This window comes from Marinococcus halotolerans DSM 16375 (assembly GCF_000420725.1).
GTDB classification, from domain to species: domain Bacteria; phylum Bacillota; class Bacilli; order Bacillales; family Marinococcaceae; genus Marinococcus; species Marinococcus halotolerans.
The window spans coordinates 1-56,564 of the sequence record NZ_ATVM01000010.1 but is presented as its reverse complement, the minus strand read 5'-3'; the positions used below and the strand labels follow the sequence as shown (position 1 = coordinate 56,564).

The 56,564-nt window shown below is 47.7% G+C and carries 60 protein-coding genes and 14 tRNA genes (1 of these 74 running past the window's edge); 19 read left to right on the top strand and 55 right to left on the bottom strand.

All coding sequences use genetic code 11. The features are described 5' to 3' along the window. The 11 genes from recJ to G548_RS0108840 form a co-directional block, all read right to left on the bottom strand. Nucleotides 1–1,217, bottom strand: partial view of a single-stranded-DNA-specific exonuclease RecJ gene (gene recJ, locus G548_RS0108885; protein ID WP_022793799.1) — the 5' portion only. The gene continues 1,147 nt to the left of window position 1, outside the view; 1,217 of the gene's 2,364 nt are visible here — the first part of the coding sequence; it begins with the start codon at nt 1,215–1,217; the stop codon falls past the left edge of the window. A 162-nt stretch (nt 1,218–1,379) separates the two neighbouring features. After that, entirely contained in the window at nt 1,380–1,700 is a 321-nt protein-coding gene (locus G548_RS0108880) for a LapA family protein (protein ID WP_022793798.1), read from the bottom strand. 100 nt (nt 1,701–1,800) lie between these two features. Continuing rightward, complete coding sequence (gene secF / locus G548_RS19450) at nt 1,801–2,751, bottom strand: protein translocase subunit SecF (RefSeq protein WP_169435237.1); 951 nt, start codon at nt 2,749–2,751, stop codon at nt 1,801–1,803. After that, on the bottom strand, nt 2,741–4,042 hold the full coding sequence (gene secD / locus G548_RS19445; protein WP_169435236.1) for a protein translocase subunit SecD: 1,302 nt from the start codon (nt 4,040–4,042) through the stop codon (nt 2,741–2,743). Before secD ends, secF begins: the two co-directional genes overlap by 11 nt. A gap of 160 nt (nt 4,043–4,202) precedes the next feature. Beyond that, on the bottom strand, nt 4,203–4,523 hold the full coding sequence (locus tag G548_RS17780) for a post-transcriptional regulator (protein ID WP_022793797.1): 321 nt from the start codon (nt 4,521–4,523) through the stop codon (nt 4,203–4,205). A gap of 110 nt (nt 4,524–4,633) precedes the next feature. After that, nucleotides 4,634–4,885 (bottom strand): preprotein translocase subunit YajC, encoded by a 252-nt coding sequence (gene yajC, locus G548_RS0108865; protein ID WP_022793796.1) that lies wholly within the window; start codon nt 4,883–4,885, stop codon nt 4,634–4,636. A 33-nt stretch (nt 4,886–4,918) separates the two neighbouring features. Next, nucleotides 4,919–6,058, bottom strand: a complete 1,140-nt coding sequence (tgt, locus tag G548_RS0108860) for a tRNA guanosine(34) transglycosylase Tgt (RefSeq protein ID WP_022793795.1) — start codon at nt 6,056–6,058, stop codon at nt 4,919–4,921. Next, a complete protein-coding gene (queA, locus tag G548_RS0108855; RefSeq protein WP_022793794.1) occupies nt 6,055–7,098 on the bottom strand; it encodes a tRNA preQ1(34) S-adenosylmethionine ribosyltransferase-isomerase QueA in 1,044 nt (347 codons plus the stop codon). The genes tgt and queA overlap by 4 nt, the downstream gene beginning before the upstream one ends. Before the next feature lie 113 nt (nt 7,099–7,211). After that, on the bottom strand, nt 7,212–8,219 hold the full coding sequence (gene ruvB, locus G548_RS0108850) for a Holliday junction branch migration DNA helicase RuvB (protein WP_022793793.1): 1,008 nt from the start codon (nt 8,217–8,219) through the stop codon (nt 7,212–7,214). 24 nt (nt 8,220–8,243) lie between these two features. Then, a complete protein-coding gene (gene ruvA / locus G548_RS0108845) occupies nt 8,244–8,852 on the bottom strand; it encodes a Holliday junction branch migration protein RuvA (protein WP_022793792.1) in 609 nt (202 codons plus the stop codon). A 140-nt stretch (nt 8,853–8,992) separates the two neighbouring features. Then, nucleotides 8,993–9,751 carry a YebC/PmpR family DNA-binding transcriptional regulator gene (locus tag G548_RS0108840; protein ID WP_022793791.1) on the bottom strand — a complete coding sequence of 253 codons (759 nt, stop codon included), beginning with the start codon at nt 9,749–9,751 and terminating at the stop codon, nt 8,993–8,995. A 122-nt stretch (nt 9,752–9,873) separates the two neighbouring features. Between G548_RS0108840 and G548_RS0108835 the strand changes: the two genes are divergently transcribed. Next, nucleotides 9,874–10,431, top strand: a complete 558-nt coding sequence (locus tag G548_RS0108835) for a transcription repressor NadR (RefSeq protein ID WP_022793790.1) — start codon at nt 9,874–9,876, stop codon at nt 10,429–10,431. On the opposite strand, the gene pheA is transcribed toward G548_RS0108835, so the two are convergent. Genes pheA through G548_RS18770 form a run of 4 tightly spaced genes read right to left on the bottom strand, consistent with a single transcriptional unit; the run spans nt 10,428 to nt 13,697 of the window. Next, nucleotides 10,428–11,318: a prephenate dehydratase gene (pheA, locus tag G548_RS17775; protein ID WP_022793789.1), complete on the bottom strand. Its 891-nt coding sequence runs from the start codon at nt 11,316–11,318 to the stop codon at nt 10,428–10,430. The two genes, G548_RS0108835 and pheA, sit on opposite strands and share 4 nt — an antisense overlap. Nucleotides 11,319–11,346: 28 nt before the next feature. Further along, complete coding sequence (locus G548_RS0108825; protein ID WP_425411521.1) at nt 11,347–11,787, bottom strand: ACT domain-containing protein; 441 nt, start codon at nt 11,785–11,787, stop codon at nt 11,347–11,349. 55 nt (nt 11,788–11,842) lie between these two features. Further along, complete coding sequence (gene obgE / locus G548_RS0108820) at nt 11,843–13,132, bottom strand: GTPase ObgE (RefSeq protein ID WP_022793787.1); 1,290 nt, start codon at nt 13,130–13,132, stop codon at nt 11,843–11,845. Between the two features lie 22 nt (nt 13,133–13,154). Further along, nucleotides 13,155–13,697, bottom strand: coding sequence for a Spo0B C-terminal domain-containing protein (locus G548_RS18770; protein ID WP_022793786.1), 543 nt, complete (start codon nt 13,695–13,697; stop codon nt 13,155–13,157). Between the two features lie 188 nt (nt 13,698–13,885). Here G548_RS18770 and G548_RS0108810 point away from each other — a divergent pair, with 188 nt between their 5' ends. Further along, on the top strand, nt 13,886–14,839 hold the full coding sequence (locus G548_RS0108810; protein WP_022793785.1) for an agmatinase family protein: 954 nt from the start codon (nt 13,886–13,888) through the stop codon (nt 14,837–14,839). A gap of 49 nt (nt 14,840–14,888) precedes the next feature. Here the strand turns inward: G548_RS0108810 and hemH are convergent, their stop codons facing one another. The 4 genes from hemH to liaF all read right to left on the bottom strand — a co-directional run bounded on the left by hemH (nt 14,889) and on the right by liaF (nt 20,064). Continuing rightward, nucleotides 14,889–15,821: a ferrochelatase gene (gene hemH, locus G548_RS0108805; RefSeq protein ID WP_022793784.1), complete on the bottom strand. Its 933-nt coding sequence runs from the start codon at nt 15,819–15,821 to the stop codon at nt 14,889–14,891. Further along, a complete protein-coding gene (gene hemE / locus G548_RS0108800) occupies nt 15,818–16,870 on the bottom strand; it encodes a uroporphyrinogen decarboxylase (protein ID WP_022793783.1) in 1,053 nt (350 codons plus the stop codon). The genes hemH and hemE overlap by 4 nt, the downstream gene beginning before the upstream one ends. Nucleotides 16,871–17,047: 177 nt before the next feature. Continuing rightward, nucleotides 17,048–19,204 (bottom strand): transglycosylase domain-containing protein, encoded by a 2,157-nt coding sequence (locus G548_RS0108795; RefSeq protein WP_022793782.1) that lies wholly within the window; start codon nt 19,202–19,204, stop codon nt 17,048–17,050. 68 nt (nt 19,205–19,272) lie between these two features. Beyond that, nucleotides 19,273–20,064 (bottom strand): cell wall-active antibiotics response protein LiaF, encoded by a 792-nt coding sequence (gene liaF / locus G548_RS0108790; RefSeq protein WP_022793781.1) that lies wholly within the window; start codon nt 20,062–20,064, stop codon nt 19,273–19,275. A gap of 251 nt (nt 20,065–20,315) precedes the next feature. On the opposite strand from liaF, the gene G548_RS0108785 reads away from it, so the two are divergent. Then, complete coding sequence (locus tag G548_RS0108785; protein WP_051143851.1) at nt 20,316–21,452, top strand: M20 family metallopeptidase; 1,137 nt, start codon at nt 20,316–20,318, stop codon at nt 21,450–21,452. A gap of 46 nt (nt 21,453–21,498) precedes the next feature. Here G548_RS0108785 and G548_RS0108780 read toward each other — a convergent pair whose 3' ends face one another. Both G548_RS0108780 and G548_RS0108775 read right to left on the bottom strand, forming a co-directional pair. Next, the gene (locus G548_RS0108780; RefSeq protein WP_022793779.1) at nt 21,499–22,710 is read right to left on the bottom strand and encodes an ABC transporter permease; all 1,212 of its coding nucleotides are present in this window, start codon (nt 22,708–22,710) and stop codon (nt 21,499–21,501) included. Further along, nucleotides 22,707–23,453, bottom strand: coding sequence for an ABC transporter ATP-binding protein (locus G548_RS0108775; RefSeq protein WP_022793778.1), 747 nt, complete (start codon nt 23,451–23,453; stop codon nt 22,707–22,709). The genes G548_RS0108780 and G548_RS0108775 overlap by 4 nt, the downstream gene beginning before the upstream one ends. Nucleotides 23,454–23,629: 176 nt before the next feature. Between G548_RS0108775 and G548_RS0108770 the strand changes: the two genes are divergently transcribed. The 5 genes from G548_RS0108770 to G548_RS0108750 all read left to right on the top strand — a co-directional run bounded on the left by G548_RS0108770 (nt 23,630) and on the right by G548_RS0108750 (nt 27,051). Continuing rightward, nucleotides 23,630–24,058 (top strand): HIT family protein, encoded by a 429-nt coding sequence (locus G548_RS0108770; RefSeq protein ID WP_022793777.1) that lies wholly within the window; start codon nt 23,630–23,632, stop codon nt 24,056–24,058. A gap of 34 nt (nt 24,059–24,092) precedes the next feature. Further along, the gene (gene serC, locus G548_RS0108765; RefSeq protein ID WP_022793776.1) at nt 24,093–25,178 is read left to right on the top strand and encodes a 3-phosphoserine/phosphohydroxythreonine transaminase; all 1,086 of its coding nucleotides are present in this window, start codon (nt 24,093–24,095) and stop codon (nt 25,176–25,178) included. 177 nt (nt 25,179–25,355) lie between these two features. Beyond that, the gene (locus G548_RS0108760) at nt 25,356–25,715 is read left to right on the top strand and encodes a hypothetical protein (RefSeq protein WP_022793775.1); all 360 of its coding nucleotides are present in this window, start codon (nt 25,356–25,358) and stop codon (nt 25,713–25,715) included. Between the two features lie 39 nt (nt 25,716–25,754). Next, nucleotides 25,755–26,318, top strand: a complete 564-nt coding sequence (locus tag G548_RS0108755) for an HTH-type transcriptional regulator Hpr (RefSeq protein ID WP_022793774.1) — start codon at nt 25,755–25,757, stop codon at nt 26,316–26,318. A gap of 184 nt (nt 26,319–26,502) precedes the next feature. Further along, complete coding sequence (locus G548_RS0108750; RefSeq protein WP_022793773.1) at nt 26,503–27,051, top strand: DUF3267 domain-containing protein; 549 nt, start codon at nt 26,503–26,505, stop codon at nt 27,049–27,051. A gap of 38 nt (nt 27,052–27,089) precedes the next feature. On the opposite strand, the gene G548_RS0108745 is transcribed toward G548_RS0108750, so the two are convergent. Continuing rightward, on the bottom strand, nt 27,090–27,659 hold the full coding sequence (locus G548_RS0108745) for a YpmS family protein (protein WP_022793772.1): 570 nt from the start codon (nt 27,657–27,659) through the stop codon (nt 27,090–27,092). 162 nt (nt 27,660–27,821) lie between these two features. Between G548_RS0108745 and G548_RS0108740 the strand changes: the two genes are divergently transcribed. Both G548_RS0108740 and G548_RS17765 read left to right on the top strand, forming a co-directional pair. Further along, nucleotides 27,822–28,007, top strand: a complete 186-nt coding sequence (locus G548_RS0108740) for a hypothetical protein (protein ID WP_022793771.1) — start codon at nt 27,822–27,824, stop codon at nt 28,005–28,007. 120 nt (nt 28,008–28,127) lie between these two features. After that, a complete protein-coding gene (locus tag G548_RS17765) occupies nt 28,128–29,051 on the top strand; it encodes a peptidylprolyl isomerase (RefSeq protein WP_022793770.1) in 924 nt (307 codons plus the stop codon). A 24-nt stretch (nt 29,052–29,075) separates the two neighbouring features. Here the strand turns inward: G548_RS17765 and G548_RS0108730 are convergent, their stop codons facing one another. From G548_RS0108730 to G548_RS0108695, 8 genes are all read right to left on the bottom strand, one after another. Beyond that, on the bottom strand, nt 29,076–30,455 hold the full coding sequence (locus G548_RS0108730) for a sensor histidine kinase (protein ID WP_022793769.1): 1,380 nt from the start codon (nt 30,453–30,455) through the stop codon (nt 29,076–29,078). Beyond that, nucleotides 30,452–31,141, bottom strand: a complete 690-nt coding sequence (locus G548_RS0108725) for a response regulator transcription factor (RefSeq protein WP_022793768.1) — start codon at nt 31,139–31,141, stop codon at nt 30,452–30,454. Before G548_RS0108725 ends, G548_RS0108730 begins: the two co-directional genes overlap by 4 nt. 157 nt (nt 31,142–31,298) lie before the next feature. Further along, a complete protein-coding gene (yidC, locus tag G548_RS0108720) occupies nt 31,299–32,063 on the bottom strand; it encodes a membrane protein insertase YidC (RefSeq protein WP_022793767.1) in 765 nt (254 codons plus the stop codon). Nucleotides 32,064–32,098: 35 nt separating this feature from the next. Next, nucleotides 32,099–32,368, bottom strand: a complete 270-nt coding sequence (locus G548_RS0108715; RefSeq protein WP_022793766.1) for a hypothetical protein — start codon at nt 32,366–32,368, stop codon at nt 32,099–32,101. Nucleotide 32,369: 1 nt separating this feature from the next. Continuing rightward, nucleotides 32,370–33,026, bottom strand: coding sequence for a lytic transglycosylase domain-containing protein (locus G548_RS17760; protein WP_022793765.1), 657 nt, complete (start codon nt 33,024–33,026; stop codon nt 32,370–32,372). A gap of 134 nt (nt 33,027–33,160) precedes the next feature. Continuing rightward, entirely contained in the window at nt 33,161–33,526 is a 366-nt protein-coding gene (locus G548_RS0108705) for a YlbF/YmcA family competence regulator (RefSeq protein WP_022793764.1), read from the bottom strand. A 93-nt stretch (nt 33,527–33,619) separates the two neighbouring features. Next, nucleotides 33,620–34,759, bottom strand: a complete 1,140-nt coding sequence (locus tag G548_RS0108700; protein WP_022793763.1) for a DUF445 domain-containing protein — start codon at nt 34,757–34,759, stop codon at nt 33,620–33,622. Between the two features lie 38 nt (nt 34,760–34,797). After that, a complete protein-coding gene (locus tag G548_RS0108695) occupies nt 34,798–36,597 on the bottom strand; it encodes an AMP-binding protein (protein ID WP_022793762.1) in 1,800 nt (599 codons plus the stop codon). A gap of 104 nt (nt 36,598–36,701) precedes the next feature. Here G548_RS0108695 and G548_RS0108690 point away from each other — a divergent pair, with 104 nt between their 5' ends. From G548_RS0108690 to G548_RS0108660, 6 genes are all read left to right on the top strand, one after another. Further along, the gene (locus tag G548_RS0108690) at nt 36,702–37,325 is read left to right on the top strand and encodes an NAD(P)-dependent oxidoreductase (protein ID WP_022793761.1); all 624 of its coding nucleotides are present in this window, start codon (nt 36,702–36,704) and stop codon (nt 37,323–37,325) included. A gap of 81 nt (nt 37,326–37,406) precedes the next feature. Continuing rightward, nucleotides 37,407–37,976: a LemA family protein gene (locus G548_RS0108685; protein ID WP_022793760.1), complete on the top strand. Its 570-nt coding sequence runs from the start codon at nt 37,407–37,409 to the stop codon at nt 37,974–37,976. Between the two features lie 339 nt (nt 37,977–38,315). Further along, nucleotides 38,316–39,548 carry an aminopeptidase gene (locus G548_RS0108675; RefSeq protein WP_022793758.1) on the top strand — a complete coding sequence of 411 codons (1,233 nt, stop codon included), beginning with the start codon at nt 38,316–38,318 and terminating at the stop codon, nt 39,546–39,548. A 31-nt stretch (nt 39,549–39,579) separates the two neighbouring features. Then, on the top strand, nt 39,580–40,398 hold the full coding sequence (gene pdxK, locus G548_RS0108670) for a pyridoxine/pyridoxal/pyridoxamine kinase (protein WP_022793757.1): 819 nt from the start codon (nt 39,580–39,582) through the stop codon (nt 40,396–40,398). Between the two features lie 43 nt (nt 40,399–40,441). Then, nucleotides 40,442–40,669 carry a hypothetical protein gene (locus G548_RS0108665; protein WP_022793756.1) on the top strand — a complete coding sequence of 76 codons (228 nt, stop codon included), beginning with the start codon at nt 40,442–40,444 and terminating at the stop codon, nt 40,667–40,669. 21 nt (nt 40,670–40,690) lie between these two features. Beyond that, the gene (locus G548_RS0108660) at nt 40,691–40,963 is read left to right on the top strand and encodes an acylphosphatase (RefSeq protein ID WP_022793755.1); all 273 of its coding nucleotides are present in this window, start codon (nt 40,691–40,693) and stop codon (nt 40,961–40,963) included. 46 nt (nt 40,964–41,009) lie between these two features. Here G548_RS0108660 and G548_RS18765 read toward each other — a convergent pair whose 3' ends face one another. From G548_RS18765 to G548_RS0108635, 5 genes are all read right to left on the bottom strand, one after another. Then, nucleotides 41,010–41,834 (bottom strand): arylamine N-acetyltransferase, encoded by an 825-nt coding sequence (locus G548_RS18765; protein WP_022793754.1) that lies wholly within the window; start codon nt 41,832–41,834, stop codon nt 41,010–41,012. 72 nt (nt 41,835–41,906) lie between these two features. After that, entirely contained in the window at nt 41,907–43,646 is a 1,740-nt protein-coding gene (locus G548_RS0108650) for a phospho-sugar mutase (RefSeq protein ID WP_022793753.1), read from the bottom strand. A 161-nt stretch (nt 43,647–43,807) separates the two neighbouring features. Beyond that, entirely contained in the window at nt 43,808–45,496 is a 1,689-nt protein-coding gene (locus G548_RS17750; RefSeq protein ID WP_022793752.1) for a glycerol-3-phosphate dehydrogenase/oxidase, read from the bottom strand. A gap of 153 nt (nt 45,497–45,649) precedes the next feature. After that, on the bottom strand, nt 45,650–47,146 hold the full coding sequence (gene glpK, locus G548_RS0108640; RefSeq protein ID WP_022793751.1) for a glycerol kinase GlpK: 1,497 nt from the start codon (nt 47,144–47,146) through the stop codon (nt 45,650–45,652). A gap of 26 nt (nt 47,147–47,172) precedes the next feature. Further along, the gene (locus tag G548_RS0108635; RefSeq protein ID WP_022793750.1) at nt 47,173–47,718 is read right to left on the bottom strand and encodes a glycerol-3-phosphate responsive antiterminator; all 546 of its coding nucleotides are present in this window, start codon (nt 47,716–47,718) and stop codon (nt 47,173–47,175) included. A 118-nt stretch (nt 47,719–47,836) separates the two neighbouring features. Here G548_RS0108635 and msrA point away from each other — a divergent pair, with 118 nt between their 5' ends. Further along, entirely contained in the window at nt 47,837–48,394 is a 558-nt protein-coding gene (gene msrA, locus G548_RS0108630; RefSeq protein WP_022793749.1) for a peptide-methionine (S)-S-oxide reductase MsrA, read from the top strand. A gap of 54 nt (nt 48,395–48,448) precedes the next feature. On the opposite strand, the gene lepB is transcribed toward msrA, so the two are convergent. Then, a complete protein-coding gene (gene lepB / locus G548_RS0108625) occupies nt 48,449–49,003 on the bottom strand; it encodes a signal peptidase I (RefSeq protein ID WP_022793748.1) in 555 nt (184 codons plus the stop codon). 185 nt (nt 49,004–49,188) lie between these two features. Between lepB and G548_RS17745 the strand changes: the two genes are divergently transcribed. Beyond that, the gene (locus tag G548_RS17745) at nt 49,189–51,060 is read left to right on the top strand and encodes a transglycosylase domain-containing protein (RefSeq protein ID WP_022793747.1); all 1,872 of its coding nucleotides are present in this window, start codon (nt 49,189–49,191) and stop codon (nt 51,058–51,060) included. A gap of 12 nt (nt 51,061–51,072) precedes the next feature. Here the strand turns inward: G548_RS17745 and G548_RS0108615 are convergent, their stop codons facing one another. Genes G548_RS0108615 through queG form a run of 5 tightly spaced genes read right to left on the bottom strand, consistent with a single transcriptional unit; the run spans nt 51,073 to nt 54,164 of the window. Further along, nucleotides 51,073–51,630, bottom strand: a complete 558-nt coding sequence (locus G548_RS0108615; RefSeq protein ID WP_022793746.1) for a DUF5366 family protein — start codon at nt 51,628–51,630, stop codon at nt 51,073–51,075. Nucleotides 51,631–51,645: 15 nt separating this feature from the next. Further along, nucleotides 51,646–51,951: an antibiotic biosynthesis monooxygenase family protein gene (locus G548_RS0108610; RefSeq protein ID WP_022793745.1), complete on the bottom strand. Its 306-nt coding sequence runs from the start codon at nt 51,949–51,951 to the stop codon at nt 51,646–51,648. A gap of 16 nt (nt 51,952–51,967) precedes the next feature. After that, a complete protein-coding gene (gene trmL, locus G548_RS0108605; RefSeq protein ID WP_022793744.1) occupies nt 51,968–52,441 on the bottom strand; it encodes a tRNA (uridine(34)/cytosine(34)/5-carboxymethylaminomethyluridine(34)-2'-O)-methyltransferase TrmL in 474 nt (157 codons plus the stop codon). 20 nt (nt 52,442–52,461) lie between these two features. Further along, nucleotides 52,462–52,989: a methylated-DNA--[protein]-cysteine S-methyltransferase gene (locus G548_RS19655; protein ID WP_022793743.1), complete on the bottom strand. Its 528-nt coding sequence runs from the start codon at nt 52,987–52,989 to the stop codon at nt 52,462–52,464. Nucleotides 52,990–53,018: 29 nt separating this feature from the next. Further along, complete coding sequence (gene queG, locus G548_RS0108595; protein ID WP_022793742.1) at nt 53,019–54,164, bottom strand: tRNA epoxyqueuosine(34) reductase QueG; 1,146 nt, start codon at nt 54,162–54,164, stop codon at nt 53,019–53,021. A gap of 85 nt (nt 54,165–54,249) precedes the next feature. Here queG and G548_RS0108590 point away from each other — a divergent pair, with 85 nt between their 5' ends. Further along, the gene (locus tag G548_RS0108590; RefSeq protein WP_022793741.1) at nt 54,250–54,951 is read left to right on the top strand and encodes a hypothetical protein; all 702 of its coding nucleotides are present in this window, start codon (nt 54,250–54,252) and stop codon (nt 54,949–54,951) included. Between the two features lie 124 nt (nt 54,952–55,075). Here G548_RS0108590 and G548_RS0108585 read toward each other — a convergent pair. The 14 genes from G548_RS0108585 to G548_RS0108520 form a co-directional block, all read right to left on the bottom strand. Continuing rightward, a tRNA-Leu gene (locus G548_RS0108585) sits at nt 55,076–55,161 on the bottom strand. Between the two features lie 14 nt (nt 55,162–55,175). After that, nucleotides 55,176–55,265 (bottom strand) — tRNA-Leu (locus tag G548_RS0108580). Nucleotides 55,266–55,288: 23 nt separating this feature from the next. Next, nucleotides 55,289–55,363, bottom strand: a tRNA-Cys gene (locus G548_RS0108575). Between the two features lie 34 nt (nt 55,364–55,397). Then, nucleotides 55,398–55,472: transfer RNA gene (locus G548_RS0108570), tRNA-Gly, on the bottom strand. A 3-nt stretch (nt 55,473–55,475) separates the two neighbouring features. Then, nucleotides 55,476–55,550: transfer RNA gene (locus G548_RS0108565), tRNA-Gln, on the bottom strand. A gap of 10 nt (nt 55,551–55,560) precedes the next feature. Next, a tRNA-His gene (locus tag G548_RS0108560) sits at nt 55,561–55,636 on the bottom strand. A gap of 24 nt (nt 55,637–55,660) precedes the next feature. Then, a tRNA-Trp gene (locus G548_RS0108555) sits at nt 55,661–55,734 on the bottom strand. Between the two features lie 7 nt (nt 55,735–55,741). Beyond that, a tRNA-Tyr gene (locus G548_RS0108550) sits at nt 55,742–55,826 on the bottom strand. 5 nt (nt 55,827–55,831) lie between these two features. Further along, nucleotides 55,832–55,907 (bottom strand) — tRNA-Thr (locus G548_RS0108545). A gap of 10 nt (nt 55,908–55,917) precedes the next feature. Next, a tRNA-Phe gene (locus tag G548_RS0108540) sits at nt 55,918–55,993 on the bottom strand. A 249-nt stretch (nt 55,994–56,242) separates the two neighbouring features. Beyond that, nucleotides 56,243–56,318: transfer RNA gene (locus G548_RS0108535), tRNA-Asp, on the bottom strand. A gap of 3 nt (nt 56,319–56,321) precedes the next feature. Continuing rightward, nucleotides 56,322–56,398: transfer RNA gene (locus G548_RS0108530), tRNA-Met, on the bottom strand. An 11-nt stretch (nt 56,399–56,409) separates the two neighbouring features. Continuing rightward, a tRNA-Val gene (locus tag G548_RS0108525) sits at nt 56,410–56,485 on the bottom strand. A 4-nt stretch (nt 56,486–56,489) separates the two neighbouring features. Beyond that, a tRNA-Glu gene (locus G548_RS0108520) sits at nt 56,490–56,564 on the bottom strand.

The window sequence follows — 56,564 nt, the reverse complement described above, 5'->3', positions numbered from 1 at the left end:
TTTTTCGAAAGCTCCTGGAACATATCGAAGCCTTCGATGCTTCTTGCCGAGCCTTTGGCTTCCCCGGTTGCCGCATCAATGCTCATAACGATCACCGGACGGTAATACCGTTCCACCAGACGACTCGCCACGATACCAATTACACCGGCGTTCCATCCTTCCCCTGCCACAATAATGAATGGATTTTCCTCTACAGGAAAGTTTGTTTCTACTTCTTCCACAGCTTCCTTGGTCATGCTCTCCACGAGCGATTTGCGCTCGTTATTCAGGTCATCGATCATTTCCGCCCACGATTCTGCTTCGTCGAGCGTAGCTGCAGTGAGAAGGTGGACAGCAGGATCCGCTTCCTCCATACGACCAGCTGCGTTCAGGCGCGGTCCCATTGCAAAGCCGACATGGTCTTCTTCCAGCTGTTCCCCCTCAATGCTGCATATTCGTTTTAACGCCTGAATTCCGGGAAGTTTACTGTTCGTCAGAAGGTCGAGCCCCCGCTGAACGAACAGCCGGTTTTCCTCCACGAGCGGCACAAGGTCGCTGATCGTGCCGAGCGTGACAATATCAAGCCAGTGAACAGGCTCCTCGGTAAGAAGAGCATGTGCTAATTTATAGGCGACTCCGACTCCCGCGAGCTCTTTAAATGGATACGCACAGCCCGGTTTCTTCGGATTAATGATCGCATATGCAGGCGGCAGCTCCGGGGGCGGCTCATGGTGGTCGGTAATAATAACATCCATACCCAAATCATTGGCGGTCTGGATTTCATTAACCGCCGCGATGCCCGTATCAACGGTTATAATGAGTGAAGCTCCTTCGTCGTGGGCCGACTGAAAAGCAGGCACATTCGGTCCGTATCCTTCCGTAAACCGGTTAGGAATATACCAGCCAAATGAAGCTCCAAGCTCGGTTAAGAGCCGGATCATAATAGTCGTGCTCGACACTCCGTCCGCATCGTAATCTCCGAACACGAGAATCCGTTCTTTATTTTCAACCGCCTGCTGAATTCGGCGGACAGCGTCCTCCATTCCATCAAGCAAATACGGGTTATGTACAATAGACCAGTCATTATGAATCATCTGCCGGACTTTTTCTGCTGATTCAAATCCTCTTGCAGCAAGCAGCCGCGCAGATATAACACTTACATTCAGTTCCTTTTTAAGCTGTTCTGCAAGACCTTCGTCCACTTCGGGCTGATGCCATCTTGTTCGTGACTGCAGCATATATCTCTTCCTCTTTTCTTGCTTTATCGTTTCAAACGGTCCTTGTCTGCATTCACTATTGTATCTAAAATACTTACGGGATAAAAGCTATTTTATCTGCACATCATCCCATAAAAAAGCTCCTTCTCCCTCACAGGGGAAAAGAAGCGCGAATTACTGTACTTATGAAGAACGGCTGGATTTTCCTTTATCGTTATCTTCGTGCGAGGTACCGGCTGTTCTTGAGCCGACAGAAGCACTGTGATCATCCGAGGCTTTCCGGAGACGGCGCACTTCTGCTTTCAGCTTATAGATACGGAACATGCTGAGAAATCCTGCCACCATCGCTCCAAGCAGTACAGACACCAGAATGACAATAATCAGCGGCCATTCCCCTGTGCCGAACAATAAATTCACTTCTACACTATTTACATTAATCACGGCAAAAACAGCAATAATAAGTGCTAAAATAAGTCCCATGATTAAACCTGTTTGTGCTTTCATTTTTTCACTCCTTTCACAATATGTGCTCTCCTTTATTATACCCGTATAATTGCAAAAATAACCATAAAAAGCCTCCCTTACTAAAGGGAAGCTTTTCTGCTTACGACTCTGGTTCTTCTTCTGCTGGCGCCTTTTCACGGTCCCGTTTAATTTTTTTCCAGTTCCAGATCACCCACAGCTGGGCAGCCAGGAATATGGAGGAATACGTTCCGGCAACCAGGCCGACAAGCAGGGCAAGAGAAAATGACCGTATACCTTCTCCGCCGAAAATAAACAGCGCCGCAGCCGCGAATACTACTGTCAAAACAGTATTAATGGAACGCGTGAGCGTCTGATTCAGACTGACGTCCACTACTTCTGCAAGGTCTTCAAACGATCCAATTTCCTCTGCCGGCGGCATGTTTTCCCTGATACGGTCAAACGTTACAATCGTATCGTTAATGGAATAGCCTACAATCGTCAGCACCGCTGCAATAAACGGCACGTTCACTTCCACCTGCATCAAGCTGAAAAACCCAATAATAAAGAAGGCATCGTGAAGAAGGGCAATAATCGAAGCAACTCCGTATAAAAACTGAAAGCGGATCGTAATATAAATTATCAATCCGAGTGATGCAATCAGCACAGATATAAATGCATTCTGCGCGAGCTCCTGTCCAACCTGCGGGGACACGGTGCCCGTGTTTGGAACGCTGCCGTATTCTTCTTCAAAATACGTTTGCACCGCAGCTATTTCCTCCTGGGAAAGCTCTCCGATAAAGCGTGCGGAAGCGATTGTATTATTATCTCCGCCGAGTGTAATATCGTCCGGCTCCAGATCCGCTTCCACCGCTTCGAAATCCGAGCGCACCTGTTCCTCGGTTAATGGCTCCTCCGCTGACACCTCTACCCTTGAACCACTCTGAAAGTCGATGCCCAGGTTTAAGCCGATCGTTGACAAAAGGATGCCTCCGGCAAGAATGTATACGAGCGTAATCAGGAAAAAGATATTTCTGAATTTGACGAAAGGAATCACCCGTTTTAAGATCTTCCTGCTGTTATTAAGGTTCATGGATGTCACGCTCCTTTACGCCAAACACTTTCGGTTTTTTATTGAAAATCCGGCTGTTCACCCAGAGACCGAGAAGCAGCCTTGTACCAAGCACTGCCGTAATGAAGCTTACCAGTATGCTCACAATCAGCATCAAAGCAAAGCCCTGCACCGAACTTGTTCCGAAGTAGAAAAGCACTCCGGCCGCAATCAGGGTTGTGACGTTCGCATCGATAATTGTACCAAGAGATCTTCTTGCTCCTGAACGGTACGCCGATAAAATGGATCTGCCGTATTTGATTTCTTCTTTAATCCGTTCATACGTAATAATATTTGCGTCTACAGCCATACCGACCCCAAGGACAAGCGCCGCTATTCCCGGCAGCGTCAGCACACCCTGAATAAAGTTAAATACTGCCAGCACAAAATAAATGTATGTACTGAGCGTTAACACCGCGATAAAGCCTGTAAAACGGTAGAATACGAGCATGAACAGGAAAATCAGCCCAACGCCAATAAACGTCGCAAAAATGGCTTTATCCATGGCCTGTTCACCGAGCGAAGCGCCAACTGAGTTCGAGTATACTTCCTCGAGTTCTACAGGAAGCGAACCGGAATTCAAAATGTCCGCAAGGTTTTCTGCTTCTTCCACACTAAAGTCGCCTTCAATCTGAATATCCTGTGTATACAGCGGCTCACTTACTGCCGGAGCAGAAATAAATTTCGGATCTTCCTTCGTGGCTTCCTCTTCGTAGGAATCTCCTTCTTCGTAATCCAGCCAGATAACAAGGCGGTTGTTTGGAGGCGAGTATTCGTTAATGATGTTTTCCGTTACTTCGCCAAACTGATCACCGTCTTTTAGAGAAACGGTGACTATAGGGTTATTTGCGTCGTCAAAGTTTACCGAAGCGCTGTTTTCCCGAATGTCGCTTCCGGAGAGCCGCTCGTTATCGTCCACGTCCCTAATGCTCAGGTCGGCTTCTGTGGAAAGCAGCTCCCGTGCGGCCTGCTGGTCTTCGACACCAGCGAGCTGAACACGTATACGGTTATCCCCTTCAATGGTAATATTCGGCTCGGATACACCTAAAATGTTTACCCGCTGCGTCAGTGCAGCTACCGTGTTCTGCAAAGTTTCATCTGTAATTTCCTGTCCTTCTTCCTGAGGCTCTACTTCATAGAGCACTTCAAATCCGCCCTGAAGATCAAGCCCAAGATCGATACCGTTCACAATTTTTTCCGACGTTGGGATCATTAATGCCGCCAGCGCAAAAATAATTAAAAAGAAATAAACAATCCTTGATTTCTTTACCATTACAGGTTCATCCTTCCGTGCTTCGATCCGCCGTTATATAATGCTTCTGCTCCCATAAATAAACCAGAACGGAGCATGCCGTCTGGTCCTTCGCTTCTGTATCCATTCCGTTCAATGTTTCTTAAACAAGAGCAATTATACGTATGCGCAGAATTAAATGTCAATCGACCTTTTCTGCTACATTGCCACTCACCTGGGCCAGTATTTCCTCCAGAGCTTCGTCATAGTTTTTCTTTTGTTCGATCTTCTTGTACGATTCGATCGTTTTCTGCTGCATGTAATCGTGCATTTTCATATGCAGAATCGTCTGTACAATTGTATGTAATACTGGAGCAGCCTGACGTTTTTTCATCTGGCTTACGCTCATTTCCCAGATTTCGTCTATATGTATGTTTTTGTACCCAAGTGTTTCAAACTCCTTCACTTTGCTCTCAAGTGCCGGATAAACAACCGCCTTCCACTCTTCCCAGACTTTTTCCATCAGAACACCTCCTGCTTTTCATTATACTTAACCATGAAGATGTGGCAAACATACTTTTCTCTCAGGATGAAAAAATTCCCGTTTATTTGTAAACGGGAATTCTATACAGGCTATTCATTTACTGTTTCGCGGACCGCGTTCCGGTCAAACGTCAATTTCATGTTGCCGTCTACGTCCACGATGAGTTTGTTTTCATCAATAGCATCAATGGTGCCGTGTATACCGCCGATAGTAACGATACGGTCACCTTTCTGCAGATTCGCATGCATTTCCTTGATCCGCTTCTGCTGCTTTTGCTGCGGACGAATCAAAAGGAAATAGAATATGAGAAACATCAAAACCAATACGATAATTGTACTCACTGTTTCACCCCTTGTCCCTTTAGCTTCCCCGATCTAGAAATTTTTAGCATCCGGACGGTTAAAGCCGTATTGTTCAAAAAAAGTTTCCCGAAAATCGAGCAGACGATCTTGCTGGATAGCCTCGCGTACTTGCTGCATTAAAGACAGTAGAAAATACAAGTTATGGTACGAAGTAAGCCGGACGCCAAACGTTTCTTCACTTTTGATCAGATGCCGGATGTAAGCCCTTGAATAATTGCGGCAGGTATAGCACCCGCACGCCTCATCGATCGGGCGGAAGTCTCTGGCATTTGAAGCGTTTCTTACGACCAATCTGCCTTTGCTTGTCATACACGTTCCGTTTCGACCGATTCTCGTTGGAAGCACGCAATCAAACATATCTATCCCGCGGATAGATCCATCAATTAACGCATCTGCCGACCCGACTCCCATCAAGTAGCGTGGTTTGTTTTGAGGGAGAAGCGGGGCGGTGTATTCCAGCACTCGGTTCATCGTTTCCTTCGGCTCTCCAACAGATAATCCGCCTATAGCGTAACCCGGAAAGTCCATTGAAATCAACTCTTTTGCAGATTTTTCACGCAAATGCCGGTAATCCCCGCCCTGGACGATTCCAAACAATGCCTGATCCTCTGGACGCGCATGTGCCTCAAGACACCTTTCGGCCCATCTGGTCGTCCGCTCAACAGATGCTTTCATGTATTCTTCCTCGGCTGGATAAGGCGGACACTCGTCAAATGCCATCATCACGTCGGCACCAAGAGAGTTTTGAATCTGCATCGCTTTTTCCGGGGAGAGAAATAACTTTGCTCCGGAAATATGGTTCCGGAAATGAACGCCTTCTTCTTTAATATCCCGCAGCTTACTCAGGCTGAACACCTGAAACCCTCCAGAATCGGTAAGAATTGGCTTATTCCAGTTCATGAATTTATGCAGGCCGCCGGCTTCTTCCACAATATCTTCACCGGGCCGTATCCATAAATGATACGTGTTGCTTAAAATCATTCCTGCGCCCATCGACTCCAGTTCCTCCGGGCTCAAAGTTTTCACGGTGGCAAGTGTCCCCACCGGCATAAAGGCAGGAGTGTCAAACGACCCGTGCGGTGTGTGCACTTTGCCGAGCCGTGCTCCTGACTGCCGGCACGTCTTAATATGTTCATATGTTACTGCGGTCATCCGTTATTTCCTCCCGAGTGTATAAGCATTGCATCTCCAAAACTAAAAAATCGGTACCTCTCGCGTATGGCTTCTTCGTATGCCCGGAAAAGAAATTCCTTACCGGCAAGAGCGCTCACAAGCATCACAAGAGTAGACTTTGGCAGATGGAAATTGGTTAAAAGTGCGTCAATTCCCTGGAACGTGTAGCCTGGATAAATGAAAATATCCGTCCAGCCGCTTGCTTCCATAAATTTATTTTCCTGTTTGCCTGCCACGGTTTCGAGCGTACGCGCTGACGTCGTCCCCACTGCAATTATACGTTTACCTGCCGATTTCGTTTCATTTAAAATATCAGCTGTTTCCTGCGGAAGATGATAAAATTCCGCGTGCATATCATGCTCCTCCACCGTTTCGGCGGATACCGGGCGAAACGTTCCGAGTCCGACATGCAGGGTCACATGCGCCGTACGGACCCCTTTTGCTTTCAGTCGTTCAAGCAGGGCTGTCGTAAAGTGAAGCCCTGCCGTAGGAGCTGCAGCGGAGCCGTAATGCTCGGCATATACGGTCTGGTAACGGTCCTGGTCTTCAAGCTTTTCTTTGATGTAAGGGGGCAGCGGCATTTCGCCAAGCTCCTGTAGAATCTCAAGAAAAATACCGTCGTAGGTGAACACCATCTCCCGGCCCCCGTGTTCAAGCACCTTCGTGCATTCTGCGGTCAGAAGGCCGTCCCCGAAGGTGACTACGGTGCCCGGCTTTACTCGTTTTGCCGGCTTCACAAGCGTCTCCCACGTATCACCCTCCTGCTGCAGCAGCAGTACTTCAATCCCTGCGCCGGTTTCTTTTTTTTCACCGATAAGCCTTGCCGGCCATACCTTGGTGTTGTTAAGCACTAAACAGTCACCAGCCTCAAGATGGTGTTCAATCTGATGAAAATGCTCATGCGCAATGGTTTCTTCCTTCGTATTCATCACAAGCAGCCGGGACTGATCCCTTTCTTTCAGCGGCTGCTGCGCGATCAGCTCCTCAGGCAGTTCAAAATCAAATTCATTTATATTCATCGCTAACCCTTCCTATTCGTTCAATCACGTAAAACCAAAAGCTATTATATAAGAATTTACTGTTTTATGCACGAAAGAAATCCAGCACCACAAAGTGCTGGCTTAAAAACGGCTCATGTATTTTCTTCCTGATACGGATAACCAAAATGCTCATACGCAAGCGGAGCTGCTTTTCTTCCTCGTGGCGTCCGCTGCAAAAACCCGATCTGCATTAAATACGGCTCATACACGTCTTCAAGCGTATGGGCCTCCTCACCGATCTTTGCCGCTATTGCTTCCACCCCGGCCGGGCCGCCCCGAAATGTTTCAATTAAACCGAGCAGATATTTATGGTCAATGTGGTCAAGGCCGAGCTTATCCACCTGCAGCCGTTCAAGTGCATGATTCGCAAGCTCCATCGTGATGCTGCCGTCTCCCTGCACCTGGGCAAAATCACGCACCCGCCGCAGCAGCCGGTTCACTACCCGGGGCGTCCCCCGGGACCTTCTGGCAAGCTCGTAGGCTGCTCCTTTATCAATATTGAGCTGAAATAAATCCCCCGAACGCCGGACAATTTCAGCCAGGTCCTCCTCCACGTAGTATTCCAGGCGCGCATGCACGCCGAAACGATCTCTGAGTGGCGCGGAGAGCAGGCCCGCTCTCGTAGTGGCACCAATCAGCGTGAATGGCGGAAGATCCAGGCGGACAGAACGTGCAGAGCTGTCCTTGCCAATTACAATATCGATGCAAAAATCCTCCATCGCCGGGTACAGCACTTCCTCCACTGCCCGGGGCAGCCGGTGTATCTCATCGATAAAAAGTACGTCGCCGGGTTCCAGAGCTGTCATGACCGCGGCCAGGTCTCCGGGCCTTTCAATAGCAGGGCCGCTGGTCGTCCGGATGTTCACCTCCATCTCACGTGCAATAATCATGGCAAGCGTCGTTTTTCCAAGGCCTGGCGGCCCGTAAAGCAATGTATGGTCAAGCGGCTCTTCCCGAAGCTTTGCCGCTTCAATAAATACTTCCAGGTTTTCCTTTACTTTTCGCTGGCCGATATATTCCCGAAGCCGGTCCGGACGAATGCTTTGTTCCACCAAATCTTCTCCTGATTCTGCTTCCTGAGAAACAATTCTATCTTCCAAGAATTTTTCCTCCTCTGTTTTCTGCTATGTGAGCATCCACTGCAGGGCTTTTCTTACATATTCATCTGCACTCAGCTGTTCTTTCTCTAAATGAGGGCGCACTTTTTTGATTTCTTTTTCTCCGTAGCCTAAAGCCGTAAGCGCTTGAAGCGCTTCCTCGAGGTCCCCGCCCGGCTGCTGCTCGTCAAGCAGTGAGACCGGTGCCCCCGCTACTGTTACCGCATCATAAACACCGGTCAGTTTTCCTTTCAGATCGATAATCATCTGCTTTGCTGTTTTCTTTCCGACTCCCGGGAACTTGGTTAAAAACGTTTCGTCTTCGTTTTCAATAGCTCCGACGACCTGCCCCGGATCTCCGGAGGCAAGAATTGCCTGGGCGCCCTTTGGCCCTATTCCCGACACCTGCAGCAGCTGTTCAAACAGCTCGCGCTCTTTTCTTGAACGAAAGCCGTACAGACGGTTCACGTCCTCTTTTACATACTGATATGTATATACTACTGTTTCTTCATCCGGCTGCTGGCCGTTAAACACAAAAGGGTTGGAGCAATAGATTAAATAGCCGATCCCGTTGTTTTCAATCGTGATGGTGTCTCCTTTTATATGATCCACGCGTCCTTTTACGAATTCAATCACTGTGTCCTCTCCTTGCCTTATTGAAATGCGAACATGCTTTCCTATATCATAGCAAAGATCGCCCCCGTTGAAAAATGACTATTCGCCCAGTCTCCCAAACGCCTGTGTATTAAAAACCTTCCACCGGCGGGGTGAAAGGCTTAAGGGGAAACTTCCAGGCGTTCCATCTGCTCTTCTTCTGCTTCAAAGTTATGGTACACGCTCTGCACATCGTCGTTATCTTCAAGCGTATCGATCAATTTGAGCATTTTACTGGCATGCTCGTCCTCTAAATGGGCTTTCGTCTCGGGAATCATGGTAACCTCGGCCGTGGAAAAATGATACGTATGCTCCATAGCCCCTTTTACAGATTCAAAATCATCGGGCTCAGTGTAAATATAAAAGCCGTGGTCATCGTACTCCACGTCATTTGCCCCGGCTTCCACCGCTTCAAGCATGAACGTGTCTTCATCTGCTTCAAGGTTTTCACGGTCAACGGCCAGAAAGCCCTCTTTATTGAATAGAAAAGAGACGCAGCCATTCTCCCCGAGGTTACCCCCGTTTTTGTTAAAAGCGGCTCGAATATCCGCCACAGTACGGTTTTTATTATCCGTTAACGCTTTGATCATGACCGCGGCTCCGCCGGGTCCGTACCCTTCGTACGTCATTTCTTCATACTGCAGTTCTGCGCCCTGGCCTTTTGCTTTTTTGATAGTCCGCGTAATATTTTCATTTGGAATATTCGCTGCCCGCGCTTTTGTAATCGCCATACGCAAACGAAGATTCTGGTCGGGGTCATCTCCTGCCTCCCGGACAGCCGCAAAAATTTCCTTCGACAATTTCGTGAATATTTTTGCCCGCTTAGAATCCTGGGCTTCTTTGCGACGCTTAATATTATTCCATTTCGAATGTCCTGCCATTACGCTTCTCCTTCCTGTCTTCACCGCCCGATATAGAATAAAAAGGCGGCAGTTTTTAATTTACAATAAAAACACATTACCGCTATGATATAGAGTAGCAACCTACAAAGTGAGGTATTACCATGCCTAAAGATTCTTCAAAAAAAATGCTTGGAGCCGACCGGCGCAATCAGCTGCTTGAATGGCTTGAAATGTCCCCCCGGCCGCTGACTGGAAGCTCTCTTGCTTCAAGGGCAAGCGTCAGCCGTCAGGTCATTGTTCAGGATATGTCATTACTGAAAGCCCAGGGCCATCCGATTCTCGCTACGTCCCAGGGCTACATTATTATAAAAAATAAGGACTCCACTCAGACGGTACGAAAACGCGTAGCCGTTTCCCATCCTTCCGACCCGGACAGCACCCTCGAGGAGCTGTACTTGATCGTAGATCACGGTGGGAAAGTTATCGATGTTTCCATCGAGCATCCCGTTTACGGGGACATTACCGCATCCTTAATGATTGAAAGCCGGATCGACGCGGACCGCTTTATTGAGAACATGAGAAACACAAATGCTTCCATGCTCTCAGAGCTGACCGCCGGCGTGCACCTTCACACTATTGAGATTCCTTCGCACGCTCAGTTCAACGTCCTGCTTGAAGCTTTACGAAATCGTGCCTACCTGCTTAATGAAGACAATTAGCCTGTCGTCCGGCTGTCTACTTTCGCTTCGGCCGTAGAGAGTTCAAAGCACGGATAATGCCCGAGGACCCGGACCCCGAAGCCGAGGGCTTCAAGCTCAGCAATAACGCCCGGAATCAAAATATCGTCCTCCGGCTGTTCCACGTCCATGACAAAAAAGTAATTTCCAATCCCGGTCTTCATTGGACGGGATTCAATTTTTGTTAAATTTAATTTACGCCATGAAAAGGCGGCAAGCACCTGATGCAGAGCGCCTGGATAGTCGGATGGCAGCGTAATGACCATCGTCGTCCTCTCCGTTACTTTCTTTTCTTTCGAAAGACTTTCCACGTGGTCTTCACTGCCTGCAAGCACTACAAAGCGGGTATGGTTGTTCGTATAGTCATGAATGTTTTCCTTTACAATCTCGAGGCCATACTGCTCTGCAGCAAGCCTGGTTGCAATAACCACACCTTCGGCAGTGCCCTCACTCAGCTTTTTTGCAGCGGCACTGGTGGAATTTGTAAACTGTGCTTTTGTCTCCGGCATCCACCGGCTTAGAAACTCATGGCACTGGGCGATGGCGTGCGGATGTGAATGCACAAACTCCGCCTGCTCCCATTGCTTCTTTTCCTCCGGAAGAGCCAGCAGGTGCTGCTCAATCGGCACAGTCACTTCTCCAATAATTGGCAGTTCATGCTTATGGATCAAATAGTCCAGGGTCACATTCACCGAGCCTTCGATCGCATTTTCAAGCGGTACGACAGCAATATCTATCTCCTGCTGCTGCGCAAGCTTCATCCCTTCTGCAATCGTATCAAAGGGCTCAAGCGCCTGTTCATGAAAAAGCACCCGGGCCGCCATTTCTGTAAAAGTCCCCCTCGGGCCAAGATATCCCACTCGCTTCACTCTCTACACTCCTTTACCTTTCTACTCTTTACAGCGATCCGGACCCGACTATTTCAGCCTTTTCCACAAATTCCATTTCCTGAATTTTGCGTACAAAGTCACGGATTTCCAGACTGAGCGCCGACGTATCCACAGTCAGCGTGATATTTGCCCGCCCCTGCAGCGGGATCGTCTGATTAATAGTAAGCACATTTGAATTTGCTTCCGCTACAATACGCAGCAGCTCCGACAGGGAGCCGGAGCGATCGGCGAGCTGGATCGATAATGTAATAATCTGCTCCTGTATCATCGTATGAAACGGAAAAATAGCATCCCGGTATTTATAAAAAGCGCTGCGGCTCAGATCTACATGCTGTACCGCCTCTGCCACCTTCTGCACCTTTCCGCTTTCAAGCAGTGCTTTTGCTTCCAACGTTTTCTGCATTGCATCTGTTAACAGATCTTCCCGTACAAGATAGAAATGATCAATTCTGTCTGCCACTGCTTTCACCACACTCTTTTATACTCTGATTTATACTGACTGGTTACCCATCAACAAATTCAAACTCAAAGTCCAGCAGCCTTACTGTATCTCCGTGTTTAGCCCCTCGCTCGCGCAGTGCTTCATCGACGCCCATGTTGCGCATTTTCCTGGAAAAGCGCTGCATCGAATCTTCGTGGGAGAGATCCGCCATTCTATAGTGTTTTTCGATGTCCGGTCCGTACAGTACATAAGCACCGTCGTCGGCTCGGCCAATATAAAACGGAGCTTCTTTTTCATCGAGCGTGTACACCACTTTTTCTTCCTGGTCCTCTTCATCATATAAATGAAAGGCAGGGGTCGTTTCCACCAGATCTGCCACTCTCTGCAGAAGCGGCTGAATACCCTGCTTTCTAAGGGTAGAGACAGGAAATACTTCAATGCCTTCCGGAAGCTTCTTTTTAAACTCTTCAAGCTGTTCCTCTGTGCCCGGCATGTCCATCTTGTTAGCCATTACTACCATTGGGCGTTCAAGCAGCCGGAGGTTGTGCTCCCGCAGCTCCGCATTGATCTGCTGGAAATCCTCAAACGGATCACGGCCTTCGAGTTCACCGGCCATATCCACAATATGCACAAGCACCCGTGTCCGTTCAATGTGCCGTAAAAATTGAGCTCCGAGTCCAACGCCTTCATGGGCTCCGGCAATAAGCCCCGGGAGGTCCGCCATGACAAAGCTTTTCCCTTCACCTGCATCCACGACGCCGAGGTTCGGCTTTAGTGTAGTAAATGGATAATCGGCAATTTTCGGACGGGCTGCTGATACAATAGACAATAGCGTCGATTTACCAACGCTCGGAAAACCGACGAGACCAACGTCTGCCAGTACCTTCAGCTCAAGCTGAATGTCTTTTTCCTCCGCCGGCTCGCCTTTTTCGCTGATTTCCGGGGCCGGATTGGAGGGAGAAGCAAATCGTGTGTTTCCACGGCCGCCCCTTCCGCCTTTTGCCACTACCACCCGTTGTTTATGCTCTGTTAAATCCGCAATCATAACCTCAGAGCTGCGGTCCCGGATAATAGTGCCCGGCGGTACACGGACAATTAAATCTTCGCCGCCTCTGCCGTGCTGGTTTTTGGATCTTCCATTGTCGCCGCGTTTTGCCTTAAAGTGGCGCTGATACCGGAAATCCATCAATGTCCTGAGCCCTTCATCCACTTCAAAAACTACATCTGCGCCTCTGCCTCCGTCGCCTCCGGCCGGTCCGCCGTCCGGAACATACTTTTCCCGACGAAAGGCGACCATGCCATCTCCGCCATCGCCGCCTTTTACATATAAATTTACGTGATCTACAAACAACTCTTTCACCTCATTAGTATTCTTACTGACCGCCTGCTTGATCGACAATGACGCAATATAGGTGCTCTGTGCTTACTTCTATATATTCAATCATATCTATCATTACGGACTCTTTTCGTATCCACTGTTCAAGCCTCTCGGGACTCTTTAATTCACCTTCAAAATCGAGCTCCAGACACGGAAGCCCGCCATCGTTCTGGTTGATGGAAATTTCGAGGTGGTTATTTCTCGTTCGCTCGGCCTGTTCATCAATGCGTGCTGCCAGTCCTTGAAAAAAACCAGTCCACTTCTGATCGTCCGGCTCGGCACTGAACGTATCCTCCACCTCAAAATCAATGGAAAACCAGTGCTCCTGCCAATGGAACGTGATCAGCTCTACAGCGAACGCCGGAGCCTGTACATTTGACAGCTTGGCTTCATGGGAAGCTTTGAAGGTGGTTTTTTCGATCACTTTCTGAAGCTCTTCCACTTTACCAAGCGCAGCGTGTGTTTTCAGAAGCTGCAGGACATTCATCCAGTCATGACGGGAATGCTTCAATACTTCTAATTTCTCTTCAGCCTTCATAGGTGTTACCGCCTTTCCACTTCCCTGCGCTTGTGCTGCTGTACAGTTTGTTCCACTGCTTCGAACGCAAAACTACTCACATATGGTACACTTTATTGTATCACATGTCACGTGGTAAACGTATCAGGGCATAGACACTTCTTCACTCCCTATACATTGAAAATCACACACAGAGAGGGTGCTGACATATGGACCGACCACTCATTTACGGAAATACACCGACCTTCCTTCACGCTTCTTCAGTAGCAAAGGATTTATCGCAGGCAGCAAACTACCAGGCCACTATCTACGGTGTGCCGTGGGAGGGAGCGGTAACCTGGGGGGCTTATACAGGCTGCGAGCTTGGACCGAAGGTGATCCGCCAGTGCTCTGAGCGCTACAGCGGCTATCTGCCTGAGCTTGACGGCATCGATGTACTCAGCCACTACAGCCTCGCAGATGCCGGAGACGTTTCCACCACGCCGGCCGACGTTGCGGCCACGATGGAAACAATCCAGTCATTTGCTTCTTCTTTATGGACATCCGGCACGTTTCCTGTCGGTCTCGGAGGCGACCATGGCATCACATATCCGGTCGTACGGGCGCTTGGTGAAACTACCGGGAAAAAAATCGGCATTATTCATATCGATGCCCACTTTGATAATAACGATGAATCGATGGGCGACGAGTTCGGGCGCGGCTCCCCGTTTGCACGCCTGTATGAATATGAGCAGGTGAGAAATAAGAGCCTTGTGCACCTTGGCATCCACGGCCCCCGCAATAAAGCAGTCAATGGCAGATCCGCCAAAGAAGCGGGGGCTGTTACGATTACTATCGATAAAATCCGCAATGCTCCGGATTTAAAAACGTTTGCCAGGGAAGTCTATGAGACCGCTTCTGAAGGGACCGATGAAGTATATTTAAGTATCTGCAGCGATATTTTAGACTATGCCTACAACCCCGGCGGCCCGGCAGATGCCAACGGACTCCATCCCGAACAGCTGCTGACTCTCATTCACGAATTCGGTGTTCACGGCCTCTGCGGCATGGATTTTGTCGAAGTCTACCCGCAGCAGGACCAAAATGATTTTTCCTCCCACTTTGTCACCCTGGCTGTCCTTTACGTACTTGCCGGCAGATTAAAGCAGGAAGGAAAAGCATAACAATACAAAGAGGCGTCCTTTCATCATTTTGAAAGGACGCCCTTTTACATTACGAGGAAACCTTCTGTTCCACTAAAGCATCAATCGCGTCGCCGAGCGCCTCTAAAAATTCACGCTGGCTGTTCGGCATTTCCGGCCGGTAGTATGCCGCCCCTACACTGTCGCAGGCGTCTTTACATTCAACATCATTATCAAACAATACTTCGAGATGATCGGCTACAAATCCAACCGGGCAATAGACAAATGACTCATAGCCATGTTGATGATGCAGATCCTTCGTTAAGTCCTGCACATCCGGTCCAAGCCATGGATCCGGAGTATTCCCTTCACTCTGCCAGCCGATATCGTAGTGCTGAACATTGGCGCGCTCTGCGATCCATTGGGCGGTTTCTTTCAGTTGTTCCGGATACGGGTCTCCTTTGGCGATGATTTTTTCCGGCAGGCTGTGAGCAGAAAAAATAACACACGTTTTCTCTTCATCAAGCCCGTCAAGCATGGCGCGAACCCGTTCAGCCCAGTAGTGCAGAAATTTCGGCTGGTCGTACCAACTTTCTACGCTGTGAATCGCCGGGCCATTGATCCGGGAGGATTCCTCCTGGGCCCGTCCATTATAAGATTTTACGCTGAAAGTCGAAAAGTGCGGCGCCAGGACGATGCTGTACGCCTCTTCGATCCCGTCCTTTTTCATTTCAGCAACAGCATCCTCGATAAACGGGTCAATATGCTTCAACCCGATATAAACGTGAAACTCCCGTTCCGGGTGACGTTCGTTCATCACCCCGCCCAGACCATAGGCCTGATCCTCCGTAATTTTTGCAAGCGGGGAAACCCCGCCAATTGCTTTATAGCGGGAGACAAGATCCTCCAAAGCTTCTTCGGACGGTTTGTTCCCGCGCCGGATATGAGTGTAATAGCTTTCGACTTCGTCGAGGCTTCTCGGCGTTCCGTAAGCCATCACCAAAAGGCCGGTTTTCTTTTTCATTGTCTTCCCTCCAACTGTTCTTTCGAATATTCATGAACGAAAGCTGTTAAACGTTTCAATGTATCAGGCTTCACATCCGGGAATACACCGTGTCCCAAATTAAAAATAAATCCGGGATGCTGAATGCCCTCATCAATAATAGCGGCAGCTCTTTTCTCTATTTCCGGCCACGGAGCAAGCAGCAGGCTCGGATCCAGGTTGCCCTGCAGCGTTTTGGTGATGCCCCGGTTTCTTGCTTCAAGAATTGAGGTCCGCCAGTCCAGTCCAATTATAGAGAGCGGCAGGTCGTTCCAGTCTTCAAGCAGATGGCCGGCACCGACTCCAAACATGGACACTGGTACATTCTTTCCTTCTAAAGCGGCAAATATTCTGGTCATGACAGGCTTCACATACTGCCGGTAGTCGGCGGCGTTTAAGGCACCGACCCAGGAGTCAAAGATTTGAATAGCCTGGGCTCCGGCCTCTACCTGAGCACCAGCGTACCGAATCACCATGTCACCGAGCGTATCCATCAATGCAAACCAGGCGTCCGGCTGCGAGTACATGAAGCTTTTCGTCCGGTGGTAGTTTTTCGACGGCCCGCCTTCAATCATGTAGCTCGCCAGGGTAAACGGGGCCCCGCTAAAGCTGATTAACGGCACACTCAGCTGCTGGCGCAGAAGCTTGATTGTTTCAAGCACGTAGTCGATATCCTTTTCCGGCTCAAGCGTTCCAAGCCGTTTTACATCGGCCAGCGTTTCAATCGGGCGATCAATCACCGGACCGATGCCCGGTTTTATCTCTACGTCTACGCCGATAGACGGCAGCGGTGTCATAATGTCTTTATATAAAATAGCCGCATCGTTTTGATACTGTTCCACCGGCAGCCGGGTTACATAGGCACACAGTTCGGGGTCATGAGTAATTTCCACCAGCGAATACTTCTCTTTTAATTTACGGTATTCGGGCTGTGACCTCCCCGCCTGACGCATGTACCATACCGGGACATGGCCGGTATAGTTTCCCCGTGCTGCTTCTAAAAAAGTATTATTGTATAAGGTTTCTTTCATTTTTGGGCACTTCCTCTCTGCCTGCTCACCACTCAAGTTCGCACAATCACCTTTTCTGTTTTTACCATAACCTGTTCGTTCCTGTCATGTATAGTGCATTTTAGCAACATTCATAAAAAATTCATGAGTACGGTGTACAAATAAGGCAGCCCGCCAAGGCTGCCTTTTAAGTCGCTGTTACCCTCCAATTCCAAAAATAGAACGGGCCTGTACCTCTGCTGTATTCGAATCTTCACCTTCCTGGTTTGTCGGTTCGTAGGAAGGGACAACAATATACTCTCTTAAATTAAATGGATTTGCATTTTCGATCGTGTAGCTCCCCTTTCCGCGGACCTGGTCGATTTCTTCGCGTTCTCCGTCTGTCACTTCGTAAATCGTGTAATTAACGCGATCGTCTTCAGATGCTTCCCACGTAAGCTTCACGTTTAAGAAGCCACCACCGGTAAATGTCAGGTCCCCTTCAAGCGAATCAATTTCCGGAAGCTCCACAGGCTCTTCCAAATCACGTACACCTTCAGGTTTTTCAAATTCCACCGCGCTGCTTCCAGCGGGGGTCTCGTTTAAAATAGATTTAAACAGCTCCACCGCATGAGAGCTTCCACCGGTTAAATAATTATCTTCGGTTGTCTGGTCATAGCCCATCCAGAGCGTACCAGTCCACTGCGGCGTGTAGCCGGCGAACCAGGCGTCTCTCGCCCCGTCTTCGACTGCTTCAAACGAAGTCGTTCCTGTTTTGCCGGCTAAATCGTAGGAGGTGCTTCCGGCTGATGCTGTGCCATTTTCCACTACATTTTCGAGCATACGGGTCATATACCATGCATTCTGCGGGTCCATCACTTCCTGCTCTTTTGTTTCATTTTCCACGATAATATTTCCGTTACGATCTTTTATGTTCGTAATAAAATACGGCTCTGTTTTTGTGCCATTGTTTGAAAACGTCGTATACGCTTCTGTTAACTGCGACGGAGTAACTCCGTTTTCAAGACCGCCAAGGGCCGTGGCGAGGCCGTCCCCCTGGGGCTCAATACCTGTCTTTTCCAAAAAATCATCCGTAGCGCCGCGGTCAAGCTTGTCGTAGAGCCATACTGCTGAAGTATTGATGGACTGCTCGAGCGCTTCGCTCATTGTCACTTCGCCCTGGTATTCCCCGCTGTTATTTTTCGGAGAATAGCCGTCGTAATCCAATTGTTCATCCTGAAGCGTTGAATAAGGCTCGTATTCTCCAGATTCGAGAGCTGGTGCGTATACAGCCAGCGGCTTAAACGCAGATCCCGGCTGCCGCTGCACTTCCGCCCGGTTCATCCCCTGGCGTTCATAATCCCGGCCGCCCTGCACTGCGACAACTCCGCCGCTGCTGTGATCCATCATAAAAAAGGCACTCTCCGCATCCTCCGAGCCGTCCGGATAATACGTATCTTCCTGCATCAGGCTGTAGGAAGCCTGCTGCATTTCCTCGTTCATCGGCACCTGAATCGTGTAGCCGCCTTTATAAATTTCTTCCGGTTCAATGTTGTATTTCTCCTGAGCTTCTTTCATGAGCATGTCCACATACGTATAGTATTCCGGGTGGGTCTGCTGCTCCTGAAGCCCGGAAGGAAGAGACGCAGAAGTTGCTGCCGCTTTTTCTTCTTCTGATATGTACCCTTCACGCTCCATAATAGCGATGACGGTATCTCTTCGCTCCTTAGCCTCCTCAGGCTCATCCACCGGCGAATAATTGCTGGGTCCTTTTACCATAGCCGCAAGCATAGCGCCTTCTTCGACGTTCAATTCAGAAGCGTCTTTTCCGAAATACTGCTGGGAGGCAGACTGAATGCCGTAAGCTCCGTGACCGAAGTATATCTGGTTTAAATAGTAGCCCATTACCTCATCCTTGGAGAATTTCTTTTCAAGTCCCATAGCAATCAGAACTTCCTTGGTTTTACGCAAAAAGGTCTGGTCGCTCGAGAGAAAAGCATTTTTCGCCAGCTGCTGGGTAATCGTACTTCCGCCCTCGACAATTCCACCAGCTAAAATATCACGGTAAAGCGCACGCGCAATCGCTCTTGGGTCTATACCGCGGTGGTCATAAAACCTAATATCTTCAATGGAAATAAATGCTTCTTTTACATGATCCGGTATTTGTTCTTCCTCGATCACTTCCCTGTCCTCTGAATACAGCTCCGCCAATTGTTCTCCACTGTCATCAACTATTGTCGTTGTTTCATTCATCGTCAGCTGCTTTTCACTGATCGCAGCAGCGCCGATTACAACGGAGGATAAATATATGCCAAAAATCAAAAGAAAAGCAGCTGCAGCTATCAGCAACCGTTTTCCCCATTTCCGTTTATTCATGAGCTCTGCCACCCTCGCTTTTCACACAAATATTTCACCCTGCTTTAGTCGGCAGACATTTCGTTAAGTTACACGGAAACAGCTGGATGCTTTGCATACTTAACCTGTATGCTGCCAATGACAAGCTCTGCCTGGATATTTAACGTTACCTCAGTATGCTCTTTCGCCCTGTGTTCGACCTTCATCGCCGCCTTCAGACCCTCTTCCTTATACCCGAGCACCTTCGTTTCTCCAACAATCGTCTTTGCGTCGACGTTAACGTCCCAGTTTTCCGGGACAAAGAGTTTGATACTTCCGACCATTCCACTAATTCTTACAGGCACTGTCTCTTCCTCTGTTTTGGCTTTCGAAAAATCTATAATTACTTCACCCGCTCCGTACTGGACGGCAGCTTCATGGATTCTGAAGGGTTTCTTTATATACACACACTGTCCTGCCAAAAAGCGGTGATGTGACGGAATCTCCCGTTCCTGCCCGGCCCGGCGTACCTCATGCGAGTAGGAGGTGCTTCTTTTGTTCCGGTTTTTTTCTTCAGTTGTATTCAGATCTTTATCGATATCTATTTCTCTTTTCGAGCTGCTCCACCAGAAATAAAACAGCACAATACCCGCAAGGAAGAGTACAGTAATTACCGCTGAAAATATAAAAGGCACATCCGCCCGGTTGGATACATGCAACAGAGCGAGACCGACAAACATAGCACTGAGCCAGTAATTCCGCTGGTATACAAAAAAGCACGCAAGGCATAGCGCTATGATAGGCCATATGAACAAACTTGCATCAAAACCAAGCTGTGAAGAAACAATACTTACGCCGGCAATGATAATACCCAGTCCTATAAAACCGGTTCTTTGGCTCATGCTTTCTTTCCGCCCTTCTTCTGTTGATTTTATAAATATACGCAGCAGGCTGTCTGCCCGTTCCAGATTTCCTGATTTTATTTTCCAGAAAGGATCATGTATGATAAGAAAATACTATACAGCTTTTGTATCTATTATACGCTACTCCTAAGTGGAGACATACCTATTTTCATTCTGTCTCATTATGTTTCAAAAGGATGTGAACCTTTGTGGATAATTTATTCAGCAGATTAGAAGAGCTTTACCCGGAAATGGTGGAGATACGCAGGTATCTGCACCAGCACCCTGAGCTTTCCTTTGAGGAAGAAAAGACGCCAGCCTACATAGCCGATTATCACCGGCAGCTCGGGCATGAGGTGCGCACCAATGTAGGCGGGCGCGGTGTTACCGCCGTGCTCCGTGGTGAAAAGCCCGGTCCCGTCATCGCTCTCCGGGCGGATTTTGATGCCCTGCCTATCCAGGAGGACACCGGCCTTCCTTTCGCTTCAAAGACGGACGGTGTGATGCATGCCTGCGGTCATGACGGCCATACTGCGTACCTGCTTGTCCTCGCAAAAGCTCTGCAGGAAGAAAAGCACAGCTTAAGCGGCACTGTCGTTTTCATCCACCAGCACGCGGAAGAATATGCTCCCGGCGGCGCAATTGAGATGATTCAGGACGGCTGCCTTGAAGGGGTAGACGTCATTTTTGGCACGCACTTATGGGCGACGGTGCCTTATGGAACTGTCCAGTATTGCGAAGGCCCGATGATGGCTGCTTCAGACCGTTTTCATATTACGATTCGCGGCAAGGGCGGACACGGGGCCCAGCCGCACCTTACCAAAGATGCCATCGTAATTGGCTCCCAGGTGGTCACCAGCCTGCAGCAGATTGTCAGCCGCCGGCTCGACCCGCTTCATTCCGGAGTGCTGTCCGTCGGCTCGTTTGAAGCTGTCAACGCCTTTAACGTAATTGCCGACAGCGCGAAGCTTACCGGCACTACCCGCTGCTTTGATGAAAACGTACGGGACGTGTTCGAAGAGGAAATCGGAAAAATTGTCCACGGCACCTGCGAAGCCGCCGGAGCCGAAGCCGACTATGAATACCTGCGCGGCTATCATCCGGTAGACAATCACCATAATGAAGCCCGGTTCATTGCTGAATGTGCTGAAAAAACGGAGTCGGTGCAGAAGACAGAGTATATGAGCCCCTCGATGGCTGGAGAGGATTATGCGCACTACCTCCAGCATGTAAAAGGCACCTATTTCTTCACAGGAGCCGGCCATCCGGACTGGGAAACAACGTACCCCCACCATCATTCGAAATTTGATATTGATGAACGGGCTATGCTCACCGCAGCCCAGGTCATCGGAAGAGCCGTTTTGGATTATCCCGCCACTTCTTCATAACCAGCAGGCCCCCTTTCTCTTAACCGGAAAGGGGGCCTGCCTTCGTTTACACCATCTCTTTTTGCTTTCTCCGGGTAACCCACCGGGGATAATACAGAAGAAGGAGGACCACAAATAAAGCAAGTGCTGCCGTCACTAAAAGCGACTGCCCAATCCAGGCGTGAAGCAGAATGATTCCCGCTCCCTGGACCATCAAAAGCGCTCTCGTAAACGTAATAAACGCCTGTTCCTTCCACCTGAGAGGTACAGGATAAAGATCCGGCCAGTCAATGGTCGCATAGTGGCTTTTTAGTGCCTGCAGCTGTACAGCGGTCATATAAAGAAACAAGCCGCCAATCCCAAGACGCATCCATTCCGGGGCAAAGGCGTACATGACCAGACCGCAGACTACAAGCAGACGGATAAACATGCCTGCATATTCTCCCGAACGCACAAAGGCCTTGCCATACAAATACAAATACGTATTTTCCTGCTTGTGGGTAAATTTATCCACAAGTGACGCCAGCCAGCGCCGGCGTTTAATTTTCACTTCTATATGGGGTACTTCTGCAAATGACTGAACAAACCGGTAAAATTTAGCCAGCTGATGGTTCTCGGCTTCAAGAAGCACCTCCCAGCGCAGCAGCATGGAAGCAGAACGTCTCTTCACCAGCTGCCAGTGCCCGATCACTCCCAAAAGACCGGCGCCTGCAAGAAAAATGCTTCCCCACCAGGCAGCAAGCATTAAAAGAGCCGGCCAGACCCAGCGTACCGCTGTGGATATGTAACGATGAGTATGATCATGCCATTTCCATTCTTCCCATTTAATAAATGTGGTTAGAAAGGTTATTACGAGCAAAAGCAGCAGCATCCCGATATAACCCGCGCCTCCGGCAGCGGTACGTTCCTGAATAACCGGGCCGAGAACAATATACACGGCCAGCACTTCCACTCCCTGCAGAGCCGCTGAGTAACGAATCGATTTTTTGAAGAATGGGGCCATCCGTTTTTCAAGCGGAAGCAGAAATACAAGGTCTCCGGACTGGACAAACGGCCTGATCGGACCGCGAAGCGTTAATACAGAAAAAATCAGCCAGAGAGCAATCACCACCCACGGAGACTGCGGGAGCCAGTCCAGAAAAGCCGGATAAAATACTGCTCCGGCAAACAGGAGAATATACAGCGCAAACATAAAACCGCTGTTTCCGATTAACCGCAGGTAACGGCCGGCCTTTCCCCAGAAGGCTCCTGCTCGCTCGTTCCACCATTGTCCGGTCATGATGTGATTTCTCCTTTAGTCACCTCGATATACAAATCATCAAGGTTCGCTCCAGGCATTCCCGCCTGCTCCTGGATTTCCTTCATGGTTCCTTTCAAAGCGACACGTCCTTCATGCAGCAGCACAAATCGGTCACAATAGCGTTCTGCGGTCGCCAGAATATGCGTGGACATTAAAATCCCTGCTCCGTTCTCTTTCATTTCCACCATCATATCGAGCAGTGATTTAATGGCTACCGGATCGAGCCCGACAAACGGCTCATCGACGACGTACAGCTTGGGCTCTACCAAAAAGGCGCACATGATCATCACCTTCTGCCTCATTCCTTTGGAAAAATGGTTGGGAAACCAGTTTTTCCGCCAGCTCATCTGGTAGGTTTCCATCAGCCTTTCACTTCGTTCTTCCCAGACACCTTCAGGCACCCCATACGCCATTGCTGTCAGGCGCAGATGCTCCCAGAGGGTCATCTCTTCGTATAATATAGGCGATTCAGGAATGTATGCCAGCTGTTTACGGTAAGCCTCTGCATCCTCATGGATAGTTTTACTATTAATGTAGATTACGCCCTCCGCCGGCTCCATCAGTCCGAGAACATGCTTGATTGTCGTGCTTTTCCCGGCGCCGTTCAAGCCTATTAAGCCGACGATTTCTCCGGGGTCCACATCAAATTCCAGATCATGGAGCACCGGCTTATGGATATTGTACCCACCCGTAATATGATTGATATTGAGTAGTGCTGTCATACAAACGCTCCTTCAGCTAAGTAAAATACAATCTTTTTATATTCTACACAGTTTCACTGTATTTTGTATATTTTTGCAGGGAATTCATTTCTTCTTACATTTCCATTTAATTCTAAACTGTAACTACGTATAATAGGATAGTAGATATACTTACGTTTAGAAAGGAGATTAACACTATGGCACACAATGATGACTGCATTTTCTGCAAAATAGCAGCCGGGGAAATTCCCGCTTCTGTCGTTTATGAGGATGACGACCTTCTGGCATTTATGGACCTGGGACAAACAACGAAAGGCCATACCCTCTTAATCCCAAAGGATCACCAGGAAAACATTTACGAACTCCGTCCCGAAACTGCGGCGGCTCTTTTTAAAAAAGCCCCTGATATCGCGAACGCTATTAAGGAAGCCTTCCAGCCAGACGGCATGAACCTTCTAAACAATAACAACAGCGTAGCATCACAGTCCGTTTTTCATTATCATCTTCATTTTATTCCACGTTATTCGGAAAACGACGGGTTCTCTTTTACGTTTACCGATAATAACGACCAATATACAAGCGCTGATTTAGCCGATATGGCTAAAGGGATTGCCGATCGTTTATAGAAAAATAAATATGGATGGCTAAAGGAGAGATCATATGTCACGCGCATATAATTTTAATGCAGGACCGGCTGCTCTGCCGGACGAAGTTTTAGAAAAAGCCCAGAAGGAAATGCTTGATTTCAATAATACGGACATGAGCGTTATGGAGCTCAGCCACCGGAGCGCTGATTATGAAGCAGTGCATAACCAGGCGCAGGAGAGGCTTCGCAGCCTGCTCGATATTCCGGAGGATTACGAAGTACTGCTTCTGCAGGGCGGAGCCAGTCTGCAGTTTTCGATGCTTCCGATGAACGTCCTCCAATCCGGGGAAACGGCTAACTATATCTTAACAGGATCCTGGTCGGAAAAAGCGCTAAAAGAAGCACAGATGATCGGCCAGACCCGGGTAGGGGCTTCGGCAAAGGATCAAAACTTCACCCATATCCCAGATGTTGACGCCCTTCAGCTCGACAGCCGGGACAAGTATGTACACATTACTACAAACAATACTATTTTTGGCACGCAGTGGCAGGAGCTTGACTATAACTGGCTTTCCCCGGTAGTTGCCGATATGTCGAGCGATATTCTAAGCCGTCCGGTGCCGGTCTCCTCGTTTGGGGCCATTTACGCAGGAGCCCAAAAAAACCTTGGTCCGTCCGGCGTCACCGTCGTCATCGTCAAAAAAGACTGGGTCAGCCAGGCTCCCGGACATACCCCGACTATGCTGCGCTACGATACCCATGCGGAAAAGAATTCGCTTTTCCATACCCCTCCGACATTCGCTGTGTACCTGCTGAATGAAGTACTCGGATGGGTCGAAGAACGGGGAGGCGTCCTTGGCATGCAGCAGCGCAACAAGGAAAAAGCAGCTCTCCTGTATGACACTATTGACGGGAGCAATGGATTTTACCGGGGCCATGCCGAAACGGACAGCCGCTCCTCCATGAACGTCACCTTTAATCTTCCTAACGAAGAGTTAAATAAACAATTTTTAGCTGAAGCTAAGCAGGCTGGCTTTGTGGGATTAAACGGTCACCGATCTGTTGGCGGATGCCGGGCTTCCATTTACAATGCTGTCTCAAAGGAGAGCTGTCAGGCCCTGCAGGACTTTATGCTTACCTTTCAAAAAAATCACCAGTAGGTTTTTAATCAGCGGATAATTCCGCTGATTATTTTTATAAAATAAAAATTTTAGAGTCATCGCTTCGTTCGATGCTCTTGAAATTGTTTGAAATTCTTTATTTTTTCCCTGAATTCACCTATACTACTATTAAAGAATAATATATTAAAAATGTATTTCAAGGAAGGAATGAGGCGGATGGATTTGAAATCTCTTTTTGCCGGTATATTCACAGGATCGTTAGCTAGCAGTTTAATTATACTTTTTACTACCCCTGCTTCCGGTCCTGCCGTACGCCATTCCATTAAGCACTCGGAATGGAATCGCCCCGGCTTGAAATCCTCAACAAATAAATCAGCCATGGAAGACTGGCAGTATGCTGCTACAGAAGGCTTTCAGGCGTTCGATGTGCTTACCAAAGAAATGAAAAAGACCTACAAGCGTTACAAGCAGGAGGTTGAACCCGAAGTCGCCTCTATTCAGGAACAGGTAAAAGAAATTTCTGATTCTATTTCCCAGTTAAATAAGCAGATCAAAAAAGAAACCAGGCGTTCCTAGTCACTGATGACCCAGCTTATAAGAGAGGGGGTTCTTTAATTGGACTCTTCATTTGATGCCAAGCAGTCAATACTATTCAGCCTCCGTGCTGCACAGCTGTCTAAAGCATTATGGAAATCGGTGGAAAAAGACTGGCAGGAATGGGTTAAGCCTTATAATTTAAACATTAATGAATTTCAAATTCTTTGGGTCGCGCACCAATTAGAGGGCGCTTCCGTTTCCGGGATTGCGAAGTTCGGGGTTATGCACGTTTCAACAGCATTTAATTTTTCGAAAAAGCTGGAAGACCGGAGCCTGTTAAAATTTTCAAAGAAAACGAATGATAAACGCAATACGTATATCGAGCTGACAGAAGACGGTGAAAGCCTGCTTCTCTCCATCCTCGAGTCTTATGAAAAAGAAACGTTCCAGGTTTCTGAAGGAGCCCTTCCCATCAAAGAGCTGTACGGAAAATTTCCCGAGTTTTCTGAACTTATGACTATTGTACGCTACATTTACGGAGAAGAATTCATGCATTTGTTTGAAGAGTCCCTCCAGTCTTTTGAAAATGATTTTATGGATAAAGATGGAACCCTGCTTCCAGCGGACAGATCCGCCAAATAAACCTTTTACAGGCCACCTGCTCTGCTCAGGATTCCTGCATCAGCATATTGGCTTCTTTTCTCTTCTGTAGGGCGAATTGTTAGAAATTTCGTTCTATATATTTTTTTTATAACCCTATTGATTTTTTCTGCTGTTGGTATTACATTATTCAAAGTTGGGGTTTGGAGAGAGAGGAGGCCGTCGCATGAATTGCTGGAAATCAGTAAACCTACGAAAAGAAAACAACACAACAAAAATGACAATCATGTCGGTAGGATTTTCCTTTTTAACTTTTATGTTTACTTTTTTAATCTTTAGTTCGCTGCAGCCGGAAACACAGCTAAAAGGTATCGGCCTGGAAGTTCTTCTTTTAATAATGCTTATGATCTACCCTCTGCATTCTATTTTGCACGCCGTACCGCTTTGGATGATTGGTATCGCCACAACCTGGAAATTTGACAGAGACCGCAGGAAACAGCTTCCTGTGATTAAATACAGCTTCAGTAAACCAGTATCGAGAAATATGTACGTTATCGCAATGATCAGTCCGTTTATAATTCTTGGGACCGCAAGTATTGCAGGTGCCGTACTCATGCCCGGCTATATGCATTACTTTCTTATTATTTTTTCATTAAACAGCGGCATGGCTCTTCACGATTTTGCTTTTATCCGCCAGCTGGTAAGAGCTCCAAAACACTGTACAGTGGAACGAAAGCTCGACGGTATGGATATTGTATTGAAGCAGCCTTCTTAAGTAAAAAATCCCGGCGCCATTTAGGCACCGGGATTTTTTTATCTTCCTACGACAAAGACAATTTCGTCTTCCTCGAGGTTGACTCTCTCTGCCCGCACAGTGTACTCTTCATCTTCACTCCACTGATCAAGGCGTATTCTGATCGTTTCTTCTTCCGGATTAATCTGGACAAACTCCGGAAATTCCGTCTGATTCTGTACGACTGTCAACACTTCCGGCCCTGGCAGCGGCAGTCCTGCAATGGAGAAATCATCCTTTTGCAGTTCGACATTCCCGTTCTCTAAAGCCTCCGGCACAAAACTCAGTTCAATATCAATTTCGCGACCAAGAAGCTCAAGCGCAGAAATAATCTTAAACTGACCGTCTTCCACCACTAAGTCGGCTCTTTCGTTTTCCATTTCTGCTTCTAAAATATTATTTACCTGGGCAGAATTTGTTTCCCCGGTAAAATACGGTTGAAATTCTTCCTCTTCAGAAGTCTGCGGTTCTGTTTCGCTGGATCCGCTCTCCTGGTCCAGAGAAGCCCACCAGAAGACTACTGCACCAATAATAATAACGTTGATAACTAAAAGCAGAATGAATAAAATTTTCCATATGTTCCGCGTCAAGCAGATCCACTCCTTTTTTCTTGTAACAACTGCTTTTTCACTATATCATGTTCGACAAAAACGTTATAGATATAATATCTTTTTTCTATCCTCCTCGTGGTTCTGCCTATCTTTTTGCCTTATGATTTGTTATGGTAGTATCGTTAGGAATGGGGGAATTTTATGTTTATTCTTTTCTTTATTGTGTTCGCTGTTGCTTATCTGTTTATCATGAACTCCATGACCAATAAGTTTGTAACCCAGCGGGAAGTCCCGGATGAAAAACAGCCGAAGGTCTTCAACACCATCAACATACTTGTGACCATCCTGTTGATTTCATCGTATGTTGAACTTCTTTTGGCAGCCTGAAGCTGAGAATTCGATCCTATTGTATTTTACAATAGGATTTTTTACATTAATCGACATTTTTAATCTTTTTAATATGGTACAATATCAAGGTACCATGAACATACATAGGGAGCTGGAGAAATGAAAAAATATATTTTTACAGCCGCAGGGATCAGCGGTGCCCTTCTGCTCGCCTCCTGCAGCAATGAAGGCAGCGCAGCAGGAGACGAAGCGATTGTTGAAGTGAACGGCGAAAGTATCTCTGAGCAGGATTTGATGGATGATTTAAAGAACAACTACGGAGAAAGTGCTTTAAACAATCTTGTCCAGCAAAAAGTATTAAATGATAAAGCCGAGGATCTGGATATTTCAGATAAACAGGTAACTGAGGAATTCAAGTCTATGAAAGAGCAGTACGGAATAGACGATAACGATCAATTCCTTCAAACTATACAGGAAAATATGGGCGTGCAGGTGGAGAGCGTTAAAGCTTTCAAGGAACAATACGTAAAGCCGCAGATCGTGGTGGACGAGCTCGGCTCCCAGAATGTTGACGTAACCGAAGAAGAAATGAAAAATTATTACGAAGAAAATAAAGACGATCTTATGCAGGTCGAAGCAAGTCATATTCTTGTTGAAAGTAAAGAAGAAGCAAACAAAATAATCAAAGAACTCGAAGGCGGCGCAGATTTTGCTGAGCTTGCAAAAGAAAAGTCCATCGATACCGCTTCCGGTGAAAGCGGCGGAGAGCTTGGTTATTTTGGCAAAGGTGAAATGACAGAGGCTTTCGAGGAAGCTGCCTTTAACATGGATACAGACTCCATTTCCGAAGAGCCTGTCGAAACCGAGCATGGCTTCCACATTATTAATGTGACCGGCAAAAAAGAAAGCTATAAGGAATTAAAGGACGATATCAAACAGACGCTTGAAGCCGAAGAGCAGCAGGACGGACAGCAGGTGCTGAATGAACTTATGCAGGAAGCTGATATAAATGTCGAAAACGAAGATTACGAGGACTGGGTGCAAACATTCACTGAAGCAAGTGAAGAGAGTTCAGGAAGCTGACTTCTGCACAAAAAAACCGGGGCATTACGCCTCGGTTTTTTGCGTTTTTATTTCGTTTTCTGCCGGGAGCATGATCGTAAACCGGACTCCAGTATCCGTGTTATCCGCTTCTTTTGATGCTTCGTGCAGTTCAGCAATCTGGCTTACAATTGCAAGACCCAGCCCAAACTGCCCCTTGTTTCCTTTTCTAAACGGGGTGAAAATGTATTCGAGTTCCTCTTCATTAATATTTTCCCCGTTATTTTCAACAGTAATCTCCACCCGGCCGTCCGGATGCTTTTCTGCTTTAATCCAGATACTGTCCTCTGCGTAGCGCAGTGCGTTTTCTACTAAATTTTCAAGCAGCACCCGCATGTGCTCAGCATCTGCATACATCCGTACACTTGCCCCTTCAATATAAAAACGGATATCGCTGCGCTGAAGACGGAAACGTTCTTCAATCGCATAGGCTAGTTTACCAAATATAATTTCCTCGTGTTCAATCGCCTCTGTTTTCAGCGAATCAAGCTTTGTGTAATACAGCATATCCCTGACCCTTTTATCCATACGGTTCGCTTCATCAATGATAACATCCATCGTTTTTTCCATATCTTTTTTCGGCAGGATGCCGTCTTTAACAGACTGCGCATAGGATTTGACCACCATAATCGGCGTTTTAAGCTCGTGAGAGGCATGCTGAATAAACGTTTTTTGTGAATTATCGTAACGGATTAAATTTTGACGCATCCGTTCAAACTGCTCGGACAGCTTCTGAAAGTCCTGGTCCCCTTTCCAATTAAAAGGCTCCCGCCAATTTCTCTCCGCAATCTGCTCAAAGCGGTTACCGAGCACCCGCAGTGGCTGCCGCAGATAGCGCTTCAGCCAGATCGCCGGCAGCAGACTTACTACGCTTGTAATGAGCAGTATGTACACTAAGCGGGTCCACAAACGGTTCACCATTGTGTCTCTATACGTATCCCACATGTAGGAAATCTGGAACGCTTCTTCTCCGTCCGATTCTACTTTTGTAATCACATAGAAAAGCGTGGCATCATTAAAAGTAAGCTCGTACCTCTCCCGTTCCGCATTTTGATTGCCGGCATTTTCAAGCATTTCTTTTTCCACCTCAGCCGGGGGACGAGGCTCTCCGCTGACTGTTTCATTTTCAGTAACAAAAACGTGCCCCACCGACCGCTCTGCCTCCCGTCTTTCAATAAAATCCAGATCGTCTGACTCCGGGGGCGTGAAATAATCACTCAGCGGATTAACGAGCTGAGCCTGCTCTTCTTCGATAATCCGGTACGTTTCCTCCGTCAGCGTCCCCCGGATCGAAATAGGATATACGATTATAACTGTCAGACCGACCAGAACAATAATGGCGATAAAAGAAAGCCAAATGCGCTGGGTTAAATTCACTTTCATCATGACGGCAGAACACGATATCCGTATCCATACAGCGTCTCCAGATGAATTCTAGGCATTTTCTTCCGAACTCTGCGCACAACGTCATCTACGGCCCGCTCCGAGCCAAAATAGTTTTCTCCCCATACATGCTCAATAATATCTTCCCTGGAAAGGGCTTTGCCTACCTCTTCGGTCAAAAGCAGAATTAAGTCCATCTCCTTTGTAGTCAGCTCGATATGAGCCTCGTTATTTTCAGCATCCGTTACTGTACGTGCTTCCGGATCAATATAATAGTTATTTACTTCTGTCTTTTTTGTTTCGGTCTGCGATTCACCGTACACCCGGGACAACAGTTTTTTAGCACGGATAATCAGTTCCTGGGGGAGAAATGGCTTTGCCAGGTAGTCATCGCTCCCCATTTCAAGACCGAGCACCCGGTCAAGATCCTGGTCTCTTGCGGAAATAAAGATCACCGGCACTTCCCCTTTTTTTGAAGCACGAATTTCCTTTAATATCTGGTACCCATCAGTCCCCGGAAGCATAATATCGAGCACCCACAGGTGAGGCGGTTCTCCTTTGGCCTCCAGGGCGTCTGTGCCGTTATCAAAGACGGTCACTTCCCACCCTTCCTTCTCCATGTATGGCTTCAATACCCCGGAAAGGTTTTCTTCATCTTCTACTAAATAAATTGTATATGCAGTCGTCATTTATCTCGTTCCTTCCTCTGAAGATACGTATTTCTCTATTATTATCGTAGCAGTATTATTACTCAGTTTCCACTTTCCTCTGTGTTAGACGGTATTTACGCCTCGATGTTTCTATTAAAAAAACCGCACTGCTTGTTTGCAGGCGGCTTTCTCATAGTTACGTTGTAGTTTTTTCCTGCTGGCTCTGTTCCATTTTTTCTTTGCGCTTTGTAAACACGAGAGTCTGGAAAATCATAAACACACCGCCTGTTGCCCAGTAAAGAGAAAGGGCCGACGGCAGAAAGATTCCGGCTACAATCATCATTACCGGCATCAGCATCATAATAGGTCTCATGTTTTCAGGCATGTCCTTCGCCGTAATTCTCGTTTGTAAAAACATCATGAGCCCGGCAAGGATCGGAAAAATGAAAAATGGATCCGGCTCTCCAAGGTCTACCCATAAGAAACTGTGGGCTGCGAGTTCTTCTGTACGCTGAATGGCAAAGTAAAAGGCCATTAAAATCGGCATCTGCAGCAGAATAGGCAGACAGCCCATCATTGGATTCACGCCTTCATCGCGGTACAGCTTCATCATTTCCTGCTGAAGCTTCTGTGCTTCCGCCTGGTTTTTAGAGCTGTACTTTTCCTGCAGCTCCTTCATTCTCGGCTGCAGCCGCTTCATGGCAATCGCGCTGTTCTGCTGTTTTAAAAACAGCGGTAGAAGCACAATACGGATGATAATCGTCACTACAATGATCGAAAGGCCATAGTCACCATTAAAAAATTGGGCAATCGTGATTAAAAGCCACGAAAACGGGTATACAAAGAAACGATTCCAAATTCCTTCACTATCTGCTGATATAGCTTCCTGTTCGCCGCCACAACCGGCGAGCACCAGCATTAAAACACTTAGCATTGCTATTAATTTCCACTTACTATTCACTACATTCACTCCTTCTTATTTTTCATGCTTCCAAATTATGATGAAAAATAAGAAGAGTCTTCATCATCATGCCTGCTGTCTGAGCGGTCCGGTATTTTCTTTTGTACAGTGACAAAGCGGAGAGCAGCCATCTCCGGCACCCGGCTGTAATCGTCATAGCAGACACTTGCTTCCTCATGATGGAGGGAATAAGCATTCGTACCTGTAAGATGCTGACTGACGATCCAAAGCGTAGTAATGAGCACGCTGACAAGGAGCAGCCACTCCACCCAGTTTATTTCTGCAAACGTTTCAATAAAAAACAACTTATCCCCCCTCCTCTGCTAAATGATTTTCTTCAAGACTCACCAGTTCCACTTCTTCATCATATGTGTTGTAATAATTAAGAATATCGTCCACGTACCAGTCTGCCTGGTTATATTGATATATTGCCGGCCGCACCTCACCGCCCGCTGCTCCGTTAGACGCAAGAAAGTTTGCCGCCGAATACACGGCATCTTCAAGAGCATATGGATCGGCTCTGCCATCGCCGTCAGCGTCAACACCGTAGCCTCCGTATTCATTAATCGTTTCCGGATTGGTTAGTTCCTGCTCCGGTATATCAGTACTGCCATTTCCACCGCAGCCCGGATAATTCCACCCTACAAATGTACATGGCATAAACTGCATATGTCCTACAGCCCCAACCGGGCTTTCGAGGGTGTCCATTGTGGAAAAAACAGTTTCCACCCGGTGAACCGCTGCTAAGAGGGTCCACGGAATATCATAATCTTCTCCCGCCTGTTTGTAAACAGAAATATATTCTTTTGGAACTTCATTTTCTGCAAAGTCTTCCTGGGAATTATATGTCGGTGTACTTCCATCCTGCACCGATGATGCAATAAAAACAATAGCTGCTGTGAGTAAAGCCGTTAGTGCTGTAATTAAGTAAACGTATCGATAACGCCTGGTCTTCGGGCGCACAGCGTCCCCTCCTGTTAACATAACTCGTGGCTAAAGACGAATACTGCCATGTTTATTGTAGCACGTTTCAGCCAGAATCTATAATGAGAGGGCAAATAAAAAACTCTCCCCGTGGCGGGGAAAGTTTTTGTTAATTACTGCTGGCCGTTATTCTCTTCCGGTACACCGTAGAGTTCTTCAAGCGGCTCAGTAATAATTTTATTCAAGTCAGAAATGACTGTGCTGAGCTGCTGCTCCTGCTGCATCAGCTTCGAAATAACTTCATGCTGCTGCACCATTTCAAACTGTTTTTGAGCCTGGGTAATTTCTTCTTCCGAAGGCTGCTCTCCCTGCATTTGTTTTTGCTGCAGTTCAAGCTGTACATTACGGAAGTTATCAAGCATACGCTTTGCGACTTCGTCCTGCTCTACTTCGTTATGAAGCTCTTTAAGTTGTTGGAATTCTTCGCTGTCACGAAGCGCACTCGATAATTCGTAAGCCTTGTCATGAATATTGGACATATATAAGTCCTCCTTTAAGATTGTCTGTATGAGCATAACATGAACCGCCAGCAGAATTCATCCATTCCGGAAGAATCAATGGCATTTTTTTATTCACACTATCCACAACACAACTATTCCCTGTACACAGCCTACAAAACCGCCAATCAGTGCCCCCAGATATGTGATCAGCTTAAACTCCCTTCCGGAAATTGTAAGCAGCATAGCTTCCATCCGGTCTGTCGAAAACGTGTCCACCTGCTCTTTAACTACGTCATGAAGATGAAGCTGTTCAAACAGATTCGGAAGCCTCTTCGCAATGGAGTACTGGCCTTTTTTTACTGCTTTTGGAACCCATTCGTCCAGTATTTTCGTCTCGTATGCGGGGGCCCAGTCCTTTAAAGGCTGCTCAAGCCGCTCCATAACCGGCACATATTTATCCACCGTTTCCACGATGTAATCTACCGCTGCCCGGGAATCCACGTAGGCAAAAGCCGCCGCTGCCGGCTTTTCAAACAACGCTTTGCGCTCCTGCTGCAGCAGTCCGGAAATCATTTTTTCTGTTCCGGGATCTTCAAAAAAACGGAGCACCTCCGGTTGAATACGGTCAACGAGCCGGTCGTTACCGATCATTGTACCGAAAAAATTCATCATGGACCCTTTTCCTTCTAAAAAACGTTCGAGTAAAAGCGCCAGCTGCTGCTTACCTGCACTTGAACGAAAATAATCGCCGGCTTTCACCATAATTAACTGTGTAAGCTCTTTGGTCATTACTTCCGATTGACGGACCGCGCCTGGGGGAAGCAGCTCTTTAATCGGGGTATCAGCATGACGATGCCTTGCCTCTTCCCATTTTATGTCGAGCGTTTCCCGTAAAGTTTCGCGGAGAAAGCCGCGAACATCGCTCAGACCTGTCCATTTCTCCACATAATCGGATAAGCTTTTCTCAGAATAAAGATATTCCTTCATTTCCAATGTTACCCAGTCGTTCAGCTGGCTGGAAAACATATCACTGCGGATTTTTGCCTGCAGGCCTTCCGGGGTTAACAGGTGGTCTGTTACGACCCGTCCGAGCTGGCCGGCGAGCTCATTACGTCTTTTTGGGATCAGGCCCGGGGTGAACGGTACCCGTACAGAGCCTATGTATACTGGCTTATACGGTCTGAAAAGCATCCGGATCGCAAGTGAATTCGTTACTCCCCCAATGGCTGCCCCAATAGCGATCATTATGATAATTGTAATAGCTGCGTTCATGGTGATTGCTCCTTTGGCAGTCGTCTATTAGTTAATCGTTATTTTTCTTCGGTAAAAATAAATGCTTCACGTTCTATAATAAAATTTCCTTGTTTAAATACATTTCTCCACATTCTTTTATTCACATTCTCCGGAGGTATTGAAACTATTTGTATACTTTTTAGGGGGAACGTTTTCGTTTCAAGCCATCTTTCCGAAAGATCCTGCTTCCATCCTATGGTACCGCTCCATCCTTCAGCAGGTACTATGATTGCCTCTGCGCTGCCACCGTTCCAGCGCAAAAGCGCCGTTTCCACCGAATCCATGCCCTCGAGCCATTTTTCAAGCGGCAGCAGAGAAACATTCTGCTGTTCCACCTTATTAATGTCAGCATACTCCCCCGCATACGTATACCCTTCTCCATCATCTATTAAAAATTCGCGGCCGGCCCATACTTCTTTCCACAGGGACCACGGCGAGCTGTCGTACTGCACCTTTCCATCAATCATTACCTCCAGGCTGTTCGGCCATGGTTTTTTTACCACTACTCTGCCGGGTATGTGACGCACTGCATACCCTTCGCTGTCCCAGGTATCCATCACCATCCCCGGAAGACGGCTGTTGTATTTTTCGGGATGCACCCTGCGGTCCGGCAGGTCTGCAGTAATCATTCCAGAAGCGTGAGCACCCCCGAAGGCCTTTAAAAGTGGAATTCTTCCCCGGGTTAATACGTCTATCGTCCACTGGAGGTCCCCCCGCATCCAATCTGCTTCCCACGTCAGTACGTATCGCAGCGAATGAAGGTGGTATTCCTTCCACTTACTTTGCGTCTGAGAGGAGGCCATCTGTACTGAGGGAGAATCAACGCCGATATGTGTAATTCCGTATGCTTCAATCGTGCTGCCGGCATCAGCGCTCTGCCCTCCCCATGAAAACAGACAGTACTGCCCATTATTTGCAAGCGTTCCGACCATAGCAAACAGCTGCTCAAATCCCCACTCCCGGGCGAGCCACCATAAACGGTCGCCTGGACGCACGTCCCATACTAAACCTATTTCTGTTCCTGCCTTCATAAACAAACTGGTGTGGCTCAGCACATATCCCTGCACAGATTCCCCCGGCCCGTTACTAAAGAGAATAAATGCAGGATCAGCACCGTCTGTTTTTTCAGGCCTCTCCTTCTTCTTTCCGGTCGGCATAGTTTCCCATTGTATATATCTTGAGGATGGCTCCTCGCCCAATTGAATAATTTGCGAAGGTTCCATATTATATCTTTCCTCCGCTTCAACTGCAGAATTCCCCGCGCCAATAATGAACCATTCCGGCCGGAAATGAGCGTGGGCCTCTTCGCCTGCGGCGGCTGTCCAGCTGGGGTTATACGGACAAACTGCGGCTCCGATATACATCAGTGCCATGTAAACGACCGCCGACTGTTTATCGATCCCGGCCATTACAGCTGCCCGTCCGCCCTTTTGTACACCGGCTTTTCGCAGTTTTCCCGCTGCTTTCTGCACCTCTTCAGCCAGCCTGTCATATGTCCACTCTCCGCTTTCGTCGATGAAAGCCGTCTGTACCATCACTTCTTTTGATTTATTTATCAGCTGCTCTGCAGCGTTCATTTTTCCTTTGTAAAACCAGCCAGCCTTCCGCCTTCCATGCGAAAGCTCCACAACGTCTTTATACCGTTTAAACCACCGGGTTTCAAGCCGTTTAGATGCCTGATGCCAAAACCAGGAAACATCGATTGCAGCATGCTTTTTCAGCTCTTCTGTATCACTCATTCCAAGTGCTTTAGTCCAGTGATAAAGTGCATTAGTTCTCCATTGAACAATAGGGGGTTCCCAGGTAGTCCACTGCATTTGTCATAGCCTCCCGACGTTTTTCCTTTTATAGAATGGGAATAGGGGTGTATATCTATTTTTACATAGCTTTTAGATATGTGAAACAAAAAGGAGTGCTTCAAATGAAAATAGCTTTATTTGGCGGAACCGGCCGCACTGGTTCCCAATTTGCATCCATGGCTGCCGCTTCCGGACATGAATTAAAAATACTTGTCCGCTCACCGGAAAAAGCAGACAGCCTGCCTGCTTCTGCAGAGCAGATATACGGTGATGCCCTTGATCAGGCGAAAATGAGAAAAACACTGCAGGGAGTGGATTTAGTCGTCAGTGCCCTCGGCACAGATAAGCAGAATGTGTTAAGCAGTTTCACTCCGCTGCTGTTAAAAGAAATGAACGACCTCAGCATCACCCGTTTAATTACCGTAGGCACTGCCGGCATTCTTCGGTCGCGGACAGAACCACACCTTTACCGGTTTGAGTCGTCGGAATCCAAACGCCGGAGCACAACGGCCGCCGAAGATCATAAGGGAGCCTACGAATACATTAAGGAAACATCCTACTGCTGGACCGTGGTATGCCCGACTTTTCTGCCGGACGGAGAAAACACTGCTTCCTGGCGCTATGAAACTGACTATCTGCCCGAAAACGGCACCCGGATCTCAACAGGAAATACCGCTGATTTTTTAATGCACGTATTGGAAAATCACTCTCAATTTTGTCAAAAAAGGATAGGTGTTTGTGAGTAAGGCTGTGTAATTGAGGGTACAAACATGCTATACTAATTACCATTATCTAAGTAAAAACCCCTAAAGAAGGAGGGCGGCGATATGAGTATTTTCGGTATCATTCTCGGTATTGTTATTGTTACTGCTATTATAAGCTGGATTATCGGCTACAATGCCTTAATTAAATATTTAAACTGGGTGGAAGAATCCTGGACCGAAGTGGAATTTCAACTGCACCGGCGGATGAACCTGATTCCTGATTTTGTGGACTCTGCCCAAAAAGCATGGCGCCACAAACAGGATGAACTGGAAACGCTGGTACAATACAGAAGCGAAGTGCTGTCCCCGGAATCGAGCAGACAGGAGCAGCTGCATATTAACTCCCGCATTGAAGAAAATCTGCACGAGGTGTTTGACGCTTCCATGCCTGAAGATAAGCAGCTGCAGTCCGAGCTGAAATCGATGCGTGAGCAGTTCGATGATGCCCAGAATAAGATCATTCATTCTTCAAGCGTATACAATAATACGATAGATAAATACAATGCAAAGATATCATCGTTTCCGGTCAGGTTTGTGGCAGAGCTGCATCATTTTAAAACCCGGAGTCCTCTTCCAGGACAGAGTCCGGCTCCCGGAAGCAAGGCGGAAACAAAGGCGGAAACGTCTGTATAATCCAATATGCATATAATTATATTTTTTAATTTGAGCCTGTTTCTTTTCGGCTCATGCCTGAAAACAGGCGGAGACGACTTCTCATCGGCATTAGGCTATTATTCATTCTATGCTATTCTGAATAGGCAGGTTCTCCTTGGATGAATGCATCTTTACCTGTACGATACCTTTTGTACCCTGCCCGGGCATTCCGGCAGGGCTTTTTTATACTTCCGGCCGGTTTAAAAAAAGCAGTGCGCGGCAAAAGAATGATGAAACCTCCCGTGTTATAATGATGAAAGACATTTGAGACCACTGTCTACGTCCATCCAGTACTGTATGAGAAAGGAAGCTTCCGACATGAAAACGTTCGAACAAAAACTTCACAACTATGCAAAACTTGCCGTGGATAAAGGCGTTAATATCCAGCCCGGCCAGACTTTAGTTATTGCAGCTCCGATCGATGCTGCCCCTTTTGTCAGAAGACTCGCCGAAGCAGCATACGATGCCGGCGCAAAACATGTCTACCCGGAATGGGCCGACGACGAACTGACAAAAATTAAATACGAAAAAGCGCCTGAGGAAGCTTTTCACGAATTCCCTTCCTGGCGTGCTGAAAGCAGAGAGCAGCTAGCCCGGGAAGGAGCGGCTTTTATCACGGTCAAATCCACTGATCCTGATCTGCTCAAAGGTGTTGACCCCGATAAAATTGCCAATGCAAACAACGCAGCCGGCGCTGCTATGGAGGGATTCCGGGATTATATTCAGGCTGACCGTGTCAGCTGGCTTGTGATCTCCACCCCTTCTGCGGGATGGGCCAAAAAAGTTTTCCCGGATGAACCGGAAGACCGTGCCATCGATCTTCTTTGGGATCGGATATTCAGCGCTGTGCGGGCGGATACAGAAGATCCGGTACAGGCCTGGGACGACCATAATCGCACTCTGCGGGCCAAGGTCGATTGGCTGAATGCCAAAAAATACAAATCGCTTCATTATACCGCCCCCGGCACGGACCTTGAAATCGGCCTGCCCGACGGACACGTTTGGGCAGGTGGCGGCAGCACCAATACCTCGGGCGTTTCGTTTATTCCGAATATGCCGACAGAAGAAGTATTTACTGCTCCGCATAAGGATTTCGTTAACGGGTACGTAACCAATACTAAACCATTGAACTATGGCGGCAGCGTTATTGACCGCTTTAAGCTGCATTTCAAGGACGGGGCTGTTACGGACATGGAAGCCGGCGAAGGAGAAGAAACTCTCCGTCACCTGATCAATTCAGACGAAGGTGCCGCCCGCCTTGGCGAAGTAGCCCTCGTGCCGCACAGTTCCCCTATCTCGCAGTCCGGCATTTTGTTTTTCAACACGCTGTTTGATGAAAATGCCTCCAATCATATTGCGCTTGGCAGTGCCTATGCTTTCTGTGTGGAAAATGGACCGGAAATGAACAAAGAGGAAAAGGAACAGGCTGGTTTAAACACAAGTATTATCCATGTTGACTTTATGATTGGAAATGAAAATATGAATATAGACGGCATTCTTCCCGATGGTACGAAAGAGCCTGTGTTCCGCAACGGCGAATGGGCAGAATAGCTTTTTCATCATGTTTTGAAAGGAGATTATTATGAGTTTACCTAAAACGTTAACGATAGCCGGCTCCGATACGAGTGGAGGTGCCGGCATCCAGGCAGACTTAAAAACATTTCAGGAGCTCGGTACCTACGGAATGGTTTCCCTGACTACCATTGTGGCCCAGGACCCTGATAACGACTGGTTTCACCGCGTCTACCCTATCGACACAGCCACGCTCGAAGCACAGCTGGACACGGTGTTAAAAGGTATCGGGGTTCAAGCTGCGAAAACAGGGATGCTTGGATCAAAAGAAGTTATTGAACTGGTGGCGAAAAAATTAGATGAGCATCAGGTAGAACAGCTGGTTGTGGACCCGGTGATGGTATGTAAAGGCGCTGATGAGCCGGTTAATCCGGAAATGGATGCCTATTTGAGGGACACGCTTGTACCAAAGGCATTTATTGTGACTCCTAACTTATTTGAAGCGTCCCAGCTCGCTCAGGTTCCTCTGCCGCAATCGCTCGAAGATATGAAAGCGGCTGCCGAAAAAATTTATCAGCTCGGCCCGTCCTTTGTTATTGTCAAAGGCGGAGGAGACACCGGAGCTGAAAAATCAATTGACGTGCTTTATGACGGCAATAGCTTTGAATATATCGAATCCGAAAAAATCAATACGGATTATACCCACGGGGCCGGCTGCACGTTCTCTGCTGCTATTACTGCAGAGCTTGCAAACAAAAAGAGCGTGCGGGAAGCAATCCACACGGCGAAACAGTTCATTCAGGCTTCTATTCAGGAGTCCTTCCGCCTGAACGAACATGTTGGTTCTGTAAACCACACTGCCTACCGCCACCGCGCTCCCCAGTCTTAAATACGTTTTCGGCTCTAAGAGCGAAAATAAGCAGGTGACCAAATTGGAACTATTTCAATGCACGAAAAGTGTTTATAAACACGTCGAAATGGATGTCATCGAAATTTATCCTCCTCAGCTTCTTTTCCGTCACGGTTATATTTATCCAGGGTTTTTCGATGACAGCGGAGTCTGGATGGCTACCGACGAAGAGGACGTGATGCATGTGATCAGTGAGCATCCTTCGCCAGAACAGGACCATTGGTTTCAGCAGCATTTTAAAAAAGTGTGAACTATGGAAAGGAGTATGCAAATGAAACGCTATCATGTAGAAGTACACGGAAATGTTCAGGGCGTCGGATTCCGGCAGTTCACCCAGTCCGAAGCAGTTAAGCATAACATTCACGGCTGGGTCCGCAACAAATCAAACGGCGCTGTTGAAATTGAAGCCGAAGGAACGCCCCAGGATATGGACCGCTTTCTTGTCGCCGTACAGGAAGGCAGCCCTTTTTCTACCGTGGAGCGCCTCGAAACGTCTGATCTTGATTCTGTCGACCATAATGAGTCCTTTGACGTTCGCTTCTAATTAAATAAAAAATCTCCGGCTGATTATTTCAGCCGGAGATTTTTTATTAGAACGCCCAGGACATACGTTTTTCGAGCTGTGAAGCTGCCTTGAGAACCGGCAGATAATGCAGGCGAAAATCCTCCTGGACTACCCGTTCAAGAGCCGGGAGATCATGTATATATTTTGTCACAGTGGCCCCATTTGCTTTTCGGGCAATAAGTTTATTGTTTTTCAAAGACAGCAGCAGATATTTTTCTGGGACCCAAAGCTGCAGGCGCAGCTGATTCATATACGGCGCGTCCGGGGCGTAGGATCTGCAGACCTTATTCCGCAGCTCTGCCTCCCCTGCCTCTAGGTCAGGGTCAAATGCCCACGACTCATCTGCCTGCTTTCCGTCTTTCATACGTATATAACGATACAACCGTGCGTCTTTCTGATAATGAAATATCAGCTGCTCACCGTCAAATTTTTTCGAGCGCTGCAGCCCCCTGCGAAGAGGAATCGGCTCAAATAACGGCGCGGTCGTGCCCACGTCTACAAAATAAGGGGGAGAGCCCGGCTGATTGGTTTCTACCCGGACGGACACGTGGTCTTCATTTAAATAAATGAGCCTCGCGGAAAAGCCCAGTGCCTGCAGCAGCTGATGAAAATGGATATTCAACGTATAGCACGTGCCACCCATCTGGTAGACCTGGCGCCTGTATAAGAATGAATCAACTGACATCGACACTCCGGCTTCTTCACTCTCCCCCGCTTCAATTAATTTACCTACGTTTTCAAATGGAAACTGCTGCAGATGGGAGCGAATCAATTTTGTCAAAAAGCGAACATTCGGCTGTTCTATTTTCAGTTTCAAAATGTGTAAATAGTCCTCTAGCCATGACTGCATGCAAAGCGACCTCCTTTTGAGCCGTTAGAAGGCAAAAACAAGCGGTACCTTCTTTTTGCTCTGCAGGCTTTTTTATTCCCCGAGACGTTCATGCACCATTGCCATAACATCCATTTTTAACTGAAGAAGCTTTTCCTCTGTCTGCTTGAACGTCTCTCCCTTAACACCGAAATAAAACTTCACTTTTGGTTCTGTGCCTGAAGGACGAAGACAGAACCAGGATTCATCATCTGTAAAAAACTTCAGCACATTCGAAGATGGAAGCGCAATAGGCTCTGTTTTTCCACTTTCAAGCAAATACGTACGTTCGCCCGTTTTGTAATCCTCTACCTTTTGGATAGAAGCGCCACTTACCCGCTCAGGAGGCTCCGTGCGGAATGTTTCGATTAGATGATCAATTTGCTCCGCGCCTTCTTTTCCTTTTTTCGTTAAGGAATCCAGCCCTTCCATGAAATATCCATAACGACTGTAAATATCCATCAGCCCTTCATACACAGTGCGTCCCTGCTCTTTGTGCCACAGGGCCATCTCCGCGATTAAAAGTGCGGCCTGCACCGCATCTTTATCGCGCACAAAGTCCCCGATCAAATACCCGTAGGACTCCTCATAACCAAACTGAAAGGCATACTCCCCTGTTTCATTATAGGTTTTAATTTTTTCACCAATGAATTTAAACCCTGTGAGCGTGTCCTCGCATGCCTGGCCGTAATGTTCTGCTATAGCTCTTCCGAGTTCAGAAGTAACGATCGTTTTCATGACAATGCCATTTGCAGGAAGGGAGCCTGCCTCTTTTTTTTGCATGAGAAGATAATCAAGAAGCAGCGCTCCGGTCTGGTTTCCAGTGAGCACCGCAAACTCTCCGCTGCTGTCTTTTGCCGCCAGGCCGATACGGTCCGCATCAGGGTCGGTGCCAATCAGTATATCCGCATCATTGTTTTCACCTACCTGAATCGCTTTTGCAAAGGCTTCCTTCTCTTCAGGATTCGGGCTCTGCACGGTGGAAAATTCCGGATCAGGTGTTAACTGCTCCTCCACTGTGGATACGTTTTGAAAGCCAGCTGCAGCGAGCGCACGCAATACCGGGTCCTTCGCTGTTCCGTGCAGTGGTGTAAACACTACATTCAAATCGCTTCCGTTTTCTTTGATCATCTCCGGCTGCAGCAGAATTGACTGCAGCGCTTTATCGTAAGCTGCATCAGTTTCTTCTCCAAGCATCACGAGAAGCCCTTCCTCCTGCATGGTGCTGCTGTCCTTCACCCGGATTTCCAGCTCATTTTCGACCGATTCCACGTAAGTGATCAACTCATCCGCAGGACCCGGCGGGAACTGCCCCCCGTCTTCCCCGTAAACTTTGAACCCGTTGTATTCCGGCGGGTTATGGCTTGCTGTAATTACTACCCCGGCAAATGCATAGGTTCTACGCACCGCAAACGAGAGCTCGGGAGTCGGGCGCAGATCTTCAAACAAGTATACCTGGATACCGTGTGCCCCGAGCGTCTGTGCTGTTTCAAGCGCAAATTTTTCCGAATAGTGGCGCGGGTCAAATGCGACAGCCACTCCACGAGATTTTGCCTCGGCGCCGGCATTTTCTATATACCGTGCAAGGCCCACAGCTGCGCGGCGGATCGTGTATGTATTCATTCTATTCGTTCCAGGGCCGATTTCTCCACGCATTCCTCCGGTCCCAAATGCCAGATATTGATAAAAGTAATCCTCTGCCTCTGTTTCATCCAGTTCATGAAGCTTTTCTTTCCATGCTTCTTCTATAAAGGCATGGTTTTTCCATCGATTCCAGTGCTCCGTCCAACTCATATGTATAATCACTCCTGAAGCGTTTATAGTATTTCTCAGTAAAGCCGCCTGTTACCAGTATATAAGAAAGCACGCGTTTCTACCATGGTTTTCCGGCATTCCTTCTTTTCAAAACAAAACGCCCGCTCTGGTTAAAGAGCAGGCGCTTTGATGAAATTATATTAGTTTGCTTGTTTTTCCCTGGCTTTTTGATCGTCAACGTCTTCATAAGGCTTCGTCGCATAGGCAATTTCAGACTCAAGCTCTTCCGTGTAGGCTTTGGTTTCTTCCTCGGACCAGTTCAACGATTTCTTCATAAATGCCGTTACCGGTTCTTTCCAGCGCTTCAGCTCCGGCATATCAAAGAACAGGAAGGACGTTCTTCTGTTCAGGAAGTCAAGCGGCGTAACTGCCATTTCATATTCGAGCGCGTACAACAGCCGTGCCGCAAGCTTTAATGGCATACCGCTGTTTTTCGCTTCCTCAAGGTTTTCTTCAAGCAGCTGGAGCATCTTCAGGCCGTTCGCCCCGTAGAAGCGGAACAGGTCCTCTGTCTCGTCTCTGGTCATTCCAAGTGCTTCACCGCGGTAGGCTTCTTTTACGGCAAATGTTTCATAGCCGGAGGAGCCGCCCACTTCACCGCCGGAAAGCCGGATATCCTGCGTCGGACACGGAGCGTGAATATTCATCTTATCAACCACTACATCGACAATCCGCTCTGCCATTTTACGGTAGCCGGTCAATTTACCGCCTGCAATGGAGATCAACCCTGAATCGGAAACGAAAATTTCATCCTTCCGGGAAATTTCAGAGGCTGATTTTCCTTCCTCCTGAATGAGGGGGCGGATGCCGGACCAGCTTGATTCCACATCCTCTGCTTTCAGCTTGAGGGATGGGAATTCATAATTCGTTACTTCTAAAATATAGTCGCGGTCTTCCCGGGAGACGCGCGGCTCTTCGAGATTTGCGCCGTAATCCGTATCTGTGGTGCCTACGTACGCTTTATTCCCTCTTGGGATGGCAAAGATCATCCGTCCGTCCGGAGCGTCAAAATACGTAGCCTGGCGGAGTGGGAAACGGCTGAGATCAAACACAAGGTGGATGCCTTTTGTATGATGCAGGAGTTTGCCTTTGTTGGAGCCGTCTACTTTTCTGAGGGTGTCCACCCACGGACCGGCAGCGTTAACAACATGATCCGCATAAATGCGGTGGGTTTCATTATTGATCAGGTCTTTTACTTCCACCCCGATCAGCTTGCCATTATCATATAAAAGATCAGTTGCTTTGGCATAGTTAACGGCGTCTGCGCCGAGTTCCACAGCTTTTTTCATCGCTTCGAGCGTCAGTCTCGCATCATCCGTGCGGTATTCAACATAGACACCTCCGCCGAGAAGATTTTCTTCACGGAGCAGCGGTTCCTTTTTAAGCGTATTTTTTTTGTTAAGCATATAGCGGCGTTCATGCTTGTTCACCTGGGCCAGGCGGTCGTATACCTGCAGACCGAATGAAGTGGTGGTTTTCCCAAGATTTCCGCCCTTTACGATTGGGAGCAGCATCCATTCCGGTTCGGTCACGTGCGGCGCATTTTCATACACAATGGCCCGCTCTCTGCCTACTTCTGCTACAAGTTTAATTTCAAACTGTTCGAGATAACGAAGTCCCCCGTGTACAAGCTTAGTCGAACGGCTCGACGTACCTGCTGCAAAGTCCTGCATTTCAATGCAGGCCGTGTTAAGGCCACGGGCTGTAGCGTCCAGTGTAATGCCCGCTCCGGTGATGCCGCCTCCGATAACGAGCACGTCGAGGTGGGTCTCTGTCATATTTCTCAAACGCTCTTTGCGTGATAGTGCTGAAAAACGTTGATCTGCCATTCATTTCATCCCCTTTTAAAATATCAGAGAGTAAAAAAGACCGCAGATCTCCTCTTCTGGCATGAAGGGTATCTGCGGTCTCTCTGCATCTCCGACCATTTATTAACTTAACCTAATTGTAATCGCTCTTTCATTCAAATGCAACCGATATGTTCACTTAAACGTCCGTGCTGCATCAACCGCTTTTTTCCACCCTGCGTAATGCTCTTCCCGTTTTTCATCTTCCATATGCACCTCAAACGATTTTTCGAGTTCCCACTTATCCATAAGCTCTTCTTTGTTTTTCCAAAAACCTGTGGCAAGGCCTGCAAGATAAGCAGCTCCGAGTGCCGTAGTTTCGAGTACATACGGGCGTTCCACCCGGACATCGGCCATATCACACTGAAACTGCATGAGGAAGTTGTTCGGCACAACGCCGCCGTCGACGCGTAATGTTTTTACTTCCATACCTGCGTCCTCTCTCATGACATCCAGCACGTCTTTTGTCTGGTACGCAAGCGCTTCAAGGGTCGCCCGGATAAAATGTTCTTTTTCGGTTCCGCGGGTAAGGCCAAATACTGCTCCCCGCACTTCACTGTCCCAATAGGGCGCCCCGAGCCCGGTAAAGGCAGGTACAACGTAAACACCCTCACTGTCGTTCACACGCAGCGCATAGGTTTCAGAAGCAGAGGAGGAGTCAATCAGGCGCATGCCGTCCTTCAGCCACTGTACAGCTGATCCTGCTACAAAAATACTTCCTTCAAGCGCATATTTCACTTTTCCGTCGAGCCCCCACGCGATGGTCGTAAGCAGCCCGTTATCAGAATGAATCGGCGTCTCTCCTGTCTGCATCAGCATAAAGCATCCGGTTCCGTACGTATTTTTTACCATACCTTCATCAAAGCATGTCTGACCAAATAAAGCTGCATGCTGATCACCGGCAGCTGAAGCGATTGGTATTTCCTCTCCGAAAAAGTGGTAATCCACCGTATAACCGTATATTTCCGACGACGACTTCACGTCAGGAAGCATCGCCTCCGGGATATCCAGCATTTGCAGAAGCTCCTGATCCCAGCTCAGTTCATAAATGTTAAACATCATTGTGCGTGAAGCATTGGAATAATCCGTCACGTGAGCTTTCCCTCCGGTTAATCTCCAGATCAGCCACGTATCGATCGTACCAAACAACAGGTCTCCCTGCTCCGCTCTTTCCTTTGTTCCCTCAATATTATCAAGAATCCATTTTACTTTCGTCCCCGAAAAGTAAGGATCAAGCAGCAGTCCCGTTTTGCTTCTTACCATTTCTTCATATCCCTGCTGCTTTAATTCTTCACAGATAGAGGCAGTCTGCCGGGACTGCCATACTAATGCGTGATATACCGGTTTTCCTGTGTGCTTATCCCACACTACTGTGGTTTCACGTTGATTTGTAATACCGAGGCCGCTAATCTGCTTTGGAGAAACCTCATTGTTTTCAAGCACTCCGGCAATACAGCCGAGCACTCCCGACCAGATTTCATTGGCATTGTGCTCCACCCAGCCGGCACGGGGGAAATACTGCTCCAATTCACGCTGTTCGCTGCCTACAATCTGGCCTTCCTGATCAAACAATATAGCTCTTGAGCTAGTTGTTCCCTGGTCGATTGCGAGAATGTATTTTTTTTCAGTCATCGTTGTTTCCTCCACTTATCTTTTCTCTATTTTGGCCATAATGATTTTTCCGTCGTCGATATGGCCGACGCTCCTGCGTTCCAGGCGGCAGAAACTTCTTCCTGCGACCGAATCAGACCGCCTGCGATAACAGGCACATTTTTGTTTTCTGCTACTTCCTTAATCATAGAGGGTACAATACCCGGCAGAAGCTCTACCATGTCCGGCTTAATGTCTTCAAGCAGCTTATAGCTTGTTTCAAGGGCCAGTGAATCCAGTAAAAACAAGCGCTGCACCGTAATAAGATTATTTTTTTTAGCAGTGGTAAGAATCTGCCGGCGAGTACTGATTAACCCGTCCGGACGGATATTTTGGCATAAAAACTGGGCCGCGGAATCATCATGGGCGAGTCCCTGGACCAGATCTGCATGCAAAAGCACTTTTTTTTCTGCCCGTTTGCTTAACTGTATCAAGCTTTTAAGCTTTGCCAGATGCACATTCAAAATGACTACGTACTGCCCGGAGGTATTGAGCGCTTTTTCAAACTCCCTCTCATTACGGGCTGCTGGCAGAATTTTTTGGCCGGTAAGCATATCTTTCCTCCTCTATCTCTTTTTTGTATTCAGGCTTTTTGAATTACGACTGCTTTTTGCTGTGCTATACTTTACACAAATACAAAAAATACTATACAGGTGATGGACGGTGTTCGCAATGACCCAGCAAAATGAGACACAAAATAAAGAACTGGCAACCTTTGCCGGCGGGTGCTTCTGGTGCATGGTACAGCCCTTTGACGAGCTCCCCGGCATTATATCCATTACATCCGGCTATACTGGCGGCAGTGTCGCCCACCCTTCGTACGAACAGGTAAAAGCCGGTACCACAGGCCATAGAGAAGCAGTTCAGATTGAGTTTGATTCTGCGCTGTTTTCCTACCAGCAGCTGCTCGATCTATACTGGCCTCAAATTGATCCGACAGATCCCCATGGTCAATTCCATGATCGCGGTCCTCAATACCAGACGGCCATTTTCTATCATACCGAAGAACAGCGCCGGCTGGCGGAAGCATCAAGGCAGCTGGTAGAAGAAAGCGGCCGGTTCCGTAACCCCGTGGTAACGGAGATCAGACCGGCGGAACCTTTTTACCCGGCTGAGGAATCCCATCAGAACTTTTATAAAAAAGAACGGGAGGCCTATAAAAAAGACCGTGCCCTCTCCGGCCGGGATGAATTTATTGAAACTCACTGGGACAGCTCTCCCGGAAATTAATAACAATTGTAAGCCATAAAAAAGCTTCAGCAGGTGCTGCCTGCTGAAGCTCTTTTATGGACTGAAGGTGAAATCATCAAGCGGCCAGTACCTGATACTCGCTTCCCCGACAATCTGATCCTCATCTACAAAGCCGACAGCGTCAGCCCTGCTGTCTTCACTGCGGGGGCGGTTGTCGCCCATTACAAAATAGCTGTCTTCCGGCACGGTTGTTTCACCGGTCACTCCCTCGAGCGTAAAATCCTGCGTGAAAGCTCCGCTTGTTTCGTTTTGATATTCTTCTAAGTACGGCTCTTCCTGAGCTTCTCCATTAATGTATAACGTATCGTCCCTGTACTCCACCGTGTCCCCCGGAAGGCCGATAACTCTTTTAATATAGTCACTGTTTTCATTTGCATGAAAAACAATGATATCTGAGCGCTCGGGCTCTGAGAAAGCGTATCCGATCTTGTTAATAATCATCCGCTGTCCGTCTTCCACTGTTGGAAGCATGGAAGGGCCGCTGACAACATAGTTGGCAAACAAGAAGCCGCGCACAATGACGACGATTAAAACGACGACGACGATTACTTTAATCCAATCCCATATTTCTTTTGACCAATTCGTCATTACCGACTTCCTCCGTTTCTATCTGCCTTTTTACTTTAGCACGGTTTCTGCAGGCGGGCAAACCGAAAATCCGCGCAGGCTAGAGGCATTATATCATATTTATATGGATGCTTTCTTTTTCTGTTTAAACCTTAAAGCTCTCTTTGTCGATATAATACATATCCTTAAGCGAAGGAATTACACACATGAGACAACTTTTAGGGCTTCTATGGATACTGTTATTTATAACCGGCGGGGCAATCGTTTCCTGGCTGTTCGTGAAAGAGATGAGCAGTACAAGGACTCTTTCTTCCTTCCTCGAAGAGCAAATTGATGTCTCCGGCGTGCCAATTGCCCAGAACAGCTACGTGACTGACCGGGAGGGAAGTCAAATTGCTGAATTTCAGCCGGAGGAAAACCGGAAATACGTCTCTCTCTCCCATTTTCCTGAACGTGCAAGAGCTGCTTTTATTGCCACGGAAGACCAAAAGTATTATGAGCATCAAGGTATTGACCCTTTAGGCGTTATCCGGGCTCTTATAAGCAACGCCAGCACCGGAAGCATTGAAGAAGGCGCAAGTACAATTACGCAGCAGGCGACAAGAAACATTTATTTTTCCCATCAGCAGACGTATGAACGCAAGGTTGCCGAAGTTCTGTTTGCCTATCAGCTTGAACAAACCTATACAAAAAATGAAATTCTGGAAATGTATATGAATACTATTTATTTTGGGGAAGGCATTTATGGGTTTGAAACGGCAAGTCTTTCTTATTTCGGCAAACCAAGCAGCGGCCTCTCGCTTGCACAAACAGCTTTCCTGGCTGCCATTCCGGCTAATCCGTCCTACTACCACCCCGTTGAGCATCCGGACCGGACCAGGGAACGGCAGCAGTGGATTCTGGAAAAAATGGAAGAAACCAATGCTATAACTGCCGAGGAAAAATCACAGGCCGGTCAGGAAACCGTCTCTATAGATTTACAAAAAAGCAAAGCCAACCCTTATCCTGATTATACCGATTACGTGAAGCATGAATTCAGGCAGCTTGTTGCTCAAAATGAAGGCTGGGCCGAACAGATAAATCAGGCGGCGGAAAGCGAAAAAAAGGCTCTTTACGAAAAGCTTAACACACGTACAGAACAGCTTCTTCAGTCCGGCATTACCATCCATACCGCCATGGACTCTGATCTGCAGACCCAGCTCACAGAAAAATCCCGCTCCTACTGGCAGCAGCGGAGCATTGAAGGAGCCGCTGTCATCGCTGATCACAGGGCCGGTGCTATTACGGCAATAAGCGGCGGGGCAGATTACCGGGAATATGAATTCAACCGGGCCTTTCAGGCTTACCGGCAGCCAGGCTCAGTATGGAAGCCGCTGCTCGTGTACGGCCCGTACCTTGAAGAAAAAGAGCGCTCTATTAACGACCTGGTTTCCACAAAAAAATACTGCGCAGCCTCCTATTGTCCCGAAAATGAAGGCGGAACAGCAAAGGAGAGGGTAACGATTGAACATGCCCTTGCCTTTTCCTACAATACCTCTGCCCTGCGTCTTATGCATCAAACCGGGCTCGACTCTTCCTTTCAGTATCTTGAAAAATTTGAGTGGTCAAAATTAACCCCGGAAGACAGGCAGTACGCCGCCGCCCTCGGTGGTATTGAATACGGAGTCTCTCCGGTAGAATTAACGAGTGCTTATACTGTATTTTCGAGCGGCGGCACGTATGAACCGCCGCGCGCTATTACTTCTGTGAGTGATGCAGATGGAGAGATATTATTTGAGTGGGAAAGGCAGGAAACAGTTGTATGGTCTCGAGAAACAAATGACCAGCTGCGTGAAGCTCTTCGCACCACCGTCCTTTCAGGAACGGCTTCAACTCTAAAAGAGTTGGGAGACGTCAGCGGTAAAACCGGTACATCCAACAATACCAAAGACAGCTGGTTTGCCGGCTATGACAGCAGATACACCATGGGAGTCTGGCATGGGTACGACGAGCCCCGTTCTTTAAACCCCGAAGACAGCGCCATTTCTTTCTGGAAGACGATGTACCCCTCACTATACGAAAAAAGCGGACAGCCTTAGCCGTCCGCTTTTTTATACTGGCAAACTATGTAGAAAACTATTGTACAGCCGCAGGCCAGCGTAGCCCGTGCCAAAGATGAAAAGCCCCCAGAAAGACAGATGCAGAAGTAAAAAACCAGTCACTCCGGCAAAACGCAGGGAAGGAGCCAGGCGGATGATCAAATAGACAAAGGACGCAAGCGTCGCTCCTATGAACAGCCCTCCGAGTATATAGAGATGAGATGTGAGAAATAGCGAAACGCCCCCCGCCGTTAAATAAATCCATGCGCAGCCCTGAAGATACGAGCGGATATCGCCTTTTTCTTCACTCAGAAAAAATAACAGTGATAACCCCATCATCGTATCTGAAATTAATTTTAATGCAGCAATAATCATAAAAAAAACAAGCATGAGTACAAAAAGCATGGTTAATTTAATGCCATTGTCTGAAAAAAATTCGAGCATTCCCTGATAAATGCCGGCAGATTCTAAAAAAGCGGCAATATATTGCTGCGACCAAATGCCAAAGGATAAACAAAAAAACAAAATGGCAAGCATCGGAAAATGACTGGTTAAATACGCATTTTTCACCACGAGCCTCCAGATTTAACTCGCATGGACTACACGAAATTGGCGGATCTGGTTACCAGTAGCAGCACTTTCTCTTTTTTCCTGCCCCCCTGCCCGGTGAGACGATTTAAATGAGTCACTTTCGAGCCAGTTTTCAAAATCTTCCTTAGTTTCCCATTTTGTAAAAACAAGCTGCTTGCCGTCTTCGGTCGCTTCATCTAAAAACAAAAATTCCAAGCAGCCCGGCACCTGGTTCATTTTGTCAGCGCTGGCACCGAACCGTTCCTGGATTTGTTCCTTCGCTTCTGCTGGTACCTCGAGTTCATTTATAACAACGTACATCTTGATCCCTCTTTCATTATTGTAATTGTGGAAATGCCTGTTGGCGGAGTGCTTCATATACTAAAATAGCAGCCGTATTAGACAAATTCAGGGAACGGACTTTATTATTCTGAGGTATCCGGATACACTTTTCCTGATACTCCTCTGTTACATATTCCGGCAGACCAGTTGTTTCACGTCCAAACACAAAAAAATAATCTTTTGCAGGGTCCGAATAGTCATGAACGGCATAGGACGACGAGCCTACTGTTTCTACAAAAAAGAACTCCGCTTCCGGATACGTGTTCATCCATTCTTCAAGTGAATCATAATAGTGAATCTGCACATTCGGCCAGTAATCACAGCCGGCGCGCTTGAGCATCCGGTCTTCCGTGGAAAATCCAAGAGGCCGTATCAGGTGCAGGTGGGTGTCCGTCCCCGCACACGTTCTTGCAATATTTCCGGTGTTCGCCGGTATTTCTGGTTGAAATAATACTACATGTAAAGCCAAGTCGCTCTCTCCTTCTTTTCCTACCGCGAAACTGCCTGCGCTTTTTCTAATGCGAGCAGTCCTTCTTTTAAATGTACGCCTCCGCCAAACCCAACCATTTTTCCGTTTTTTCCTATAACCCGGTGGCATGGAACAATAATGGAAACCGGATTTTTGTTGTTAGCCATCCCTACGGCCCGGAAAGCTTTCGGTGAATCGGCTTCTGCAGCAATTTCTGCGTAGGACTTCGTCGTTCCATAAGGAATGCTTTGAAGTGCCTGCCATACTCGTTTTTGAAAAGGAGTCCCCCTCATATCGAGCGGCACCGTAAACTCGGTGCGCTCGTTCGCCGCATATTCTCCGAGCTCCCGGAAAACTTCATTGTGCACAGGATGCAAGTCTGTCCGCAGTTCGCATGAAGCACCGATATGCTTTTTCAGCCAAAGCTTTATCCGGTCTTCATTTTCTTCCACGGAACCAAAGTGCAGCATACAGACCCGGTCCTCATGTAATACTACGGTCACTTCACCAATACCATCGATTGCTTGTGATACAGCCCAGGCCTCCATAAAGACCCTCCTTATTACATTTTCTTCTATTATACTCGTTCTGGGGAGGTTTTATCCAATGCTTTTGTGATCTCTTCAAGCACTTCTGCCTCTTCTTCTCTGCTGTTAGCGGTATGCAGGGCCTCCACCCCTTCCTGCGTAGGCATTTCTCCCAGAGCCCAGGCACAGGCGCCGCGTATCACTGGCCTCGGGTCGTTGCGGAGCAGCTGTATGATCGTTGGAATCGAGGCTTTTTCTTTCATATGGCCAAGAGCGATCAAAGCGTTACGCTGAATTGGTTTTTTTCCTCTCCAGGAGCCAGCAATATATCCGAATTTTTCCTTGAACTCCCTGTTGGAAATCGTTAATAACGGCTCAAGCAGCGGTTTGACTACTTCCGGCTCCGGTTCGAACTCTGGATGATTATGAAAGTCTACACCTTTGTTTTCCGGGCACACCTGCTGGCAGGTATCACAACCGTATAGTCTATTGCCAAGCTTATGGCGGTAGCGCTCCGGCAGGGCTTCCTTCGTTTGCGTCAAATAGGCGATACACTTTTTCGCGTCAAGCTGCCCCCCCTGAATCAAAGCATCCGTTGGACATAAATCCACACAGCGGTTGCACGTGCCGCATTGATCCATCAGAGGCGTGTCTTCCGGGAGGTACAGTGTCGTAATCATTTCACCTAAATAGACGTACGAGCCGAACTCAGGGGTAATAATAGCACAGTTTTTGCCACTCCATCCAATGCCGGCCCTCTCCGCAACCGCCCGGTCCGATAATTCACCGGTATCAACCATGGATTTGCACTCGGCTCCGGGCACTGTTTCTTGTATAAAGGCCTCGAGCTGGTTTAATTTATCCCGGAGAACGTCATGGTAATCCTTTCCCCAGGAAGCCCTGCAAAACTGACCTCTGCGTGCTCCTGGACGATTTTTTGGCGCATCCGGGAGCTTCGTTGGATATGCGAGGGCAATAGAGATAATCGTTGTTGCTTCCGTCAGCAGCAGCTCGGGATGTGTTCTTTTTTCAATATCGTCTTCTTCAAAGCCGGATTGGTAGTTCAGCCGCTGCTGTTCTTTCAGCCTCGCTTTTAAAGTCACAAAAGGAGAAGCGGAGGCGAAGCCTACTTTATCGATACCGATAGACTCCGCAAATGCCTGAATCTCCTCTTTTAATTCCTCTGCCGTTCGCATCGACGGCCCTCCTTTACAAATCATTTCGCCGGAGTCTGTAAAAGTGATATGATACATTATGAGCTAGACACAAAGGGGGATATATATGCTCAAAGACATTTCTATTTCTTCTTCTGTTTTTAAAATTATTCCTTCTTTTCAATGCGGCGTCAACATCTACCGTAACATCGTTATTGATGATTCCCCAGGCATGCTCAGAGGCCGGGTGGACTTCTTTCATAAACAAATCCAGATGGATCTGCTTGATCAGTCTATCTATGACTATACAGGTGTTCGGCAGTGGCAACAAATATTAGAACAGGCAGGGCTTATTGACCGCTCTCTTCCGCCTCTTCATGAGCAGCTGTACAAAAACTTACAGGCAGATAATATCCCGCCTGCTGAGCATTCCGGTGAAGACCTCATTCATTTTTTTAATCTGCAGTATGAAACTCCGGTTATTTTGATCGATGCAGATACTGTCTTCGATTATGTAAAAATCGGCTTCGGTGTTGAGCAGGATCAGCTTCAGATCACTGAAAACCATCTCCACCCGATGTACGGACAAATTATAGCCAAGGACCGCAAGAAAACACTGGCCTCATTAAGCGGACCAGGTCTGCACAGCCGAACCAGCCGTTCGACTACTACAGCAATTCAATTAACCTTTATACGGCCACAGCTTTCCAAAGAATCTGCTGAGGAACTTACTCAGGCAGTTGGGGACATGTTTACACAAATACACGGCGGCACGTCAGAAAGCCGTCTTCTGCGCGCAGCTTCCCCTGTCTGGGAGCTCTCCTTATGATTATAAAAAAAGTCTTTCCTTTTCAAAAAAGGAAAGACTTTTTTTCTTTATGGTCAGCTTTCGCATATAAAATTAAACATAAAAATAACGCTTCTCTCCAGAAACGTCTTCCTGACTCGTTAAATGGTAGCGAAGGTGGGACTCGAACCCACACGTCCAGAGGACACTTGATTTTGAGTCAAGCGCGTCTACCGGTTCCGCCACTTCGCCGATTAACTAAAAAATGGTACCGAGGGCCGGACTCGAACCGGCACGGTTGATGACCAACCGCAGGATTTTAAGTCCTGTGTGTCTACCAATTCCACCACCCCGGCAGGCGTTTGCTTCTCTTTAATAATGGAGGCGGTACCCGGATTCGAACCGGGGGATAAGGGTTTTGCAGACCCGTGCCTTACCACTTGGCTATACCGCCATTCCAGAGAATGGCTCAATGTTTATGTTAATAATGGAGCGGAAGACGGGATTCGAACCCGCGACCCCCACCTTGGCAAGGTGGTGTTCTACCACTGAACTACTTCCGCAATTGGCTGGGCTAGCTGGATTCGAACCAGCGCATCACGGGACCAAAACCCGATGCCTTACCGCTTGGCTATAGCCCATTATCCAATATGGGGCGATTGGTGGGAATTGAACCCACGCGTGCCGGAACCACAATCCGGTGCGTTAACCACTTCGCCACAACCGCCATATGAACATAACACATTAAAAATGGCAGGGGTAGTAGGAATCGAACCCACATTGGCGGTTTTGGAGACCGCTGTTTTGCCATTAAACTATACCCCTGTATAAGTGGTGGAGGGGGACGGATTCGAACCGCCGAACCCGAAGGAGCGGATTTACAGTCCGCCGCGTTTGGCCAACTTCGCTACCCCTCCACATATGGTGCCGGCCAGAGGACTTGAACCCCCAACCTACTGATTACAAGTCAGTTGCTCTACCAATTGAGCTAGACCGGCGTTTTTTAAATGGTGGCTCGAGACGGAATCGAACCGCCGACACGAGGATTTTCAGTCCACTGCTCTACCGACTGAGCTATCGAGCCATGCTGTATAAGTGCTTTGCTTCTATGAAGCTCTTGCATCAATGTTCACTGTCCTTACCCTCATCTATTGTTTATTCGACGAAACGATTCGGGACGGACAACTCGCAGAACATTCGGGGAAGTATTGCTTGTTGCTCTATCGACTGAGCTATCGAGCCATATTACATGATTGATTTCGAGTGGAATGTTTACGACTCGAATGAAATTATACCTTATTCATCTTGTTTGTCAATATGAATAAAAGTAAAATGGCGGGCCTGACGGGATTTGAACCCGCGATCTCCTGCGTGACAGGCAGGCATGTTAACCACTACACCACAGGCCCTTTTGGTTGCGGGGGACGGATTTGAACCGACGACCTCCGGGTTATGAGCCCGACGAGCTACCAGACTGCTCTACCCCGCGATATAAAATAATGGTGGAGGATGACAGGATCGAACTGCCGACCCCCTGCTTGTAAGGCAGGTGCTCTCCCAGCTGAGCTAATCCTCCATGTTGGTGACCCGTACGGGATTCGAACCCGTGTTACCGCCGTGAAAGGGCGGTGTCTTAACCACTTGACCAACGGGCC

Coding starts and splice junctions, on each gene's coding strand:
- G548_RS0108880 (WP_022793798.1), bottom strand. CDS start 1,700: ATGAAAGCACAAACAGGTTTAATCATGGGACTTATTTTAGCACTTATT.
- secF (WP_169435237.1), bottom strand. CDS start 2,751: ATGAACCTTAATAACAGCAGGAAGATCTTAAAACGGGTGATTCCTTTC.
- secD (WP_169435236.1), bottom strand. CDS start 4,042: ATGGTAAAGAAATCAAGGATTGTTTATTTCTTTTTAATTATTTTTGCG.
- G548_RS17780 (WP_022793797.1), bottom strand. CDS start 4,523: ATGGAAAAAGTCTGGGAAGAGTGGAAGGCGGTTGTTTATCCGGCACTT.
- tgt (WP_022793795.1), bottom strand. CDS start 6,058: ATGACCGCAGTAACATATGAACATATTAAGACGTGCCGGCAGTCAGGA.
- queA (WP_022793794.1), bottom strand. CDS start 7,098: ATGAATATAAATGAATTTGATTTTGAACTGCCTGAGGAGCTGATCGCG.
- G548_RS0108840 (WP_022793791.1), bottom strand. CDS start 9,751: ATGGCAGGACATTCGAAATGGAATAATATTAAGCGTCGCAAAGAAGCC.
- G548_RS0108835 (WP_022793790.1), top strand. CDS start 9,874: ATGCCTAAAGATTCTTCAAAAAAAATGCTTGGAGCCGACCGGCGCAAT.
- G548_RS18770 (WP_022793786.1), bottom strand. CDS start 13,697: ATGAAGGCTGAAGAGAAATTAGAAGTATTGAAGCATTCCCGTCATGAC.
- G548_RS0108810 (WP_022793785.1), top strand. CDS start 13,886: ATGGACCGACCACTCATTTACGGAAATACACCGACCTTCCTTCACGCT.
- hemH (WP_022793784.1), bottom strand. CDS start 15,821: ATGAAAAAGAAAACCGGCCTTTTGGTGATGGCTTACGGAACGCCGAGA.
- hemE (WP_022793783.1), bottom strand. CDS start 16,870: ATGAAAGAAACCTTATACAATAATACTTTTTTAGAAGCAGCACGGGGA.
- G548_RS0108795 (WP_022793782.1), bottom strand. CDS start 19,204: ATGAATAAACGGAAATGGGGAAAACGGTTGCTGATAGCTGCAGCTGCT.
- liaF (WP_022793781.1), bottom strand. CDS start 20,064: ATGAGCCAAAGAACCGGTTTTATAGGACTGGGTATTATCATTGCCGGC.
- G548_RS0108785 (WP_051143851.1), top strand. CDS start 20,316: ATGGTGGAGATACGCAGGTATCTGCACCAGCACCCTGAGCTTTCCTTT.
- G548_RS0108780 (WP_022793779.1), bottom strand. CDS start 22,710: ATGACCGGACAATGGTGGAACGAGCGAGCAGGAGCCTTCTGGGGAAAG.
- G548_RS0108775 (WP_022793778.1), bottom strand. CDS start 23,453: ATGACAGCACTACTCAATATCAATCATATTACGGGTGGGTACAATATC.
- G548_RS0108770 (WP_022793777.1), top strand. CDS start 23,630: ATGGCACACAATGATGACTGCATTTTCTGCAAAATAGCAGCCGGGGAA.
- serC (WP_022793776.1), top strand. CDS start 24,093: ATGTCACGCGCATATAATTTTAATGCAGGACCGGCTGCTCTGCCGGAC.
- G548_RS0108760 (WP_022793775.1), top strand. CDS start 25,356: ATGGATTTGAAATCTCTTTTTGCCGGTATATTCACAGGATCGTTAGCT.
- G548_RS0108750 (WP_022793773.1), top strand. CDS start 26,503: ATGAATTGCTGGAAATCAGTAAACCTACGAAAAGAAAACAACACAACA.
- G548_RS0108740 (WP_022793771.1), top strand. CDS start 27,822: ATGTTTATTCTTTTCTTTATTGTGTTCGCTGTTGCTTATCTGTTTATC.
- G548_RS17765 (WP_022793770.1), top strand. CDS start 28,128: ATGAAAAAATATATTTTTACAGCCGCAGGGATCAGCGGTGCCCTTCTG.
- G548_RS0108730 (WP_022793769.1), bottom strand. CDS start 30,455: ATGATGAAAGTGAATTTAACCCAGCGCATTTGGCTTTCTTTTATCGCC.
- G548_RS0108725 (WP_022793768.1), bottom strand. CDS start 31,141: ATGACGACTGCATATACAATTTATTTAGTAGAAGATGAAGAAAACCTT.
- G548_RS0108705 (WP_022793764.1), bottom strand. CDS start 33,526: ATGTCCAATATTCATGACAAGGCTTACGAATTATCGAGTGCGCTTCGT.
- G548_RS0108700 (WP_022793763.1), bottom strand. CDS start 34,759: ATGAACGCAGCTATTACAATTATCATAATGATCGCTATTGGGGCAGCC.
- G548_RS0108695 (WP_022793762.1), bottom strand. CDS start 36,597: ATGCAGTGGACTACCTGGGAACCCCCTATTGTTCAATGGAGAACTAAT.
- G548_RS0108690 (WP_022793761.1), top strand. CDS start 36,702: ATGAAAATAGCTTTATTTGGCGGAACCGGCCGCACTGGTTCCCAATTT.
- G548_RS0108685 (WP_022793760.1), top strand. CDS start 37,407: ATGAGTATTTTCGGTATCATTCTCGGTATTGTTATTGTTACTGCTATT.
- G548_RS0108675 (WP_022793758.1), top strand. CDS start 38,316: ATGAAAACGTTCGAACAAAAACTTCACAACTATGCAAAACTTGCCGTG.
- pdxK (WP_022793757.1), top strand. CDS start 39,580: ATGAGTTTACCTAAAACGTTAACGATAGCCGGCTCCGATACGAGTGGA.
- G548_RS0108660 (WP_022793755.1), top strand. CDS start 40,691: ATGAAACGCTATCATGTAGAAGTACACGGAAATGTTCAGGGCGTCGGA.
- G548_RS18765 (WP_022793754.1), bottom strand. CDS start 41,834: ATGCAGTCATGGCTAGAGGACTATTTACACATTTTGAAACTGAAAATA.
- G548_RS0108650 (WP_022793753.1), bottom strand. CDS start 43,646: ATGAGTTGGACGGAGCACTGGAATCGATGGAAAAACCATGCCTTTATA.
- G548_RS17750 (WP_022793752.1), bottom strand. CDS start 45,496: ATGGCAGATCAACGTTTTTCAGCACTATCACGCAAAGAGCGTTTGAGA.
- glpK (WP_022793751.1), bottom strand. CDS start 47,146: ATGACTGAAAAAAAATACATTCTCGCAATCGACCAGGGAACAACTAGC.
- G548_RS0108635 (WP_022793750.1), bottom strand. CDS start 47,718: ATGCTTACCGGCCAAAAAATTCTGCCAGCAGCCCGTAATGAGAGGGAG.
- msrA (WP_022793749.1), top strand. CDS start 47,837: ATGACCCAGCAAAATGAGACACAAAATAAAGAACTGGCAACCTTTGCC.
- lepB (WP_022793748.1), bottom strand. CDS start 49,003: ATGACGAATTGGTCAAAAGAAATATGGGATTGGATTAAAGTAATCGTC.
- G548_RS17745 (WP_022793747.1), top strand. CDS start 49,189: ATGAGACAACTTTTAGGGCTTCTATGGATACTGTTATTTATAACCGGC.
- G548_RS0108610 (WP_022793745.1), bottom strand. CDS start 51,951: ATGTACGTTGTTATAAATGAACTCGAGGTACCAGCAGAAGCGAAGGAA.
- G548_RS19655 (WP_022793743.1), bottom strand. CDS start 52,989: ATGGAGGCCTGGGCTGTATCACAAGCAATCGATGGTATTGGTGAAGTG.
- queG (WP_022793742.1), bottom strand. CDS start 54,164: ATGCGAACGGCAGAGGAATTAAAAGAGGAGATTCAGGCATTTGCGGAG.
- G548_RS0108590 (WP_022793741.1), top strand. CDS start 54,250: ATGCTCAAAGACATTTCTATTTCTTCTTCTGTTTTTAAAATTATTCCT.